The organism is Streptomyces cupreus (assembly GCF_014257025.1).
GTDB classification, from domain to species: domain Bacteria; phylum Actinomycetota; class Actinomycetes; order Streptomycetales; family Streptomycetaceae; genus Streptomyces; species Streptomyces cupreus.
Map to the genome: position 1 here is coordinate 113,143 of NZ_JACMSF010000012.1, position 53,493 is coordinate 166,635.

Consider the following 53,493-nt stretch of genomic DNA (forward strand, 5'->3'; position numbering starts at 1 on the left):
GTCGGCTCCGCAGCACGCTGGTGCTGGAGGTGGCCGCCTGACGTAGTCCCGTACGCCGTACGTCCACACCCCGGCGTGGACACCGGCGGCGACCAGGCAGGACACGAGTCGCCCGGCGTCGGCAACACAACCGCAAAAGAAGCGACAAAAGGTGCAGAAGCGATCTTTACCGCCCGGTCACAAAGCGTTCGTGATCACGCAACACCGTTCCTTCACAGTGGCTGCATGAGTCGAGACATGTCTGATGTGACGCGTGCGAAGCACGGCCGTCCCGTCCACCACTGGCGGCGGGACGTCATCGAACTCGCCGCGCTCTTCACGGCGGTCGCGGTGGCGGACGCCGTGGCCAATCTGGTCGGGCACGGCCCGGACGGACCGGAGCTGCTGCTGGTGTCGGCGGTCGTGCTGATCGCCACGGCCGCGTTCCACACATGGTGGTCACGCCGCCACGGCCACGCACCGCCGACCGACGATACCGGTGCCCGGCCCGTCGCTGAGCGGCAGGCCGGGCCGTCGGACCCTTCGCCGCAGTCGCAGCCGGCCGAGGTCACCCCCGGCGAGAGCACACTGTGGCGGATGCGGACGACCGTGAAGGACGAGCCGGGATCCCTGGCCGCGCTGTGCACGGCCCTCGCCGAGCGGCGGGTCGACATCCTGAGCCTGCAGACCCATCCGCTGGGCGACGGCACGGTGGACGAGTTCCTGCTGCGCGCTCCGGGCGAGTTGGCGGTCGCCGAGATCACCCGGGCCGTTTCCCGGGCGGGCGGCGCGAGCACCTGGATCGAGCGCGCCGACGCCCATGACCTGGTGGACGCGCCGACCCGGGTGCTGGGCCTCGCCACCCGGACCGCCCTGGACGCGGCGGAACTGCCGCTCGCGCTCCGGCAGTTGCTGGGCCGCTGCACGATCCGCCAGCTGCCCGCCGCGCCGATCGGCGGACGGGCGCCGGAGGGCGTTCCCGTGGAGGGCGTCCTGGAGGACACCGTGATGCGGCTGCGGGCACCGGAAGGCGGAGTGATCACCGTGGAGCGGCCGTATCTGCCGTTCACGCCCACCGAGTTCGCGCGAGCGCGGGCCCTGGTGGAGCTGGACGCCAGGCTCGGTCCGCGCGTGCCGCACAGCCAGGTCGAACTGAGACTGCCGGAAGGCAGCGACATCACCGTGCGCCGGGCGGACAGGGGTGATGTCGAGGCCGCGAAGGCCATGCACGAGCGGTGCTCGGCGCGGACGTTGAGCATGCGGTACCACGGGCCGGTCGGTGACGCGGACCGGTACCTGAACCACCTCCTCAGCCCGCGGTTCGGGCGGACGCTTGCCGTGCAGACGGCGTCGGGGCGGATCGTCGGACTCGGTCACCTCCTGTGGGACGGTGACGAGACCGAGGTCGCGCTGATCGTCGAGGACGCGTGGCAGCGACGCGGGATCGGCGCGGAGTTGCTCCGCAGGTTGGTGGGGATGGCTGTTGAGGCCGGGTGCGAGAGTGTGTACGCGGTGACTCAGTCGTCCAACACCGGGATGGTGGCCGCGATGCGGGGGCTTGGGCTTCCTCTCGACTATCAGATCGAGGAAGGCACGCTGGTCATCACTGCCAGGCTCGCCTCCCAGGTGCCAGTGGGCCTGGAAGAGGCGACACGCCGTAGGAGCTAATGCCGGCCGGCCACAGCGGGTTCGTTGTGGCCGGTCGCGCCCCGCGGCGGAGCCGCAGATCGAGGCAGCCCCGCGCCCCTGCCGGGGTTCCCGCCCAGGGCGCTGTCCAGATCCGCCCACAGATCTTCCACGTCCTCCAGGCCCACCGACATCCTCAGCAACCGGTCGCTCACCCCGGCGTCCCTGCGGTCGTCCGCGTTCACGATGCGGTGGCTGATGGAGGCCGGGTGCTGGATGAGGGTGTCCACGCTGCCGAGGCTGACCGCCGGGGTGATCAGGCGGACCGCGGCGATGACCTCGTGGGGGTCTCCGGCCACCTCGAAGGCGACCATCGCTCCGCCGATGCCCGGGTAGTGGACCCGGGTCACACGCGGGTCGGCGGCCAGGCGGTGGGCCAGTTCGGCGGCGGTCGCGGAGGCCGCGCGGACCCGCACCGGGAGCGTGGACAGACCGCGCAGCAGGAGGTAGCCGGCGAGCGGGTGCAGGACTCCGCCGGTGGCGAACCGTATCTGCCGTAGGCGTCCGGCCAACTCCTCGTCGCAGGCCACCACGCCCGCCATCACGTCGCCGTGGCCGCCGAGGTACTTGGTCGCGCTGTGCAGCACCAGACGCGCCCCCTGCTCGGCGGGGCGCTGGAGCACCGGGGTGGCGAAGGTGTTGTCCGCGAGCAGCGGGACCGAGCCACAGGCGTGGGCGACGGCGCGCAGGTCGACCTCGGCGAGGGTCGGGTTGGCCGGGGACTCCACCATCACCAGACCGGTGTCGGGGCGCAGCGCGTCCGCGAGGCCGGCCGGATCGGTCCAGGTCACCTCCGAGCCGAGCAGCCCGGCGGTCAGCAGGTGGTCGCTGCAGCCGTACAGGGGGCGGACGGCGACGACATGGCGCAGGCCCATCGAGGCCCGTACCAGCAGCACCGCGCTCAGCGCGGCCATGCCACTGGCGAACGCCACCGCCGACTCGGTGCCCTCAAGGCGGGCCAGCGCGGTCTCGAAGCGGGCGACGGTGGGATTGCCGAGGCGTCCGTAGACGGGCGGTCCGTCCGGGTCGGCGCCGGTCTCGGCGAAGGCGTCGATCCGGGCGGCTTCGGCGCGGCTGTCGTAGGAGGGGTAAGTCGTGGACAGGTCGATCGGCGGGGCGTGCAGGCCCAGTCCCGCGAGGTCGTCGCGGCCGGCGTGCACGGCCTCGGTGGCCAGAGCTCTTGAGCGCACAGGGGTCTCCATGGGCGGAAGAGTGAACGTCGACCGGGTCACAGGAGGCGAACGCCGTGCTACGTTCGGCCAGTGGCCGAATCTGTCGTACTGGATCCGGTGGATCTTCACCTGTTGCGGCTGTTGCAGAACGACGCCCGGACGACGTACCGGGACCTCGCCGCGCAGGTCGGGGTCGCACCGTCGACCTGCCTTGACCGGGTGACCCGGCTGCGGCGGGCCGGGGTGATTCTCGGCCATCAATTGCGGCTGGACCCGGCGAAGCTCGGGCGCGGCCTGGAGGCCCTGCTGTCCGTGCAGGTCAGACCGCACCGGCGGGAGTTGGTGGGGCCGTTCGTGGACCGGATCCGGGCCCTGCCGGAGTCGCGGACCGTCTTCCATCTCACCGGTCCCGACGACTACCTGGTCCATGTCGCGGTGGCGGACATGGCCGATCTCCAGCGGCTGGTTCTGGACGAGTTCACCTCGCGTCGGGAAGTGGCGCGTGTGGAGACCCGGTTGATCTTCCAGCAGTGGGACTGCGGCCCCCTGCTGCCGCCTTCGCCCTCGGCTCAATCCGGGTGACGCGCGGCGGGCGTCGTACGAGGATGGTCCGCATGTCAGAGACCAAGAGCCCGCTGCCCCGCGAGGTCGCCGACGCCTATGTCGACGACGTCATCGCCCTCGATCCCGTGACCGGTACGTATCTCGGCGTGAAGGAGAGTTCGAGCCGACTGCCCGACCTCTCGCCCGCCGGCCAGGAAGCGCTGGCGGAGCTGGCGCGGGTGACGCTGGCGCGGCTCGACGAGGCCGAGCGACAGCCCGGCGCGGACAGTGACATCGAGCGCCGATGCGCACGCCTGCTGCGTGAGCGGCTGACCGCCGAACTCGCCGTGCACGAGGCCGACGAGGGCCTGCGCGCGGTCGGCAACCTGGGCACGCCCGCGCACTCCGTGCGGGAGATCTTCGCCATCACCCCGGCCGAGACCGAGGAGGACTGGGCGGCCCTGGCCGAGCGGCTGCGCGCGGTCCCGGCCGCGCTGGCCGGCTATCGCGAGTCCCTCACGCTGGGCCTGGAGCGCAAGCTGTACGCGGCACCGCGTCCGACGGCCACCTTCCTTGAGCAGCTCACCGAGTGGGCGGACACCGGTGAGGGCCGGGGCTGGTTCGAGGACTTCGCCGCGGCGGGTCCCGAGGCGCTGCGCGGCGAGCTGGACAAGGCGGCGCGCGGGGCGACCGCGGCCGTGGTGGAGCTGCGGGACTGGATGCGGGACGTGTACGCGCCGGCCGTCGACGGCGCCCCGAACACCGTGGGCCGGGAGCGCTACGCCCGGCTCGCCCGCTACTTCAACGGCACCGATCTCGACCTGGACGAGGCGTACGCGTACGGCTGGTCCGAGTTTCACCGCCTGCTCGGCGAGATGAAGCGGGAGGCGGAGAGGATCCTGCCCGGCGCCGAGACGCCCTGGGTGGCGCTCGCGTACCTCGACGAGCACGGCCGGCACATCGAGGGCGTCGACGAGGTGCGGGCCTGGCTCCAGGGGCTGATGGACCGGGCGATCGAGGAGCTGGACGGCACGCACTTCGAACTCGCCGAGCGAGTGCGGAGGGTGGAGTCCTGCATCGCCCCGCCCGGCGGCGCGGCGGCCCCGTACTACACCGGGCCGAGCGAGGACTTCACCCGTCCGGGCCGCACCTGGCTGCCGACGATGGGGCTGACCCGCTTCCCGGTGTACGACCTGGTGTCGACCTGGTACCACGAGGGAGTTCCGGGTCATCACCTCCAGCTCGCGCAGTGGGTGCACGTCACGGAGAGCCTCTCCCGTTACCAGGCCACCATCGGCCAGGTCAGCGCCAACTGCGAGGGCTGGGCGCTGTACGCGGAGCGTCTGATGGACGAGCTCGGCTTCCTCACGGACCCGGAGGAGCGGCTCGGCTATCTCGACGCGCAGATGATGCGCGCGGCTCGCGTCATCGTCGACATCGGCATGCATCTGGAGCTGGAGATCCCGGCGGACTCGCCGTTCCACCCGGGTGAGCGCTGGACGCCGGAGCTGGCCGAGGAGTTCTTCGGGGCGCACAGCAGCCGCCCGGCGGAGTTCGTGGAGAGCGAGCTGACCCGTTATCTGACGATTCCGGGCCAGGCGATCGGCTACAAGCTGGGCGAGCGGGCCTGGTTGCTGGGCCGCGAGAAGGCGCGCGAGCGCCACGGCGACGCCTTCGACCTCAAGGCCTGGCACATGGCGGCCCTCTCGCAGGGCTCGCTGGGCCTGGACGACCTGGTCGACGAACTCGCCCAGCTCTGAGCCGGTTCGGGCGGCGGAAGCCGCCCTCCGATTCGATCACCTGACCGGTGCCCCGGCCCGCCTCGTCGGTCGCGAGCCGCGCGATGAGGCGGGCGGGGTCGTCCGGCACGCCCGGCGGCCGCGTATTACTGTGCCAGCGGCCGGAGTTGGACCAGCCCGAGCCAGGTCTCCGGGCCGGGACGGGCCCAGGCCGCGCGGACCGCGTACGGTCCCGGGGTCAGCGCGACGCGCAGGGGGTCGGCCTGTCCGGTCTCGGTGCCGGGCCAGGCGGAGTCGAAGAGCAGCACGGGGCCCGGCACCTTCCAGCGCATCTCCTCGCCCCACTCAGCGGTGGCGAGGGCGGTCGGCACTCCGGAGAGGAGTTCGGCCTCGGTGTCGGCGGCGCACCAGCGCACGAAGGTGCCGTGGTCCGGCAGATAGGCGGTGGAGGCGGGTTCGTCACCGAGGACGAGGGCGGCGCTGTCCCCTACCGGGAGCAGGCCGACGGGTCCGTCGAGTTCGCAGGCCCGGTCGTAGTCGGAGGCGGTCTCGTCGCCGTCGGCGCCCGCCCAGAACGGCAGCACCGTCTCCGGTACCGCTATGAGCGGCCCGCCGCCCGACTCCACCCACTGCACCGTGTGTCGCACCATGGCGCAGAAACCTACACGCACCCCGAGCGCACAAGTTCGGTGTCCCCGACACCTTTTTGTACGAGGCCTGCGTGCTGCCGTCAGCAGCCGCAGTCCTCGCTGTCGACCGGCGCGGTCAGCGGGTCGGCGACGCGGCGGGCGGGGCCCTCCCAGGTCTCGTACCCGAAGCCCTCGCGCGCCCAGTACTCGAAGCCGCCGAGCATCTCCTTGACCTGGAAGCCGAGTTCGGCGAGGGCGAGGGCGGCCCGGGTGGCGCCGTTGCAGCCGGGGCCCCAGCAGTAGGTGACGACGGGCACGGACCTGTCGAGGAGCTGCTCGGCCTGCTCGGGGATGAGCGCGGTCGGCAGGTGGATCGCGCCGGGGATGTGGCCCTGGTCCCAGGACTCGGTGGACCGGGAGTCCAGGACGACGAACCCCGGGTCCCCGTCGGCGGCGAGCGCGGCGGCGACGTCGGACACATCGGCGTGGAAGACCAGGCTTGCGCGGAAGTAGGCGGCGGCCGCGGCCGGGTCCGCCGGGGCCACGCGCAGGACGGGGTTGACGGCGGTGGTGACACTGCTCATGGTCGGGCCCTTCTGTGGCGGCTTCCGATGACCGGAAATCTACGCCCCGAAGATCAACTTCCTGAAGGGGCAATCCCCGGCGCTCCTCTTGATCGGCCGGGGAATCCCCTGTTAGCTCGTGGCATGACCACGTATTCACCGGACGCCACCGACTGGCGCATCCTCGATGTCCTCCAGCGCGAGGGCCGGGCCAGCTTCGCCGAGCTGGCGCGGGCCGTGTCGATGTCCGCGAGCGCGGTCACCGAGCGGGTGCGCAGGCTGGAGGAGGCCGGTGTCATCCAGGGGTACTCCGCCGTCGTGGCCCCGGAGCGGCTGGGCATGCCGATCCTTGCGTTCGTACGGCTGCGCTACCCGAACGGCAACTACAAGCCGTTCCACGACCTGGTCGCCGTGACGCCGGAGATCCTGGAGGCGCACCATGTCACCGGCGATGACTGCTTCGTGATCAAGGTCACGGCGCGCTCCATGCGGCACCTGGAGGAGGTCTCGGGGAAGATCGGCGCGCTGGGGTCGGTCACGACGAGTGTCGTCTACTCCTCGCCGCTTCCCCGCCGCCCGCTCAGTCAGTGACCCCGCTGCCGCAGCGTCGACCCCGACCGTCCCTTCACGACCTCCAGCTGGGCGTGGATGCGCCGCCGCAGATCGGCGACGTGGCTGACGATGCCGACGCTGCGATCGCGATCCCGCAGGGAGTCGAGGACGTCGAGGACCTCGTCGAGGGTCTGGTCGTCGAGGCTGCCGAAGCCCTCGTCGATGAAGAGGGTGTCCAGACGGACCCCGCCGGCCTCGTCGGTGACGACGTCCGCGAGGCCGAGGGCGAGGGCCAGCGAGGCGAAGAACGTCTCACCACCGGAGAGCGTCGCCGTGTCCCGCTCCCGCCCGGTCCAGGCGTCGACGACATGCAGTCCGAGTCCACTGCGGCCGCGTCCGGCTCGGTCGTCGGAGTGGACGAGGGTGTAGCGGCCGGACGACATGCGGCGCAGCCGTACGGTCGCGGCGGCGGCCACCTGCTCCAGACGGGCGGCGAGGACATAGGACTCCAGGCGCATCTTGCGCTCGTTGTCCGCCGAAGTGCCCGCGGTGAGCGCGGCCATGCGCGCCACCCGGTCGTACTGGGCGCGCAGCGGCGCGAGCCGCCGTACGCCGTGCGTCGACCGGGCGGAGAGCCGGTCGAGTTCGGTGCAGCGCCGGTCGGCGGCGTCCCGCGCGGAGGCGGCCTCCCGCAGCCGCCGGCCCGCCTCGGCGGCGGCTTCTTCCGCCGCGGCCAGGTCGGCGGGCGGTCGCTGGGCGGCGGCCGTGGTGTCGGCCTCGGCGAGCACGGTTCGTACGGCGGACTCCTCGGCCTGCCAGGCGTCCAGGCGCCGTTGGAGTTCGCGGTGAGCGGTGTCGTCGAGGAGGGCGTCGGCGGCGGCCTGCGGTGTTTCGAAGCCCGCGCGGAACGCGGCGTCGGCCAGGCGCGCGTCGGCGTCCTTGAGCCGCTGCGCGCTGTCCTCGGCGGCGCGGGCGCTGTCGGCGGCGTCGGTGAGCAGCGCGACCTGGCGTTCCAGCTGGGTGGCGCGGGCGGCCACACTGTCCAGGCTGCCGCGCGCCTCGGTCAACTCCGCTTCCAGGGCGGCCCGTTCACGGTCGAGGCGTTCGCGATGGCCGCCCCGTTCGGCGGTCCTGACCTGCGCCTGCTGCCGTGCCGTCACCCGCCGCTCGTGCTCCTGTTCGGCGCGGCGCAGCTCCTCCTGCGAAGGATGCAGCGCGGAGGCGTCGCGGCGGGCCTCGGTGAAGAGCCGCTCCAACTCCGCGACCTCGTCGGCGAGTTTCGCGGTGGGCGTGTCACCGGCCTCGGCGGTGGCGGCGGCCAGCGCCTCGCGGACGACGCCGAGGTGCCGCTCCCGCTCGGCCTGGCGCTCCTCCGCGGCCTGGTAGGCGGCGAGCGCCTGCTCCTCGGCCGCGCGGTCGATGTGTCCGGCGTCCTTGCGGGCGGGCGCGGGGTGTTCGGTGGCGCCGCAGACGGCGCAGGGCTCGCCGTCGGACAACTGGGCCGCGAGTTCGGCCGCGATGCCGTTCAGACGGCGCTCCTTCACCTCCAGCCAGTGCTCCTTGGCGGTCAGCGTCTCTTCCTGGGCGCGACGGGCCCGGTCGGCGGCGGTGTCGGTGTCCCCCGCCAACTGGTCCCGCATCCGGGCCGCCTTGAGCCGATTGGCCGCGGGCTCCCGCTGTACGGCGAGCTGTTCGGCGCGGGTGGCGGCCTCCTGGGCGCTGTCGATCCGCGCCTGAAGTCCCGCGCGCGTCCCGTCCCACCCGGCGAGCCAGGCGTCGGCTTCCTGGAGGACGTCCTCGTCGGCCCGCTCCTGGCGGTCCAACCCGGTGCGCTCTTCGGCGAGTTCGGCCAGCCGCCGCTCGGCTCGGCGGGCCGACTCCAGGCCGCCCAGCTCCTCGGCGGCCCGGCGCGCCGCGGTCGCGAGCCCGGCGGCACCGGCGTCGGCGAAGGTGTCCGGCAGCAGGCCACACGCACGTGCCCGAGCGGCAGACGCCCGCCGGTGTTCGGCGTCGGCGGCGTCCCGCAGCTCCAGAGCGGGGGCCACCGCCTCGGCCTTGCGGGCCCGCTCCATCCTTGCCTGCGTCTCGCGGTGACCGTCGGCCCGCTCCGCAAGCAGCCGCGCCCGCTCCCGCGCCTCGGCGAACCTCTGCTGCAAACGGGCGGTTTCGCGTACGTCGGCCAGGGTGCGCTCGGCCGCAGCCTGGGCGGACTCGGCGGCGGCGAGGCGGCAGTGGGCGACGGTCAGCTCTTCGCGGGCGGTGCTGCGGGCCACGGCGGCGGCGCTCAGGACGGCCTCGGCGAGCCCCGGTTCGCCCGGTGTCAGCTCGGGCAGCTCCATGGTGCCGCCCGCCGCCTGCTGCATACGGTGCGCGTCGGCCAGCAGCGCCGCGTCGCCCTCGCGCACCTCCGCCTCGGCCGCCCGCCGACGCTCGGCGAGCCGCTTCTCCACCTCGGCGAAGCGGTGGGTGTCGAAGAGCCGGCCGAGCAGCCGGCCGCGCGCCTCGGCGTCGGCGCGCAGAAAGCGCGCGAAGTCCCCCTGGGGCAACAGGACGACCTGGCAGAACTGTTCACGGCTCATGCCGAGCAGCTGGGTGACCTCCTCGCCGATCTCCTGGTGGGAGCGGCTGAGGTCCTTCCAGGCGCCGGTCGTGGCGTCGTACTCGCGCAGCCGGCTCTGCGCCTTGTCCAAGGTCGTGCCCGAGCCACGCTTCTTGGGGCGCTCCCAGGGCGGCTGCCGGGTGATCTCCAACCGGCGTCCGGCGACGGTGAGTTCGAGGCAGACCTCGGTGCGCGTGCCGGGCGCGGCGTGGTCGCTGCGCAGCGCGAGGCCCTGTCCGCTGCTCTGCCGGGCGCCGGGCACCGCGCCGTACAGCGCGTAACAGACGGCGTCCAGGACGGAGGTCTTCCCGGCGCCGGTCGGTCCGTGCAGCAGGAACAGCCCGGCCGCGGACAGATCGTCGAAGTCGACGCTCCGGGACCCGCCGAAGGGCCCGAAGGCCGTGATGTCGAGCCGGTGCAGCCTCACGGGGCCACCTCCCGCACCACCGCGTCCGCACGCACAGTGTCGAACGCGTCCCGCAGCACGCCCCGCTCGTCCTCGTCCGGCCCGGCGCCACGCACATGGGCGACGAAGTCCTCGGCGATCTGCTGGTCACTGCGCCCGGCCAGCCGACGGGCGTAGGACACGTCCGGATCGTCGGGAGCCCGGTCGGGGTCGAAGACCAGACTCAGGGTGTGCGGGAAGCGCTCGGTGAGCCGGGCCATGGGGTCGGACGGGCGGACCGCGTCGGTCAGCGTGGCCTCGACCCAGGCGTCCTCGTGCCGGACGAGAGCGGGATCGGCGAGAAGTTCCTCCAGCGCCCCCCGGATCCGGGCGAGCGCGCGCGGGGCGAGGCAGTCGATCCGCTCGGCGGTCACGGCACCGTCGGCGTCCAGGTCGACCAGCCACATGCTCTTGCTGTGGTCGGCCTCCGAGAAGGAGTACGCCAGCGGGGAGCCGGAGTAGCGCACGCGCTCGGTGATGGTCTGGCAGCCGTGCAGATGCCCGAGCGCCGTGTAGTCGACGCCGTCGAAGACGCCGGCCGGCACCGCGGCCACCCCGCCGACGGTGATGTCCCGCTCGCTGTCGCTGGCCTCGCCGCCGGTGACGAAGGCGTGCGCCAGGACGACGGAACGCGTGCCACGCGCGCGTGCGGCGAGATCGGCGCGGACCCGGTCCATCGCGGCGACCAGCACCGCCTCGTGCCCCGGCTTGTCCACCCTGAACTCGTCCTTCACCAGGGCGGGTTCGAGATACGGCAGCCCGTAGAAGGCCACATCGCCATGCGCGTCGGTCAGCACCACCGGCGTCCCGCACGCCGACGGCTCGGTGCGCAGATGGATGCCCGCGCGGTCGATCAGCCCGGCGCCGACCCCGAGCCGACGGGCCGAGTCGTGGTTGCCGGAGATCATCATGGTGGGCACACCGAGGTCGGCGAGGCGGTGCAGGGCGTCGTCGAACAACTCCACGGCGGCGAGCGGCGGCACCGCGCGGTCGTACACGTCTCCCGACACGACCACCGCGTCCACCTCGCGCTCGCGCACGGTGGTGACGAGGTGGCCGATGAACTCGGCCTGGGCGCCGAGCATGTTCACACGGTGGAACGCCCGGCCCAGATGCCAGTCGGAAGTGTGCAGGAGCCTCATGATCCCCGAAGACTAACGGCCGGGTCTGACATCACGGGCGGTTACTCCCGTATCGGCCCGTCATGACCGCACCGGGGAGCGTCCGTTACGCCCGTTGCGTCACGCGTCGCCGTATGCCTCCCCACCCAGTTCGAACCCGGCGGTCCCGGCCGTGACGTCGGCCAGCCATGCGCGGAAGGCGTCCACGTCGGCGTCCGGCAGGCCGATCTCGATGGTGACGGCCTCGCCGTAAAGCACGTCCCGGACCTCGCGGCCGGTGGCGCGCAGATCGTTCTGGATCTTGCCGGCGCGCTGGTGGTCGACGGTCACGGTGGCGAGGCGGAAGCGGCGGCGGGTGATCGTGCCCAGGCTGTCCAGGGCCTCGCCGACGGCGCCGCCGTAGGCCCTGATGAGGCCGCCCGCGCCGAGCTTGACGCCGCCGTAGTAGCGGGTGACGACGGCGACGACGTACCGCATGTCGCGGCGCAGCAGCATCTGGAGCATGGGGACGCCGGCGGTGCCGCCCGGTTCACCGTCGTCGCTCGCCTTCTGGACCGAGGCGTCGGCGCCGATGACGTAGGCGTAGCAGTTGTGGGTGGCGTCGGCGTGCTCCTTGCGGACGGCCGCGACGAAGTCCTGGGCCTCCTGTTCGGTGGCCGCCGGGGCGAGGGCGCACAGGAAGCGGGAGCGGTTGACCTCGGTCTCGTGCACGCCCGCGTGGGCCACTGTGCGGTACTCGTCCTGCATCCGGCCACCCTATGTCAGGCGCCCGTCAGCGTTTCTTCCCCCGGGGCACGGTGAACCAGGTCAGCAGCGCGGTGCCGGGGGCGAGGGCGTTCCAGTCGGTGCCGCGCCAGGCAAGGACCGCGATGGCCGAGGTGGGGAACTTCACCCGGACCTGCTCCAGGGCATCGTCCAGGCTGTCCCCGGCCAGCTCGGCCACCAGGTCCTCAAGGCCGGGGTTGTGCCCGATCAGCAGCAGCGTCTCCACTTCGGCGGGCGTCTCGTGCACGGCGGCGAGGAGCTCCGGGACGTCGGCCGCGTACAGCTGTGGGTCGTAGCGGACCGGCGGTGGGGTGCCCCACTCGGCGGAGGCCAGTTCCCAGGTCTGGCGGGCGCGTACGGCGGTGGAGCACAGGGCGAGGTCGGGCAGCAGGTCGGCCGCGGCGAGAGCGTGGCCCGCCGCGGGTGCGTCCCGGCGGCCGCGCGGGGCGAGGGGGCGGCGGTGGTCGGGGACGCCTTCGGGCCAGGCCGACTTGGCGTGCCGCAGCACGACCAGTCGGCGCAGCGGGCCGGTCCCGGCGCGCGCGATCATGCGGGGGCTCCCAGGTCGCGGGTGAGGTCGAGCCCGAGCAGCCGGTCGGCGTAGGCGTAGGTCTCGAAGCGGGCGCCGTCCGGCAGGTCCGGGTCGCTCTCGACCCTGGCCAGCAGCCGCAGTACGCCGGGCACGTCCAGGTCGTCCTCCCAGGCGCCGCGCATTTCCGTGCGCACCTCGTCGGGGATGGGCCGCGAGGGGTGCCGGGCCCAGGCGGCGACCGCGTGCCGCCAGCGGACGAGGGTGTCGTGGGCCTCGGTCAGGGCGTCCGTGTCGAGCCGTACGGGCTGGTCCCTGCGCGGGGTGAGCAGGGCGAGGCGCAGGGCGACGGGGTCGGCGCCGGCGAGCGGCGCGGGCGACGCGGCGTGGACGGGCGCGACCGTGACGCGGACGCCGTCCGGGGTCGCGCCGCCCTCCTCCACGACATGGATGACCTGTTTCTCCCCGAGCCCCCGGCCGACCTCACGGCTGTCCTCCAGGGGCCGGATCCCGAGGGCGGCGGCGCCCGCCCGCAGCTCGGGCTGTTCCTGCCCGCCGTGGAGCACGGCCCAGACGGGGGTGCCGCCGAGTTCCAGGGCGCGCACGAGGAGGTCGGTGACGAGGAGCACGCGCAGAGCGCCGGTGTCGAAGCCCGGCGCATGGGCCTCGACGCGGGTCAGACCGCGCCGGGCGGGCGCGGCGTCCACGGGCACGCCCGTTCGGGCGTCGATGATGCGCAGCACTCCCCGAGCCTAGGCGGGCGCGCGCCCGCGCGCAGCACGCGGCGCGTTTTCCGGACAGCGAGGGTCGGCCCACCGTCCCGAGCAACCGCGCATGGGGCCGTGCTCGGGCCCCTCCCGACTCGGTGGGAATCTCCACGCTCCCTTGCCCGTTGAGCGGAGAACAGGCGTGTCATGAGGTCGAGGAGGCCCCCGGTGTACGGCGACGAAGCGATGGTCCGCAAGATCCTCACCGAACTCGGCGACACCTGGGCCGTGGTCGGCCTCTCGTCGAACCGGCGGCGCGCGGCGTACGGCGTCGCCCAGGTGCTCCAGCGCTACGGCAAGCGCGTGGTGCCCGTCCACCCCAAGGCGGAGACAGTGCACGGCGAGCAGGGCTACGCCTCCCTCGCGGACATCCCCTTCGACGTGGACGTCGTCGATGTCTTCGTCAACAGCGAACTCGCGGGGCCGGTGGCCGACGAAGCGGTGGCCAAGGGCGCCAAGGCGGTGTGGTTCCAGCTCGACGTGATCGACGAGGCCGCCTACGCCCGCACCCGGGCGGCCGGCCTGGAGATGGTGATGGACCGCTGCCCGGCCATCGAGATCCCCCTGCTTCGGTGACGCACAAGAACATGGCGTAGACAGGGTCCGCACCCGACGCTCGTCCGTCCCCGAGGAAGAATCGATGCCCGAGCCCCTGTCACCCGCCCGTTGCTGCATGCCGTCGTCCGGGTCCGGCTCGGTCAAGCCGTCGCCGCAGGCCCTTACCGGCCCCGCCTCCACCGAAGGCATGGTCCTGCTCCCCGGCGGCGAGTTCCTCATGGGCGCCGAGGACATCGAGGGCTTCCCGGACGACGCCGAGGGCCCGGTCCGGGCGGTGCGGCTGAAGCCCTTCCGTATCGACGCCCGCGCGGTGACCAACGACGACTTCGCGGGCTTCGTCGCCGATACCGGACACATCACCGACGCCGAGCGCCTGCACTGGTCGTACGTCTTCGCCGGGTTTCTGCCCGCCGCCCTGCGCCGGGGCGCCCCGCGGCCCGAGCAGACGCCCTGGTGGTGCGCGGTCGAAGGCGCGGCCTGGGACCGGCCGGAGGGTCCGGGCAGCGATCTCGCCGGGCGCGGGGACCATCCGGTGGTCCATGTGTCCTGGTACGACGCCGCCGCCTACGCGGCCTGGGCGGGCAAGCGGCTGCCCACCGAGGCCGAGTGGGAGTACGCGGCCCGCGGCGGCCTGGAGCAGCGGCGCTACCCCTGGGGCGACGAACTGGACCCGGACGGCGAATACCGCTGCAACATCTGGCGCGGCACCTTCCCCACCAAGAACACCGCAGCCGACGGCTACCGCGGCACTGCCCCCGTGGACGCCTTCGAGCCCAACGGCTTCGGGCTCTACAACACCTCGGGCAACGTCTGGGAGTGGTGCGCGGACTGGTGGTCGGACGAGCAGGACAGCTCCAAGGTGATCCGCGGCGGCTCCTACATGTGCCACGCGTCCTACTGCAACCGCTACCGCGTGGCCGCCCGCAGCGCCAACACCCCGGACAGCTCCAGTGGCCACGCGGGGTTCCGCTGCGCGCTGAGCGCCACATAATGCCCGGGTGACTTCCGCCACCGCTCACCGCGACTCCGGTGCCGCACAACGCTTTCCGGTCGTCATCGTCGGCGCGGGACCGGCCGGGCTCACCATCGGCAACATCCTGCGCGCCGCCTCCGTGGACTGTCTGGTCCTGGAGATCGAGAGCCGTGAGTTCATCGAACAGCGGCCCCGGGCCGGCGTCCTGGAGGAGTGGGCCGTACGCGGGCTCCAGCAGCGCGGCCTCGCGGAGAACCTGCTGGCGCGCGGGCAGGTGCACAACGAGTGCGAGTTCCGGTTCGCCGGACAGCGCTACCGGTTCGAGTACGCCGAGCTGACAGGACATCACCACTTCGTCTATCCACAGCCGTTGCTGGTGACGGACCTGGTGCGGGAGTACGCGGACGTGCGGGGCGGCGCGATCCGCTTCGGCGTGCGGGACGTGGAGCTGCACGACCTGGAGTCGGACCGCCCGTCGGTGTCGTACACGGACCCCGAGTCGGGCCAACGGCACATCGTGCACTGTGACTTCGTCGCGGGCTGCGACGGAGCGCGCGGGGTGAGCCGTGACGCGCTGCCGCCCGGCCGTGCCCATGTCTCGCGGTACGACTACGGCATCGGCTGGCTGGCGCTGCTCGCCGAGGCGCCGCCGTCCAACGACTGCGTGGTGTTCGGCATGCATCCGCGCGGCTTCGCCGGGCACATGGCCCGCAGCCCCGAGGTGACCCGCTACTACCTGGAGTGCCCGCCGGGCGACGACCCGGAGAACTGGTCCCACGACAGGGTCTGGTCCGAGCTCCAGGAGCGGCTCGGCGCGGCCGGCGCGCCCCGGCTGACCGAGGGGCGGCTGATCGAGAAACGCGTGCTGGACATGCACAGTTACGTCGTGGAGCCCATGGCGTTCGGCCGGCTCTTCCTGGCCGGGGACGCGGCCCATCTCACCGCGCCGATCGCGGCCAAGGGCATGAACCTCGCCCTGCACGACGCCTTCCTGCTCGGCGACGCGTTCGTCGCCCAGCTCACCAGGGGCGACCGGACCGGCCTGTACGGCTACTCGCGGGCCTGCCTCGGCCGGGTCTGGGACTACCAGGAGTTCTCGCAGTGGCTGTCGGAGGTGTACCACGGCACCTCCTCCGGCGACCCGCACCGCGCGGGCACCACCCTGGCCCGGCTGCGCCGCCTGTTCGGCTCCCGTTCGGCGGGGCTGGCGTTCGCGGAGCAGTACCTCGGCAAGAACGCCGACTACTGAGCCGGGAGAAGACTCTCAGTCGTGCAGGGGCCGGTCGCTGAGCCGGTGGTCCGCCACCTTCAGCGCCTCGTCCACCAGCCGCCGCAGATGGCCGTCGCGCAGTGAGTAGATCACCCGGCGGCCTTCCTTGCGTGTGTTCACCAGACCGGCCAGACGCAGCCGCGCCAGATGCTGACTGACGGCGGGCCGGGCCGCTCCGCACGCCTCGGTGAGCGTGCTGACGTCGGCCTCTCCCCTGGTCAGCGCGTGCAGCAGGGTGAGCCGGGTGCGGTCGCCGAGGAGGGCGAGGAGTTCCGCGGCGAGGGCGAACTGGTCCTCGCCGGGGGTGCGCGGATGCGCATCGTGTGCAGGTGATAGGTGCATGCGTGCGCTCATACGCACATAATGGCGTCGTGGACCGGGTAAGTCCACCACCGCCACCGGAAGGGGGACCCGTGAGCCACCCGCACCACCACCATCACCACCACCCGCGCCGCCACCGCGTCGGCCACCTCCTCAAGCCCCACTCCCACGACACCGCCGACAAGCTCGACAGCGCCCTGGAGTCCTCGGCCCGCGGGATGCGCGCGCTGTGGGTCTCGCTCGCGGTGCTGGGCGCGACGGCGCTCGTCCAAGCAGTCGTCGTGGCGATGTCCGGATCGGTGGCCCTGCTCGGCGACACCGCGCACAACACCGCCGACGCGCTGACCGCCGTACCCCTCGGCATCGCCTTCGTGCTCGGCCGCCGCGCGGCGACCCGGCGCTTCACCTACGGCTATGGCCGGGCCGAGGATCTGGCCGGCCTGGTGATCGTGCTGACCATCGCCGCGTCGGCGGTGTTCGCCGGGTGGACGGCGGTCGACCGGCTGCTCGACCCGCGTCCCGTCGAGCACCTTCCCGCGGTCGCCGCGGCGGCGCTGGTGGGCTTCACGGGCAACGAATGGGTGGCGCGGTACCGGATCCGCGTCGGCCGTGCCATCGGCTCGGCGGCACTGGTGGCGGACGGTCTGCACGCCCGTACCGACGGATTCACCTCGCTGGCGGTGCTGTTGGGGGCGGGCGGTGCGGCGCTGGGCTGGCAACTGGCCGACCCGATCGTGGGGTTGGCGATCACCGCGGTGATCGTGCTGGTGCTGCGGGACGCGGCGCGCGAGGTGTTCCGGCGGGTGCTGGACGCCGTGGACCCGGCCCTGGTGGACCGGGCCGAACAGGCGCTGCGGGAGGTGCCGGGGGTGCGCGGGGTGGGCGAACTCCGGCTGCGCTGGATCGGACACCGGCTGCGGGCGGAGGTGGCGGTCGTGGTGGACGGCGAGGCGACGGTACGGCAGGCCCACGCGATCGCGGTCGACGCCGAGCACGCCCTGTTGCACGCCGTCCCCCGCCTCACCGCGGCCCTGGTCCACGCGGACCCGGCACCGGTACCGGGCGAGGCGGACCCGCATCTGGCGCTGGCCCACCACACGGCGGCCTGAGCTCAGGCGAGCCCGAGCCCTTCCAGTACGACGGCTCCGGGCAGCTCGGCGAAGGCCTTCCCCGGCACCAGCAGCTTGCCGCGCCGGCGTCCGCTGCCGACGAGGACGTAGGGCAGGTCGACCACGGCGGAGTCCACCAACACCGGCCAGCCGGCGGGCAGTCCGATCGGCGTGATGCCGCCGTACTCCATGCCGGTCTCACCGGTCGCGGTGTCCATGGCCGCGAACGAAGCCTTGCGGGCGCCGAGTTGGCGGCGGACCGCGCCGTTGACATCGACGCGGGTGGTGGAGAGCACGACACAGGCGGCGAGTGTGGTCTCGCCGCCGCGCTTGCCCGCCACCACCACGCAGTTGGCCGACTGTTCGAGCAGCTCCTGGCCATAGTGCTCGACGAACACGGCGGTGTCGGCCCATGTCGGGTCGGTGTCGACGTAGACGATCTGGTCGGCGGGGACGCTGCCGCTCCAGTGGCGTACGGCGTCGGCGACCGGGGCGGTCAGCTCGTCGAGGCAGTCGGGGGCGGGGATGGCCCGGTCGAAGTGTCCGATGGGTGCGCGCATGGCCGCACGGTAGCAACCGCGCTCCACCGCTCAGTGCACGGGCGGTACGGAGACCGCCATCACCATCCGCATCGGCACCTCGCCGGTATTGCCGTACGTGTGCGGGGTATTGGCCTCGAAGGAGCCGGTCGCGCCCGCCGGGATGCGGTACTCCTCCCCGTCCACGGTGAGCGTCAGCTCGCCCTCCAGGACATGGAGCAGTTCGGCCGTGCCCGTCGGATGCGGGTCGGAGGAACTGCTCTCGCCCGGCATCAGCCGCCACTCCCACAGCTCCAGCGGGCCCGGCGCCTCGGTGCCGGCGAGGAGGAGGTTGTAGCTGCCGGAGTCGGTGCGCCACAGCCGTACGGCCTGGTCGGCGGGGACGATACGGACCTGCGGGCCGTGTTCGTATTCGAGCAGGGTGGTGATGCTGACGCCCAGCGCGTCGCCGATCTTGACGACCGTGCCGAGGCTGGGGTTGGTGCGCGCCTGCTCGATCTGGATGAGCATCCCGCGGCTGACATTGGCCCGGGTGGCGAGCACGTCCAGGGTGAAGCCACGCACCGCACGCCAGTGCTTGACGTTGCGGCCCAGCGACTGGGTCAGCAGGTCGAGGTCCGACACATTCCGTCCAACGTTGTGGTCCAATTTAATGAATGGCAAGGTTCAGTTTATTGCACTACGGTGAGGTGCACCGATCGTGCACCGAACTGTACTGCGAGGCTACCCGTGACAGCACTCTTCGCCCTGGCCGCCAGCCTGCTCTGGGGTCTGGCCGACTTCGGCGGCGGACTGCTGACCCGGCGCGCCCCCGCGCTCACCGTGGTGGTGGTCTCGCAGTCGGTCGCCGCGGTCGTCCTGGGCGCGATCGTGGTCGCGACCGGCGGCTGGAGCGAGATCGGCCCGCAACTCTGGTTCGCCGTCGCCGCGGGTCTGGTCGGCACGGTGACGATCCTCGCCTTCTACAAGGCGCTCGCCCTGGGCCCGATGGGCGTGGTGTCCCCGCTGTGCTCGCTGAGCGTCGCCGTCCCGGTGGGCGTGGGCCTCGCGCTGGGCGAACGGCCCGGCATGTTCCAGCTCGGCGGGATCATGGCGGCCGTCGTCGGCGTCGCGCTCGCCGGCGGACCGGAGGTCAAGGGCGCCCCCGTGCAGCGCCGGGCCATCGTGCTCACGCTGCTCGCGGCGCTCGGGTTCGGCACGGTGATGGCGCTGATCACCGAGGCGTCGACGACCGTCACCGGCCTCTTCCTCGCCCTGTTCGTGCAGCGCGTCACCAATGTCGTCGTCGGCGGCACGGCCCTGTACGTCTCCGTACGGCGCGGCTCCCCCGCCCTCCCCGAGGGCGGCTTCCCCTGGCGTGCGCTGCCCACGCTCGGTTTCGTCGGGCTCGCCGACGTCGCGGCGAACGGCACCTACTCGGTCGCCGCCCAGAACGGCCCGGTCACCGTGGCCGCCGTCCTCGCCTCACTGTTCCCGGTGGTGACGGCCCTGGCCGCACGGATGGTCCTCGACGAACGGCTGCGCGGAATCCAGGCGGCGGGCGCGGGCCTGGCACTGGCCGGCACCCTGCTGCTCGCCACCGGCTGAGTCAGGCCTCGGCGTCCAACTGGGCCAGCCGCGCCGCCGACTCCTCGTCCAGCTCCGCCAACGCGGCGAGCTGCTCCGGGGTCACCCCGTCCGGTATCGGCACCGGCGCGGGCGTCCGAAGCGGCGGCTGCCAGCCGTCGGCGGGAGTCCAGCGCCGTACGACTCGGGCGGGCGCCCCCGCCACGACGGCATGGTCGGGAACCACGCCGCGGACCACGGCACCGGCCGCCACGACCACGTTCCGGCCGATCTTCGCGCCCGGCAGGATCACCGCGCCGGTGCCGATCCAGCAGCCCGGGCCGATCGACACCGGCTCCATCCGCGGCCACTGCTTGCCGATGGGCTCGTGCGGGTCGTCGTAGGAGTGGTTCGTGGAGGTGACGTAGACATACGGGCCGAAGTAGCAGTCGCTGCCGATGGTGACCGTGGTGTCGGCGATGACATGGCTGCCGCGGCCGAGGACCACGCCGTCGCCGATCCGCAGGATCGGTTCGGGGCCGAGGTCGAGGTCGGGCATCAGGCCCGCCGTCAGCGTGACCTGTTCGCCGACGATGCAGTGGGAGCCCAGATGGATCCAGGGCTCGCCGAAGACCGTGCCGAGCGGGAACGCCAGACGGGTGGCCTCGCCGATCGCGCCGAAGTGGAAGCGGCCGGGGCGCTCGGCCGTCACCGAGCCGGTGCGCTGCACCCAGGCCCAGCCCGCGTGGACGGCCCGCTGCGCCGCTCGGCGACTCCAGGATGAGAACGTGTTCTTGCTCTTCGGCACGCGTTCACCGTACTGAGCGTGCGGCACCCTTATCGCGTGGAGGGCCTGTGATCTTCGCCCCAACAGGTGGCGTACGGTGCCGTGTATCACGTGATCGGGAGGCGATGATGATCAAGGGCATCGGTGGCAGGGAGCCGAAGGTCGACGCGAATGTCTTTGTGGCGCCCACGGCTTCGGTGATCGGGGACGTGACCCTGGAGACGGGGGCGAGTGTCTGGTACGGAGCTGTGCTGCGGGGGGACGTCGAGCGGATCTCGGTCGGGGCGAGCAGCAATGTGCAGGACAACTGCACGCTGCACGCCGATCCTGGGTTTCCGGTGACCGTGGGGGAACGTGTTTCCATCGGGCACAACGCCGTGGTGCACGGGGCGACCGTGGAGGACGACTGCCTCATCGGGATGGGGGCGACCGTGCTGAACGGGGCGGTGATCGGGGCGGGGTCGCTTGTCGCTGCGCAGGCGTTGGTGCCGCAGGGGATGCGGGTGCCGCCGGGGTCTCTGGTGGCGGGGGTGCCGGCGAAGGTGAAGCGGGAGCTTACAGAGGAGGAGCGGGCCGGCGTTTCTCTCAACGGGACCATGTACGCGCAGTTGGCTGAGGCACACCGGGAAGTACACGGTCAGTAAGGTCGAACGGCCCCGCGCCCTAGGGGAGTTCTACTCCCCTGCCCCTACCAGCTCGGCCTCCTGCTGTCCCGCCTGGGCCTTCTTCGCCTTGCGCTTCAGGATCAGGAACGACGTCAGACCGATCAGGACCGCCGCCACCAACCCCAGCCACGAGAAGCGCTTCAGCCAGGACTCGGCGACCACGCCCACGTAGTAGATGACCGCCGTCGTGCCGCCCGCCCAGAGGATGCCGCCGAGGACGTTGGCCGTGAGGAACTTCCAGTACGGCATGCGCAGGACGCCCGCGAGGGGGCCCGCGAAGATGCGCAGGAGGGCGACGAAGCGGCCGAAGAAGACGGCCCACATGCCCCACTTCTGGAAGGAGCGCTCAGCGGTCGCGATGTGCCCTTCGCTGAAGTGCTTGGGGAACTTGCCGCCGAGCCAGGCCAGCAGGGGGCGGCCGCCCTTGCGGCCGATGGCGTAGCCGATGGAGTCGCCGACGATGGCGCCCGTGGTGGCGCAGGCGCCGAGGATCACGGGGTCGATCTCACCGTGCTGCGAGGCGAGCAGCGCCGAGGAGACCAGGATGATCTCGCCGGGCAGCGGGATGCCCAGGCTCTCCAGGCCGATGACCAGGCCCACCAGCAGATAGATGGCGAGCGGGGGCACTGTTTCGAGCCATTCCTGGACGTGCAACGCCGCTTCCTCTCAACTGCTGGGCCTGTTCCCGGCGCGCGCTCGTCCGTGAGCGCGCGCCGGGGCAGCCTACCTGCTCGCCCCGACGGCGCCTCGCGGCCCCGACCCCGGAAATGACAGAGGGCCCGATCGGGGCCCTCCGCGGAAAACCGCGTTCTCAGCCATTGGGACGCAGGGTCCACACCACGGTCATCTCGGTCGTGACCGCGCCGTCCTCGCGCTGGATCGCCACGCTCACCGGGAACTCAGGACGCCTGCCCGCGTCGAGCTCGGCGACGACCTCGTCGATCGGCCGGCCCAGCGTCGCGGTGGCGGTGACCGGACCGAGGGCGATCTTCTTGAACGCGATCTCCGCGGTGACCGGCAGTGGCACGGCCCGCGACAGCTGGTCCCCGAAGGCCGCGAGCACGATCGCGCCGCTGGCCGACTCCCCCAGCGTGAACATCGCACCGGCGTGCGGGCCGCCGACGTGGTTGCGGTACTCGCTCTGGTCCGGCAGGACCAGCACCGCCTTCTCCGGAGTGGTCTCCAGGTACTCCAGGTTCAGCGTCCGAACCATCGGCACCGTGGCGGCGAGCAACTCGCCGATCGACATCTGATCTGCGCTCATGGCGGCATGTTACCCATGAGTAGCCTCGCTGGCCAGATTTGCTACGTCCCTGACAAGGGCCGGTGACCGAATCGTGTCCAGGGCGCCGTTAGGGTTGCTGCCCATGTGGCCAGGACAGCAGCCGCCCGGGGGCGAGCAGAACCCGCAACAGCAGAACAACCCGTACCAGCAGCCGGGGTACCAGCAGCCGAATCCGTACCAGCAGCCCGGCTATCAGCAGCCCAACCCCTATGGGCAGCAAGCGCAGTGGGGCGCGCCGACCTCGGCGGGGGCACCGGCGCCGCAGGGCGGTGGCGGCGGCAACCGGACCAAGCTGGTCGCGATCGTGGCGGCCACGGCCGTGGTCGTCGCCGCCGGTGTCACCGGGTTCCTGGTGCTGGGCGGCGACGAGGACGACAAGGCGGACGGCAAGGCGTCGGCGAGCCCGACCGTGAGCAAGTCGGCCGAGCCCAGCACCTCCGAGTCCGGCGCGGAGGACGACCCGCGCGGCGACGAGGAGTTGAAGCCGACCGTCGAGGGCTGGAAGGTCGTCGTCAACCCGCGCTTCGGCACGATGTTCGACGTGCCCGCCGACTGGGAGATCGACAACCAGGACACGAGCGTCGGCTTCGAGTGGGAGGACAAGGACGGCAAGCTCGACCGGTCCACCGTCACCGCTCCCGCCTACCTCAAGTCCAAGTGGTGCACGGTCGACTCCGACAAGGACGGCCGTACGGAGGACACCGCCCTGGTCACCGCCGGTACGCGCGGTGAGAACGGGGCGAAGGACCTCGACGAGGCCGCCGAGACCCGGGTGCCGTGGTGGATCTTCGGCGGTTACACCCAGCCGGACCGCAAGAGCGTGAAGTACTCCAAGCCCAAGCCGTACACCACGGCGTCGGGCATCAAGGGCAGCGTCGCCACCGCCCACTCGGAGAACACCCCGCAGAACGGCAAGTGCGACAGCGAGGGCAAGGCAATCACCTTCGCGTTCGAGAACGGCGCGGGCGACTACGTCACTTGGAACCTCTTCGGCGCCAAGGGCGTCAAGGGGGAGATCCCGGAGGCGACGATCCAGCAGATCCTGAGCACCGTGCGCCTCACCGAGGCCATGCCGACCGACACTTAAGAGCAGGTGGCGGGCTCGATGACGGACAGGAATTCGACTTGGCAAGTCGGCCCCGCCACGGCGATAGTCGCGAGGTGAAGCCCACCATCTCGCTCCGCCGCCCGACCTGGGCGGGCCGCAACTACTCCCTGCTGACCGCGTCCGCGGTCGTGACCAACCTCGGCAGCCACGGCGCGCTGATCGCCGCCGCGTTCGCCGTGCTGGAGGCGGGCGGGGACGGCGGCGACGTGGGCCTGGTGGCGGCCGCCAGGACCCTGCCGCTGGTGCTGTTCCTGCTGATCGGCGGCGCCGTGGCGGACCGGCTGCCCCGGCACCAGGTGATGGTCGCGGCGAACGCCCTGAACTGTGTGTCGCAGGCCGCCTTCGCGGTGCTGGTGCTGACCGACGAGCCGCAACTGTGGCAGATGATGCTGCTGACCGCGCTCGGCGGCACCGGCCACGCGTTCTTCTCCCCCGCGGCCGAGGGCATGCTGATGTCGTCGGTCAGCGGTGAGCAGGTGAGCCGCGCGTTCGCCGTCTTCCGGATGGCCATGCAGGGCGCGGCGGTGGGCGGCGCCGCGCTGGGCGGTGCGATGGTCGCCGCGATCGGGCCCGGCTGGGTGCTCGCGGCGGACGCCGCCGCCTTCGCCGTCGCCGGGTCGCTGCGTGCCCTCCTCGACGTCGGCCATATCGCGCCGCGCGCGCCGGGCGGCGGCCTGCTCACCGACCTCCGGGAGGGCTGGCGGGAGTTCACCGGTCGGCCGTGGCTGTGGGCGGTGGTCGTGCAGTTCTCGATCGCGAACGCGGTGGTCGGCGCGGCGGACGCGGTCTACGGCCCCCTTGTCGCCCGGGACCATCTGGGCGGCGCCGGACCCTGGGGCCTCGCCCTGGGCTTCTTCGGCGCGGGCACGGTCGCCGGCGCCCTGCTGATGACCCGCTGGAAGCCCCGCCGCCTCCTCCTCGCCGGCACCCTGTGCGTCTTCCCCCTGGCCCTGCCGTCCGCGGCGCTCGCGATCCCCACCTCGGCCGGTGTCCTGTGTGCCGTGATGTTCCTCACCGGCGTGACCCTGGAGGTGTTCGGCGTCAGCTGGATGACCGCGCTCCACCAGGAGATCCCGGAGGACAAGCTCTCCCGCGTCTCGGCCTACGACTGGTTCGGCTCGGTCGCCCTGGTCCCGCTGGCCACGGCTCTGGCGGGCCCGGCGGAGTCGGCGTTCGGGCGGACCTCGGCGCTGTGGGGCTGCGCCGTGCTGGTCGTCGTGGTCACGGCGGCGGTCCTGTGCGTACCGGACGTACGGAACCTGCGCCGCCGTACCAAACACGTGACCGCGGCCGCCGCACAGCCGTCAGCCGATGCTGAAAGCCCCGTCGGGGGGCTCGGGTGACGGTACGGCGTCCTCGTCCCGCACCGGCCGCGCCCCGCCGATGAACTCCCGCAGGCCGGGCCCGTGTTCGACGCGGGCGGGAAAGGCGTCGGAGGCGGTGAGCCGGGTCAGGGCGGCGAGGTCGACGGGCCGGTGCGAGGCGACCAGCACGGCGTTGCCGAACCGCCGCCCCCGCAGCACCCCCGGCTCGGCGATCAACGCCAGCTCCTCGAACACGGCCGCGAAGGTGGCGAGTTGGGACCGCAGAAACGCGAAGGGCGCGGCATCGGCGAGGTTGGCGAGATAGACACCGGTACCGCGCAGCACACGCTCGGCCGCACGGGCGTAGGCGAGGGACGTCAGATGCGCCGGAACCCGTGACCCCCCGAAGACATCGGCGACCAGCACATCGACGGAGTCGGCGGGGGCCTCCTCGGTCCAGGCCCGGGCATCCGCCGCGTGCAGCGCGATCCCGTCGGGAACGGGCATATGCTCGACGACCAGCTCCAACAGCCCCCGGTCCGCCTCGACGACGTCCTGCCGCGACCCCGGCCGGGTGGCGGCCACATACCGGGGCAACGTGAGCGCCCCACCGCCGAGATGCAGCACGTCCAACGCCAGCCCCGGCTCCCCGACGACATCCAGCACATGCCCGAGCCGCCGCGCGTACTCGAACTCCAGATGGGTCGGCTCATCCAGATCGACGTACGACTGCGGAGCCCCGTCGACGGTAAGCAGCCAGGCCCGCTCCCGGTCGACGTCGGGCATGAGCTTGGCGGTGCCGTGATCGACGGTGCGGCTCACGGGGACAGGTTCGGTCACATCCCCATTGTGCGTGGCGGCAGGGGCGCGGGGCTGCGTCGATATGCGGCTCCGCAGCGTGGGCGCGACCAGCCACAACCGGTCGGCAGCGCCCACGCACAGCAGGCGGCACTCACACCACGGCTGTCACGGTCCCCGCCCCCACAGTCCGCCCACCCTCACGAATGGCGAATCCAAGCCCCGGCTCCAGCGGCACCTCACGCCCCAGCTCAACAGTCATCGTGACCGTCTCCCCAGGCCGCGCCACCGCCACCTCCCCGAGGTCGATGTCCCCGACCACATCCGCGGTACGGATGTAGAACTGCGGCCGATAACCGGTCGTGACGGGCGTCGTGCGGCCACCCTCCCGCGCCGACAGCACGTAGACCTGCGCCGTGAAGCGCCGCCGCGGCACCACACTCCCCGGCGCCGCGACGACATGCCCGCGCCGGACGGCGTCCCGGGGAACCCCCCGCAGCAGCAGCGCCACGTTGTCCCCGGCCTGCGCCTCCTCCATCGGCTTGCCGAAGGTCTCGACGCCGGTGACGACGGTCTCGACACCGGCCCCGAGCACTTCGACCCGGTCTCCGACGCGAACGGTGCCCCGCTCGACGGCGCCCGTGACGACCGTGCCGCGACCGGTGATGGTCAGCACGTTCTCGACCGGCAACAGGAAGGGCGCGTCCACATACCGCTCCGGCATCGGAACGTAGGTGTCCACCGCGTCCAGCAGCGCCTCGATGGACGCCGTCCACTTCGGGTCCCCCTCCAGGGCGCGGAGTCCGGAGACCCGTACGACGGGCGCGGTGTCGCCGCCGTAGCCGTGCTCGGTGAGCAGGTCGCGGACCTCCAGCTCGACCAGCTCCACGAGTTCCTCGTCCGCCGCGTCCGCCTTGTTCAGCGCGACGACCACATGGTCGACCCCCACCTGCCGGGCGAGCAGCACGTGTTCGGCCGTCTGCGGCATGATCCCGTCGAGCGCGGAGACGACAAGGATGGCCCCGTCGAGCTGCGCGGCGCCGGTGACCATGTTCTTGACGTAGTCGGCGTGGCCCGGCATGTCGATGTGGGCGTAGTGCCGGGTGTCGGTCTCGTACTCGACGTGCGCGATGTTGATGGTGATCCCGCGCGCGGCCTCCTCCGGCGCCCGGTCGATGCGGTCGAACGGAACGAAGGTGCCGGAGCCGCGCTCGGCGAGGACCTTGGTGATGGCGGCGGTCAGGGTGGTCTTGCCGTGGTCGACATGGCCCATCGTGCCGATGTTGAGATGCGGTTTGGTGCGGACGTAAGCCGTCTTGGACATGGCGGTACCTCGAAGCGTCGGAAGTGGCGGTGGGACCCCGTGGACTGGCCGACCCTCCCCCTGCGGGGTCCGCCGGACGATCCGGAGAGGGTCAGCTTCGGGCGCCGTCGACTGCGGCGAGGATGACGAGGACGGCAGCCTTCGGGGCATCCGCGACCGCGGATGCTGCGAGGAGGAAGGCGTGCCGGAACATGACGTCGATCATCGTCGACGCGATGTCCGACGTCGAATGGTTTTCGGCGGTACGGGACTTCAGGCGGTTCGGGACTTCAGGCACCGATGTTCTTCAGCGCCTCCCGCACCGACAGCGGCGCGAAGCGTCCCTTCTCGCGCGCGAGGAAGTCCCGTACGGCGTCCGGGTCGGTCTTGGCGTACTCGCGCAGCGCCCAGCCGATGGCCTTGCGGACGAAGAAGTCGGGGTGTCCCGACTGGCGCAGGCAGTAGGCGAAGAGGCGTTCGGTGTCGGTGCGTTCCTTGTAGCGCAGTTGGTGGAGCAGGGCGGTGCGGACGATCCAGAGGTCGCCGTCCGTGCTCCAGGCGTCCATGTCGGCGGTGAGCTCGGGGTCGGCGGCGACGAGTGCGCCGACGACATGGGCGGCGAGCAGGTCGACGGTGTCCCACCAGGAGGCGGTGGAGACGAGGTGCCGGGTCACGGGCAGGAAGGCGGAGGAGCAGCGTCCGGCATGGCGGCGCAGATAGTCCACGGCGAAGTACTGGTACTCGCGCTCGGGCAGCCGCCAGCAGCGCAGGGCGACGGCGGTGCAGTCGGCCTCGTCGGGGCGGGGCGTGCCCGCCAGGACCGTGCGGGACAGGGCGCGGCGTACGGGGGTGGTGAGGCCGAGGAAGGGGGCCGCGTCCTTCATGTACGCCCGCATGGGACCGGCACGTTCCGGATCGGCCGCGGCGCCGTAGGCGGCGGTGAGCCGTTCCAGCAGGGTGTCGGCGAGGACGCTGTCGGGGACGTCCAGGGTTCTCGCGCCGGTCACGCTCATGAGACGAACCATACGGCGATCACACATATTTGTCGGTTAGTGTCACCGGATGCTCGACGCCACTCCCCGGGCCACCGCTCCGGAGCTCGCCGTCGCCGCAGCGGCGCCCGTGCCCATGCCTGTGAGCTTCGCCGCGCGCTGTACGAGAGCGCTGCTCTCGCCGTGGTCGCGGCTGTCCCTGCTGATCGCCCTGCTCGCCTCGGCCGCCGTCGCCGTGCTGCTCTTCGAACCGCAGCGGCTGCTGGCGGACGGCTGGCCCCCGCAGGTGAGCGGTGCCGCGGCGACGATGGTGTTCGCGGTGGCGTACGGGCTGTGCACGGTGGCGTTCGTGCCGCGGCCGCTGCTCAACCTCGGGGCGGGCGCGCTCTTCGGCTCCCAGCTGGGTCTCGCCGCCGCCCTGGCGGGGACGGTGCTCGGGGCGGGGCTCGCCTTCGGGCTGGGCCGGATCCTCGGTCAGGAGGCTCTGCGTCCGCTGTTGCGGGGACGCTGGCTTAAGGCGGTGGACGGGCAGTTCTCCCGGCACGGCTTCCGCTCGATGCTGGCGGTGCGGCTGTTCCCCGGGGTGCCGTTCTGGGCGGCGAACTACTGCGCCGCCGTCTCCCGAATGGGCTATGTGCCGTTCCTGCTGGCGACGGCGCTCGGCTCGATTCCGAACACCGCCGCCTACGTCGTGGCCGGCGCCCGCGCCTCGGCGCCGACGTCGCCGGCCTTCCTGATCGCGCTGGCCTGTATCGCCGTACCCGCGCTCGCGGGCGTGGTGGTGGCCTGGCGCAAGCGCCACCACCTGCGCGGCCGTTGAGGGGTTACACCGCTTCCAGGATCATCGCGTTGGCCAGACCGCCCGCCTCGCACATCGTCTGCAGTCCGTAGCGGGCGCCGCGCTCGCGCATCGCGTGGACCAGGGTGGTCGTCAGGCGGGTGCCGCTGGCGCCGAGGGGGTGGCCGAGGGCGATGGCGCCGCCGTGCACATTGACCTTGGCGAGGTCGGCGCCGGTCTCCTGCCGCCAGGCCAGGACCACGCTGGAGAAGGCCTCGTTGACCTCGAACAGGTCGATGTCGTCGAGCCGGAGCGAGGCCCTGCGCAGCACCTTCTCCGTGGCCGGGACGACTCCGGTGAGCATCAGCAGCGGGTCGGAGCCGGTGACGGCGAAGCTGTGCAGCCGGGCCAGCGGGCGCAGGCCGAGCCGGGCCGCGGTCTCGCTGGAGGTGATGAGCACGGCCGAGGCGCCGTCGTTGACGGGGCTGGCGTTGCCCGCGGTGACGTTCCACTCGATCTGCGGGAAGCGCTCGGCGAAGGCCGGGTCGTGGTAGGCGGGCTTCAGTCCGGCCAGGATCTCGGTGGTGCTGTTCGGCCGTACGCACTCGTCGCGGGCGACGCCGTCCAGGGGCGCGACCTCGGCCTCGAAGAGGCCCTTGGCCCAGGCCTCGGCCGCCTTGTGGTGGGAGGAGACCGCGAAGGCGTCCATCTGGTCCCGGGTGATCGACCACTTGGCGGCGATGAGCTCGGCGCTGATGCCCTGCGGGACCAGGCCCTCGGGGTAGCGCTCGGCGACGCCGGGGCCGAAGGGATCCTTGCCGGGCGGCACGTTGGACCACATCGGGACCCGGCTCATGGACTCCACCCCGCAGGCCACCACCAGGTCGTAGGCGCCCGCGATGACGCCCTGCGCGGCGAAGTGCACGGCCTGCTGGGAGGAGCCGCACTGGCGGTCCACTGTGGTCGCCGGCACCGACTCGGGGAAGCCGGCCGACAGGGCTGCGTAGCGGGTGGTGTTCATGGCCTGTTCGCCGACCTGGTCGACGGTGCCGCCGATGACGTCGTCGATCAGCGCCGGGTCGACGCCGGAGCGCTCGACAAGGGTGCGCAGGGTGTGGGCGAGGAGTTCAACGGGGTGGACGTGGGCGAGGGCGCCGCCCGGCTTGCCCTTGCCCATAGGTGTGCGTACGGCTTCGACGATCACTGCGTCACGCATGGTGCGGGCCTCCACAGCTACCGGTCAGTAGGAAATCCAAACTCACCATAGCCCGGAGAGTTGGAAAATCAAACCCTCCCCTAGACTTGGCGTCATGCCCGCCCCCAAGGACCCGCGCCCCTGTTCCATCGCCGACGCCCTGGCGCTGGTCGGCGAGAAGTACTCCCTGCTCGTCCTGCGGGAGGTGTGTCTCGGCAACGGCCGCTTCGACCAGCTGGTGCGCAACATCGGCGCCCCGCGCGACATCCTGGCCACCCGGCTGCGCCGCCTCGTGGACGCCGGGATCCTGACCAAGCGTGCCTACAGCGAGCGGCCGCAGCGCTTCGAGTACCGGCCCACCCGGGCGGGCCTGGAACTGGAGCCGGTCCTGATGACCCTCATGGCGTGGGGTGACCGTCATCTGCGCGGGGACGAGAACCGGCCGATGGTGATCGAGCACGTCTGCGGCAACGAGCTGGTCCCGGTCGTCACCTGCTCGGTCTGCAGAGACGAGGTGCGCCACGAGGACCTCAGCGCACATCCGCAGGCCAAGGGCTGGACGGTGGCGGGACCGACAACGGCGGCCTGACCCCACGCCGGGTCACGCGCGCGCGTGGCAGAACGCGCGCACCGCCCGCGTGAAGCCCTCCGGGTCCTCCAGATTGCTCATGTGCCCCGCCCCGGGCAGCAGGACCAGCTCGGCGTCCGCGATCGCCGCCGCGAAGTCCCGGGCCACGCCCAGCGGCGACCGTACGTCGGCCTCGCCCCACAGGAGCAGGGTCGGCACCGCGATACGGGGCAGCACCTCACGGAGGTCGGCCTCGGCCATCAGGTAGAGCTGCGCCGCCATGGCTACCGGGCGCACCTCGCGCTGCATCGCGTCGAACAGGGCCGCGTACTCGGCGGGCGGACCGCCTCTCGCGAACAGCCCCGGCAGCGTCGGATCGAACTGCGGCGCCGCGAGCATCCGCTCGGCGCCCACCACCCGCGCGGCCACCTCGTCGGCCGGCAGCGAGCCCTTCCAGCCCGCGTAGGTGTCGACCAGGATCAGCGTCCTGACCAGCTCCGGGCGCTGCCGGTACAGCTCCAGCACGACGGTGCCGCCCCAGGAGAGCCCGGCGACATGGGCCGGGCCTAGCTCCAGATCCTCGATGACGGAGGCGAGGGCGCGGGCGTAGTCGGCGAGGCCGAACCCGGCGGGCACGTCCGACGACCGGCCGGCGCCCGGCTCGTCCCAGGCGACCACCGTGAAGTCGTCGGCCAGCGCCTCGATCTGCGGCTGCCACATCCGGCCGTCCAGACCGGCCCCGTGCACCAGGACCAGGGGCGGGCCGGGGGCGTCCCCCACGCGCGCGTAGACGACGTCGACCCCGCTGAGCCGCACGGTTGCCATGAATCCAGGCTAGCCATGGGCGGGGGCGGGCGCTCGGTGCCAAACCCCTGTGCCATGGCCGTCGTCGAGGGGCGCTACGCTGCCCCTCGACCACTGTGATCACCGTGCCTCCGCGGCGCGGTGATCCCTTCGCGCCTACAGCCATCAGCACTTGGACGTCGTACCTACATGACCTGGTTTGAATCCCTCATCCTCGGACTCGTCCAGGGGCTGACCGAGTTCCTCCCCGTGTCCTCCAGCGCGCATCTGCGGCTGACCGCTGCGTTCTCCGGCTGGGAGGACCCGGGCGCGGCCTTCACCGCGATCACCCAGATCGGCACGGAAGCGGCCGTGCTGATCTACTTCCGCAAGGACATCGGGCGGATCATCCTGGCGTGGTCCAAATCGCTCACCAACAAGGCGATGCGCCGCGACCACGACGCCCAGATGGGCTGGCTGGTGATCGTCGGCTCGATCCCGATCGGTGTCCTGGGTGTGACGCTGAAGGACCAGATCGAGGGCCCCTTCCGCGATCTGCGCATCACCGCGACGATGCTGATCGTCGTCGGCGTCATCATCGGCATCGCCGACCGCCTGGCGGCGCGCGACGAGAGCGGTGGCCGGCACCGTGCGGCCAAGCAGCGCAAGGAACTTCAGGACCTGGGCGTCCGTGACGGCCTGATCTTCGGCCTCTGCCAGTCCGCGGCCCTGGTCCCGGGCGTCTCCCGCTCCGGCGCCACGATCAGCGGCGGCCTGTTCATGGGCTACACCCGCGAGGCGGCGGCCCGTTACTCCTTCCTCCTCGCGATCCCCGCGGTCCTCGCCTCCGGCCTGTTCGAACTCAAGGACGCGATGGATGGCGGCCACGTCGCCTGGGGTCCGACGGCCTTCGCGACGGTGATCGCCTTCGTGACCGGATACGCCGTCATCGCGTGGTTCATGAAGTTCATCTCGACCAAGAGCTTCATGCCGTTCGTCTGGTACCGCATCGCGCTCGGCATCCTGATCATCGTGCTCGTGGCCACGGGTGCGCTGAGCCCTGACGCGGGCGAGTCCGCGCACTGACGACGGCCCGGAATTTCCGTGACCCATCACATAAGGGATGCGTAGCCGTTCGGTAGCGCAGTGTCAGTTCTTGCCCCTAGGCTTGGCGGCATGGCCCCCGATTCCTCAGCCCGTGGTTCCGTGCGCTCCGCCGCCGAGGTGAACGAGCAGATCCGCGCCCTGTGGGTGCGCGCGGGCGGCACCCTGTCGGCCCAAGAGCGCGCGGAGTACGAACTGTTGGTGGTCGAGTGGGCGGCCGCGATCCGCAGCGAAGTGATCGAGGCCGCGTAGGACGACGGTTGTCACGGCATGCCTCTTGGCGTCGTTCGTCCCATGCCCAACACTGAGCCGATGACGCAGCGTGTGGAGCTCGCGACCGTGATGGACCGGCTGGCCGTCGACGGTCTCATCACGGAGTACGCGGTGGCGGTCGACGACGGTGACTGGGACGCGTACCGCGGGCTGTTCGCCCCCGCCGGGCGCGCGGACTACCGTTCGGCGGGCGGCATCGAGGGCGACGCCGGGCAGGTCGCCGACTGGCTCGCCGAGAGCATGCGGCTGTTCGCGATGCGCCAGCACCTCATCGTCAACCGCCGCCTCCGCTTCGGGATCCTGGAGCAGGACACCGGCGACACCGCCCACGTCCAGGCCGACTACGTCAACCCCATGCGCCTGGCCCGCGACGGCGAGGCCTCGGCCGCCCCCGACTTCGTCTGCGGCGGCCGCTACACCTTCGGCCTGACCCGCACCCACGACGGCTGGCGGATCGACCAGGTCGTCGTACGGGAGAAGTGGCGGAGGCTGCCCGCGACACGATGATCGATTCGGTCCGGGCACTCTGTTCCCGGGCCGAACTCAGCGCGCACACTGAAAGGACCACGGGGTAGGGAGGCGCCGCATGCAGAGGTTCGGCCACTGGCTCGTCACCCCGTGGCGGCGTTCCCTCGTCGCCGCGCTGGCCGGCGCCCTGCCCGTGCTCGCCTTCCCGGCCCCCTCGCTGTGGTGGTTCGCCTACGTCGCCCTGGTCCCCTGGATCCTCCTGCTGCGCGCCGCCCCGACCGCACGCCGGGCCCTGTACGACGGCTGGTGCGGCGGCTTCGGGTTCATGCTGGCCATGCACCACTGGCTGCTGCCGAACCTGCATGTCTTCACCTTCGTCATCGCCGCGCTGCTCGGCGCCCTGTGGGCCCCCTGGGGCTGGCTGGTGCGCCACTTCCTCGCCGAAGCACCCGGTCCTGGACGCGTCGGGGCCGCACTCGCCGTCCTGCCGTCGGGCTGGCTGATGGTGGAGCTGGTCCGTTCCTGGGAGGGACTCGGCGGCCCCTGGGGCATGCTCGGCGCCAGTCAGTGGCAGGTGGAGGCGGCGCTGCGGCTCGCCTCGGTCGGCGGGGTCTGGCTGCTCAGCTTCCTGGCGGTGGCGCTCAACGTCGCCGTGGCCGTCCTGATCTCGATCCGCGGCTCCCGCGTCCCCGCCGTGGCGGGCCTGGTCGCCACGGCCACCGTCACCTCCGCGGCCTGGGCCTGGTCGCCGCGCCCCGACATCGACGGACGGACCCGGATCGCCGTCGTCCAGCCGGGCGTCATCCAGGGCGCGGACAGCGGTGACCGGCGCTTCGAGGCGGAGGAGCGGCTCACCCGCGAGCTCGTCGGGCAGGACCTGGACCTGATCGTGTGGGGCGAGAGCAGCGTCGGCTTCGACCTCGGCCGCCGCCCCGACCTGGCGAGCCGGATCGGGGCCCTCTCGCGCGAGACCGGCGCCCCCATACTCGTCAACGTCGACGCCCGGCGCTCCGACAAGCCCGGCATCTACAAGAGTTCCGTCCTGGTCGGCCCCGACGGACTGACCGGCGCCCGCTACGACAAGATGCGGCTCGTCCCCTTCGGCGAGTACGTCCCGGCCCGTTCCCTGCTCGGCTGGGCGACCTCGGTCGGCGAGGCGGCCGGCGAGGACCGGCGCCGCGGCTCCGAACAGGTCGTGATGACCGCCGGAAACGGCCTGCGCATCGGCCCGATGGTCTGCTTCGAGTCGGCGTTCCCCGACATGAGCCGCCATCTCGCCGAGGACGGCTCCGATGTGCTCGTCGCCCAGTCGGCGACGTCGACGTTCCAGCAGAGCTGGGCCCCCGAGCAGCACGCCTCGCTCGCCGCCCTGCGTGCCGCCGAGACCGGCCGCCCGATGGTGCACGCGACGCTGACGGGCGTGTCCGCCGTGTACGACGCGAGCGGACAGCGCGTCGGCCCCTGGCTCGGCACGAGCGTGAACACGGCGCAGGTGTACGACGTACCGCTCGCCCAGGGCGCCACGCCCTACGTCCGGTTCGGTGACTGGCCGGTCCAGGTGGCGCTGCTGATCCTCGCCGCCTGGTGCGCGGGCGAGGGCGTACGGACCGTCAGGGTCAGGCGGCCCGCTCCTGGACCGCGCGTACCACCCGCTCGCACAACTCATGAGTCGCCAGCGCGTCCCGGGCGCTGACCACCTTGCCCGCGCGCACCGCGTCCAGGAACGCCAGCACCGCCTGCTCGATGCCGCGCTGGCGGGCCACCGGCACCCAGTCGCCGCGTCGGCGCACCGTCGGCTGCCCCTTGTGGTCGATCACCTCGGCGAGATTGAGCACCTGACGCTTGGTGTCCTGCCCGGACACCTCCAGGATCTCCTCGGCCGACCCGCTGAGCCGGTTCATCACCCCGAGGGCGGTGAACCCGTCACCGGCGAGCTGAAGCACCACATGGTGCAGCAGACCGCCCTCGGTACGGGCCCGCACGGTCACGTCGTCGACCGGCCCCGGCACCAGGAACCGCAGCGTGTCCACGACATGAATGAAGTCGTCCAGGATCATCGTGCGCGGCTTTTCGGGGAGCCCGATCCGGTTCTTCTGCATGAGGATCAGCTCACGCGGATGGTCGGCGCACTGCGCGTACCCGGGCGCGTAACGCCGGTTGAAGCCGACGGCGAGGCCCACCCCACGCTCCTCGGCGAGCTCCACCAGCCGCTCGGAGTCGGCGAGTTCGTACGCCAGCGGCTTGTCGACGTATGTCGGCACGCCCACCTCCAGCAGCCGCGTCACGATGTCCGGGTGGACGACGGTCGGCGCGTGCACGAAGGCCGCGTCGAGGCCCCGGGCGAGCAGGGCGTCGAGGTCGGTGTGCCGCTGTTCCGCCGGAAGGTGGAGGGTGTCGGCGACCCGGTGCAGGGTGGCGGGCGTGCGGGTCTGCAGATGCAGTTCGACGCCGGGCTGGTGGCCGAGCACGGGCAGGTAGGCCTTCTGCGCGATGTCGCCGAGTCCGATGCAGCCGACCTTCACTGGTGCTCCCTACCGTGTGCCCTGGGGTGACACGACCGAAGCATACGGCCGCTGCGCAGGCCACCGTGGCTGCCGTCCTGGCCCGGCCTCGGACCGTCGTAAAAACGATGGTGGGACCAGGCGAGTTGGGCAAGGATGCGGTCATGACAACCGAACGCCGTGAACCCGCCATCAACGCCGATGAGCGCACCATGCTGGAGGGCTGGCTCGACTACCACCGCCAGACCCTCGCCCGGAAGTGCGAGGGCCTGACCGACGCCCAGCTCAGGACCGCCTCCGTGGAGCCGTCGGAGCTGACCCTGATGGGGCTGGTGCGGCATATGGCCGAGGTCGAGCGGTTCTGGTTCCACGAGGTGCTCCTCGGCGAGGACCTCGGGGTGCTCTACTCCTCCGAGGAGGACCGGGACGGCGACTTCCACTTCTCCGACACGGACACCTGGCAGGAGGCCCAAGACACCTGGCAGGCCGAGATCGAAAGGGCCCGGCGCAACACCGCCGCCTACGGCCTGGACGACCTCTCCAAGGGCACCAGCCGGTCCGGGGAACCCTTCAACCTCCGCTGGATATACACCCACATGATCGAGGAGTACGCGCGCCACAACGGCCACGCCGACCTGCTGCGCGAGCGCGTCGACGGGTCCACCGGCGACTGACGTCACCCTGGGCGGGCACGCGGCCTCCGTACGGGGCCGGAGATCACCCTTGCGGGGCATCCTGCGCTTGTCCGCTGTCCCGAAGGGGGCCCGAACCAGCAGAGTGGCCCGGGTGCATCGAACGACGACCACCGCGACGCTCCTGGTCACCGTGGCGGTCTCGGCCCTCACGGGCTGTGTGACCGTCCAGCGCCCGCCCGTGTCGGTTCCGGCGCCGTCCCAGCCGTCCAACCGGCAGGACGGCCGGGCCGAGCCGCAGATCGTGCAGGCGCCGGCCCAGGAGGCGCTGGAACTCATCGGCCCGCCCCGCCACGCGGAACGCAAACCACCGGCGACCCGGCGACCGACCCGGTCGGCCCCGGCACCGACGGCCCCGCCCGCACAGCCGCCCACCCCACGCGGCCACCCGCGCCCGGCACACCCCCGCCCCGAACGCTCCGCTCCGCAGCGCCCCCGGTTCGAGATCCCCGACGTCACCGAGTCGGTCCGCGAGAACACGGACGTCTGTGCCCTGGGCAAGAAGTACGGCGGCTGGCGCAAGGACGGCCCGGAGGCGAGGCTCTGCGAGCAGGCGTACGGGCGTTGACCCTCAGGGCCGCTGTCTCGGCGGCCCCCAGCCTCCCGAGGAGTCCCCCTCCCCCAGGCGCAGCTCCAGTCGATGGATCGCCGCCCGCACCCCGTCCCCGTAACTGTCCTCGGCGAGCGTGTCGGCCGCCGTACGGGCCCGCCGAAGATGCGTGCGCGCCGCCTCCGAGCGGCCCAGCTTCACATAGTCCGCGGCCAGGTTCAGATGCAGCGACGGATACAGCGCCCGCACCGCGAGCGCGCTCTCGTGTTCGGCGAGCCGGTCGTCGGTCAGTTCCTCCGCCGCCGTCAACGCCCTGAGGTCCCAGGCGAGTTCGTCGCCCGGCTCGTCCTGTGTGTCGGCCAGGTAGTGGGCCAGGGTGCAGCGGTGCAGCGGGTCGCCGTCCTCGCCGATCTCGGCCCACAGATCGAGAAAGCGGTGCCTGGCCTCCTCGCGGTCCCCCGCGTGATGCAACATGACGACCTGCCCGATCCGTGTCATCACGGCATCCGGCGCCGTCCGCTCCTGTCGCTCCGCCACCGCGTCCTCCACACCCTCGGCGCCTGGTCGCCCCCGACGCTAACCGCAGGCACCGGCAATCCCGGCGAGGCGGGGCCGACCCGAGGGAGCGGCCCCGCACCAGGTCAGCCGAGGTTCGGCAGCCGCCAGTCGATCGGCTCGTGGCCCTGCGCCGCGACCGCCTCGTTGATCTGTGTGAACGGACGGGAGCCGAAGAACTTCTTCGCCGACAGCGGCGAGGGGTGCGCGCCCTTGACCACGGCATGCCGGGTCTCGTCGATGAGGGGGAGCTTCTTCTGCGCGTAGTTGCCCCACAGCACGAACACCGCCGGGTCGGGGCGGCCGGCGACAGCGCGGATCACCGCGTCGGTGAACTTCTCCCAGCCCTTGCCCTTGTGGGAGTTGGCCTCACCGGCGCGGACCGTGAGGACCGCGTTGAGCAGCAGGACGCCCTGCTGGGCCCACGGCATCAGATAGCCGTTGTCCGGGACGGGAAGGCCCAGCTCCTGCTCCATCTCCTTGTAGATGTTGCGCAGCGAGGGCGGGGTCTTCACCCCGGGCCGGACCGAGAAGCACAGGCCGTGGCCCTGGCCCTCGCCGTGGTAAGGGTCCTGACCGAGGATCAGGACCTTCACCCGGTCGAAGGGCGTCGCGTCCAGCGCGGCGAAGACCTCCTCGCGCGGAGGGTAGACGGGACCCTTCGCTCGCTCCTCCTCGACGAACTCCGTCAGCTCCTTGAAGTAGGGCTGCTGCAGTTCGTCGCCCAGAACCCCGCGCCAGGACTCGGGCAGCATGGCGATGTCGGTCACGTCAACTTCCTTCGGTGTGCGGTCACTACGACGTGCGTCGCTTCCTGACCACAGAACCTACCGGCGACCACTGACAACGCGCTCCGCGTACCCCCGTCCCGGCCCGCTACCAGCTGGTCTTGCGGTACAGGGTGCCCACCATCATGATCGTCGACGGGTCCAGCGCCCGCTCCGCGCCGGAGATGTCGTTGTTGGCCGCCACATACTGCCGCCCCTGCCACAGCGGAATCAGTCGCGCGTCCTCGACGAGGATCTTCTGGGCCTCCTCGAACTCCTTCTCCACGTTGGCACGGTCGCTCTCCTGACGCGAGCGGGGCAGCAGATCGCCGGTGATCTCGGGGGCTGGGTAGGGCGTGCCGAGGGCGTTCTGATCGCCGACGAAGGGCGCGATGAAGTTGTCGGCGTCGGGGAAGTCGGGAGACCAGCCGCGGCCGAACACCGGGTACTCGCCCTTCTGGTAGCCCGTCACGTACGTCTTCCAGGGGCGGCTCTTGAGGGTGATCTCGAACAGACCGGAGGCCTCCAGCTGCCTCTTGATCTCCTCGAACTCCGCCTTGGTCTCCGAGCCGTAGCGGTCGGTGGTGTACCAGAGCTGCAGTGGCACCGGTTCGGTGATGCCGGCCTCGGAGAGGATCTCGCGGGCCTTGGAGGTGCTGGGCTGGCCGTAGTCGTCGAAGAAGCCGGTGGAGTGGCCGGTCAGGCCCTTGGGGACCATGGAGTACAGCGGTTCCACGGTGTCCTGGTAGACCTTGTGCGCGATGGCGGGGCGGTCCACGACCTGGGCGAGCGCCTTGCGGACGGCGGGCTTCGCGGCCCAGGGGTCCTTGGGATTGAAGACCAGGTAGCTGATCTGGGTGCTGGCGCTCTCGACGACCTGGAAGTTCTTCTGCGACTCCCGCGTCTGGAGGGCGAGGATGTCGTCGGCGGCGATACCCCGGAAGGCGACGTCGAGCTCGTGCTGGCGCAGGGCGCCGATCATCTCGCCGGAGTCCTGGAAGTAGCGGATGGTCACGGCGCCGTTCTTGCGCTCCGCGTACCCCTCGTAGCTGTCGTTGCGGACGAGTTCCGCTTCCTGGCCGTCCTCGTACGCCTGGAGCGTGTAGGGACCGGATCCGACGACCTGTCCGTCGTCGCGCACCTTGTCGGCCGGGTAGCTGTCCGGGTCGACGATCGACATGGCGGGCGTGGCGAGCACGAACGGGAACGTGGCGTCCGGCTTGTTGAGATGGAAGACGATCTCACGGTCGTTCAGCGCCTGGACCCGGTCGAGGCTGCCCAGCAGACCGGCGGGGCCGCCGTTGACGTTGATGTCCCGGATCCGGTCGATCGAGTACTTGACGGCCTGGGCGTCCAGCGCGCTGCCGTCGGAGAACTTCAGGCCCTCGCGCAGCTCACAGCGGTAGGCCGTGTTCGTGTTGTCGGTGAACTCGCACTTCTCGGCTGCGTCGGGCTCCGGCACGGACGCGCCGTAGGGGTAACTGAGCAACGTCTGGTAGATGTTGCGGAACAGTTCCCAGGAGCTGTCCCAGGACGCGGCGGGATCCAGCGTGCTGGGCGCACTGGTGGTCCCCACGACAATCGGCCCCTCGTCCTCCGAAGAGTCCGACGAGAGGATTCCGCATCCGGTCATCAGGGACGATATGGACGCGATGGCCGCCACCTGCCGCAGGCATCGGTTCCGGTTGAACACGCGCACGCTCCTCGATCTGCCATACCAAGGGTCGGCAGACCATACCGCAGAGCCCGGCCGAATGAACCGGTGTCTCACAACCGTTCTTGATCGATAAACCTCTGACTACGTTGTCAACGGTCTGTGACTGCAATCGGTTTGGACGTGACGACCGGCTCTGTACAGATTCGGGCCCGTGCCCCCGCCGGGAGACACGGGCCCGACGCGGGTCAGGCGACGCCGGCGTTCAGGAAGATACCGCCGTCGACGACGAGCGTCTGACCGGTGACCCAGTCGGACTGCTCGGAGGTGAGGAAGGCGGCGGCGCCCCCGATGTCGGAGGGCACACCGAGCCGGCCCAGCGGGTAGGCGGCGGCCGCCTCCGCCTCCCGGCCCTCGTACAGGGCCTGGGCGAACTTGGTCTTCACCACGGCCGGGGCGATGGCGTTGACCCGCACCTTGGGCGCGAACTCGTGCGCGAGCTGCTGGGTCAGGTTGATCAGCGCGGCCTTGCTGACGCCGTAGGCCGCGATGAAGGGTGAGGGCGCGATGCCCGCGACCGAGGCGATGTTGACGATCGCGCCGCCGTTGTCCTTCTGCCAGGCATGCCAGGTCTTCTGCGCGAAGCCGAGCGCCGAGATCACATTGGTCTCGAACACCTTGCGGGCGACGCCCAGGTCGAGGTCGGCGATCGGCCCGAACACCGGGTTAGTACCGGCGTTGTTGACCAGGAAGTCGACGCGGCCGAAGGCCTCCATGGTGCGCTCCACGGCGACGGCCTGGTGGGCCTCGTCGTGGGCCTTGCCGACGATGTAGATGGCGCGGTCGGAGCCGAGCTGCTCCACGGCCTCCTTGAGGGCGTCCTCGTTGCGGCCGGTGATGGCCACGCGGTCGCCGCGTGCGACGAGGGCCTCGGCGACCCCGTAGCCGATACCGCGGCTGGCGCCCGTGACCAGGGCGACCCTGCCGGAGAGTTCCACTGAAGTCATGTGTCCGATCCCCCTAGTCGAGCGGTCCGCCGGCGATGTACAGCACCTGGCCGGAGACAAAGCCGGCCGCCTCGCCCGTGAAGAAGGCGATGGCGTTGGCGATGTCCTCGGGGTAGCCGACGCGCTGCACCGGGATCTGGGTGGCGGCCGCGGCCTTGAAGTCATCGAAGCCCATGCCGACGCGCTCGGCGGTGGCCGCCGTCATGTCGGTGGCGATGAAGCCGGGGGCGACGGCGTTGGCGGTGACACCGAACTTGCCGAGCTCGATGGCGAGGGTCTTGGTGAAGCCCTGCATGCCGGCCTTGGCGGCGGAGTAGTTGACCTGGCCGCGGTTACCGAGCGCGGAGGACGAGGAGAGGTTGACGATCCGGCCGAACTTGGCGTCCACCATGTACTTCTGGCAGGCCTTCGACATCAGGAAGGCGCCGCGCAGGTGGACGTTCATGACGGTGTCCCAGTCGGAGACGCTCATCTTGAACAGCAGGTTGTCGCGCAGCACGCCCGCGTTGTTGACCAGGATCGTGGGCGCGCCGAGCTCCTCGGCGATCCGCGCGACGGCCGCCTCGACCTGCGCCTCGTCGGAGACGTCGCAGCCGACCGCGAGGGCCTTGCCGCCCGCCGCGGTGATCTTCTCCACGGTGTCCTTGCAGGCCGCCTCGTCGAGATCGACGACGGCGACCGCGCGGCCCTCGGCGGCCAGGCGTACGGCGGTGGCGGCGCCGATACCGCGCGCTGCGCCGGTGACTACGGCGACCCGCTGGTCAGTGGTGGACATGGCTGCTTCTCCTCGCCCTTGGGGGTGCGGCTCCACGGCCGGCTCATCGGTGAGCGACCGCTTAGTACCTTCAGCAGACGTGACGCTAGAAGCCCTGGCACGCGGTGTCAACGGCACCCAGCCACGTGTGATCCATTACCTGGTCCCGCAGCCGCCATCCTCCCGCACCGCCGCTGGCCGGGGCACCCGATCGGCCCCTCTCCACGCGTCCTGGCGCGAGGCCGGACCTAGCGTCGACCGAGGGCCACCCCGTGGCCGGAAAGGAGGCGCACCATGCGCCGTCGCATCGGTGCCGTCGGCACGCTGATCGCCATAGCCGCGATCGTGCCGTTGGCCGACACCGCACACGCTCAGGACCTGGACTGCATCAACTTCACCTACCAGGAGGACGCACAGGCCGAGTACAACCGCGACCCCAGTGATCCGCACGGACTCGACGAGGATCAGGGCCGGGACGACGGCATCGCCTGCGAGGTGCTGCCCCGGCGCGGCACCGCCGTCAGTACGGTCAGGCCCGCCACCCCCGCCGCCCCGACGCTCGGCGTCCGCGGCGGTCTGGGCGGCGCCGCCGACTCCGGGTTCAGCGGCTGGGAAACCGCGGCCGGGATCGCCTTCGTCGCCGGCGGTGCCGTCGCGGTCGGCTACGTGGTGAAGCGCCGCCGCACCTGACTCACCGGACGAGCAGGTCCAGGAGCCGTTCCGTCTCCGCCGCCGGGTCGGTCGTGAGGCCGGTGTGGACGGGGCCGGGCTGGACGATCGTGGAGCGGGGGGCGATGAGCCAGCGGAAGCGCCGGCCCGCGTCGTCGGATGCCGCCTGACCTGCCGCCTCGCCGCCGGAGCAGACCCGCTCCACGGCCCCGAGCGCGGCCCGCACCCCGGCCAGGTCCACCTCCGGGTCCAGGGCCAGCAGGCGGGGCTCGTCCAGATGGGTGCGTGCTCCGACGTAGCCCTTGGCTCGACAGTAGACCAGCACCCCGGCGTTGATGCACTCGCCGCGTTCGACGCGGGGCACGACGCGCAGGACGGCGTACTCGAAGACCTCGCGCTCGCTCGGGCCTCCCTTGATGAAGTGGCGGTCGTCGCTCACTTGGTCCCCTCGATTCGCTCGTGGATGACGGCGGCCCGGGCCAGGAGCGGGCGTGCGTAGGCCCGCCTGAGGTCGTCCGGATCCTCGAAGCCGGGCTCCCCCTCCAGCCACTCGTCCGGGATCTCCGCGGTGACCTCGGCGAGCAGGTCCTCGGTGACGCGGGGCGCCAACTCGGCGGCGGCAGTGGAGACATCGGGCCCGAAGGGCGCGAGCGCGTGGTCGGAGGCGTCGTAGGGCCGGGCCGCGGAGGTCTCGGCGCCGGGCCAGTTGTGCTGCCAGATCATGGTGGCGCCGTGGTCGATGAGCCACAGGTCGCCGTGCCACATCAGCAGATTGGGGTTGCGCCAGGAGCGGTCGACGTTGTTGACCAGGGCGTCGAACCAGACGATCCGCCCGGCCTCCGCGGGGCTCACCGTGAAGGCGAGCGGGTCGAAGCCGAGCGCTCCGGACAGGAAGTCCATGCCGAGGTTGGTGCCCCCGCTGGCCCTGAGCAGCTCCTGCACCTGCTGTTCGGGTTCTCCGAGCCCGATGACCGGGTCGAGTTCGATCGTCACGAGCCGGGGCGTCCGGAACCCCAGCCGGCGGGCGAGCTCCCCGCACACCACCTCGGCGACCAGCGTCTTGCGGCCCTGTCCGGCGCCGCGGAACTTCAGGACGTACGTCCCGAAGTCGTCGGTCTCGACGAGTCCCGGCAGCGAGCCGCCCTCACGCAGCGGCGTGATGAACCGGGTCGCGATGACTTCCTTGAGCATCGCCCCAGGTTACTGGCGCGTTGAACCGCGGACGCGCGCCGCCCGTACCTGTCTACGCAAGGCGTACCTCCGTGGAAGGGAAGACCGGCATGACCAGCGAACCGCTCCACCCCGTCGCGACCCCGAGCCGCCGTACCGTCGTGGCGGCGGTCGGCGCCGTGGGCCTCTCCTTCGCGCTGAACGCGTGCGGGTCGGAGGACGAGGAGTCGTCAGGGGCGTCCGGGTCCGCCGGAACCGTCGTCGCGCAGACCTCGGACATCCCGGAGGGCGGCGGGAAGATCCTCAACGATCACAAGGTGGTCGTGACCCAGCCGACGGCGGGCACCTTCAAGGCGTTCTCGTACGAGTGCACCCACCAGGGCTGCCCGGTGACGGGCGTCTCCGAGGGCGCCATCACCTGCCCCTGTCACAACAGCAGGTTCTCCATCGAGGACGGCAGTGTGCAGAAGGGGCCCGCCACCCAGCCGCTGCCCGCGCGGGAGGTCACCGTGGACGGCGACTCGATCACGCTGGCCTGACCCGGAGGGCGGCCAGCAGGTCGGCTGTCGTGGTCAGCGTGGCGACCAACGCGAGGGTGTTGCGGATCATCGCGGGGGTGTACTCGGAGGGCACCCCGGCTATCGCGTCGGTGGGCACCACGGCGGTGTAGCCGCGGTTGACGGCGTCGAACACGGCGTTCGGGATCGCCACATTGGCCGAGACCCCGGTCACGACCAGCGTGCGGCAGCCCAGGTTGCGCAGCAGGGCGTCGACGTCGGTGCCCTGGATCGGCGACAGGCCGTGCAGCCGTCGTACGACGAAGTCCTCCTCGGTGACCTCGATCGGGGCCGCGAGCCGGACCGCGGTGGTGCCGGACAGCTGCTGGACGGGGAGCCGTTCGGCGGCGCGGAACAGACGGGCGTTACGGTTGGCGCCGCGACCGTCGGGGCGGCGCTCGGCGATCGCGTGGATCACCTGGAGCCCGCACGCGTGGGCACCGGCCACCAGCCGGGCCACGTTGGCAAGGGCTCCCGAGGAGCGGGCCTCCTTGGCGAGTTCGGGCAGGGCGCTGTCCGGTCCGACCACCCCCTGCTGGCACTCGACGGTGAGCAGGACGGACGTGGCGGGATCGAGGAGTTCGCGAAGCTGGTCGTACGACGGCACGGTTCCCCCTTGTCGCCGACGGTCTGGAGCGGGCGAGGCTAGCCACCATTGCGCGAGGACGGAAGACGACCCATTCTTTTCTGACGTGATGTCAGAGGATCTCCTCTGGCACGACGTGGGAGAAGAGGGGGACGCATGACCGTCACTCAGCGCCGGGGCCGGAAGATCATGATGACACCGGGTGAGCTGGACGAGTTCCTGGCCACCCAGCGCACCTGCCGGGTCGCCACCGTGTCGGCGGACGGCGCCCCGCATGTGAGCACCCTGTGGTTCGCCTGGGACGGCACCTCGCTGTGGCTGTACTCGGTGGTGCGCAGCAGGCGTTGGACACAGCTGCGGCGCGACCAGCGGGTCGCCGTCGTGGTCGACACGGGCGAGGAGTACGACGAGCTGCGCGGCGTGGAGCTGTCCGGGGCCGTGGAGTTCGTGGGCGAGATCCCGCGCACCGGGGAGCTGTGCGCCGAACTCGACGTGCCGGAGACGCTGTTCGCTCGGAAGAACTTCAATCTGGAGGAGATGCCGCACGACGGACGGCACGCGTGGCTGCGGCTGACCCCCGAGAAGATCGTGTCCTGGGACTTCAGGAAGCTTGCGGGACAGTAGCCCCGATCCGCTCGCCCGCGGCCCGCAGTGCCTTGACCGCCGCCCGGATCGACGGGCGGCGGTCGGCGTCCGCGCGCCAGATGACGTACACATGCCGCCGCACCCGCTGCTTGAGCGGTACGGCGACCACTCCGGCGGGCATCGGGTCGCGGCCGAGCAGGGGTACGACGCACACGCCGAGCCCCGCGGCGACCAGACCGAGCTGGGTGTGGGTCTCGGCAGCGCGGTGGCCGACGATCGGCTCGATGCCCTTGGAGCGCAGGGTGAACATCAGCCACTCATGGCAGAACTCGCCCTGGCCCCAGGTGATCCACTCGTCCTCGGCGAACTCGGCGAGGTCCACCTCGTCGCGGCCCGCGAACCGGTGGGCGACCGGCATCGCCACATCGGCGGGGTCGTCCAGGATCGGCGCCTTGACCAGGCCGTCGGGCAGCGGCATCGGCTTGTTGTACCAGTCGAGCACCACGGCCAGGTCCAGGTCGCCGCGCACCACCCCGGCGACGCCCTGCTCCGGTTCCAGCTCGCAGGAGCGCAGCCGCAGCGCGGGGTGCTCGGCACGCAGCTCGGCGAGGGCGGCCGGGAAGAGTCCGCGCGCGGCGGTCGGGAACGCCGACAGTCTGAGCTCCCCCGCGACCTGACCGCGCTGTGCCTCCAGATCGGCCCGGGCCAGCTCGACCTGCGACAGGATCCGGGCCGCGTGCTCCGCGAGCAGCCGTCCGGCGTCGGTGAGCCGGACCCCCCGGCCGTTCTTGGCGAGCAGCCGCTGGCCGACCTCCCGCTCCAGCTTGGACATCTGCTGGGAGACGGCGGACGTGGTGATGTGCAGCCCTTCGGCCGCGCCGCTGACCGAGCCGTGCCGGGCGAGGGCGTCGAGGGTGCGCAGGCGCTCCAGGTTCAACATGTAAGCAATGCTACGAGATATGGCTCGCGAAATCTCGCTTGTGCTACGAGATTGTGCTGTCGCACGCTGGTCCCATGACCCGCTCCCGCTCCCTGCTCGACTGGCGGCTGCGCTTCGCCGCCCTCTCCCTCGTCTGGGGCTTCAGCTTCCTGCTCATCAAGGTGGGCACCGAGGGATACGCGCCCTTCCAGGTCACCCTCGGCCGGCTGCTGTTCGGCACGGCGGTGCTCGCGGTCGCGATGGTGGTACGGCGGGAGCGGCTCCCGCGCGGGGCGCGCACCTGGGGGCATCTGACGGTCGCGGCGTTCCTGCTGAACGCGGCGCCGTTCTCCCTGTTCGCCTACGCGGAGCTGACGATCCCGTCGACGCTCGCGGGCATCTGCAACGCCACTTCACCGCTGTGGGGCATGGCCCTGTCCCTGGTCGCCCTCTCCGAGGACCGGCCCACCCGGCTGCGCGTCGCGGGTCTCGGCGTGGGCTTCCTCGGCGTCCTCACGGTGCTCGGCGCCTGGCAGGGCTTCACCGGCATGGACGCCCGGGGCACCGGCATGGCCCTGCTGGCCTCGCTCTGCTACCCGATCGGCTGGATCCACGTCCGCCGCACCCTGGCGGGCGCCGACTCCTCGCACCTGTCCCTGACCGGCGCCCAACTCCTGCTCGCCACGGTCCAACTGGCCGTCGTCACCCCGCTGTTCACCACGGCCCCGACCGACTTCCCGCTGCTCCCCCTGCTCGCCGTCGCGGCCCTCGGCGCCCTCGGCACGGGCTTCGCGGTGCTCCTCCAGTACGGCCTGGTCGCCGAGGTCGGCCCGACCACGGCCCAGATGGTCACCTACTTCATCCCGGTCATCGCGACGGCGGCGGGCGTGGCGCTGCTCGGCGAGTCGCTGACCTGGTCGACGCCAGTGGGTGCGGTGATCGTGCTGGTCGGGGCGGCGCTGACGCAGATACGCCCGCGCGAGCGCGGCCCGGTACCGGCCGACGGCGACCGCCACGCGCGGACGCCCGCGAAGGCCGCGTCCTAGACACCGCTCCGGCCGGGGGAGGGCCGTACGGCCGAGGCGATGGCATCGGCCAGGGCCAGGGTCTCCGTCCCGGTCAGCGTCGAGACCGTGACGCGCATCCCGGGGCTGGAGTTCATGCGGAAGCGGGCGCCCGGGGCGACGGCCCAGCCGGCGTGGAGGAGGCGGGAGACGGCGCCGGTCTCGTCGGGGACGGGGATCCAGACGTTCATGCCGGTGCGGCCCCGGGCGGTGACGCCCCGCTCGGCGAGCGCGCCGATGAGCAGGTCGCGGCGCCTGCCGTACGCCGCCGCCACCGCCTTCGGGTCGACCGCGCCGTCGGACCACAGCCGGACGACGGCCCGCTGGACGATCAGGCTGACCCAGCCGGGACCGAGGCGCTGTCGGCCGCGCACTCGGTCGACCGTCACGGCGTCGCCGGTGAGCACCGCGAGCCGTAGGTCGGGGCCGTAGGCCTTGGCGGCGGAGCGGGTGAAGGCCCAGTGGCGGGTGGTGCCGGCGAGGGGATGCAGCGGGACGTCGACGATGGCGTGGCCGTGGTCGTCCTCGATCAGCAGGGTGTCCGGGTACTCCCGGAGCACGGAACGCAGCGCACGCGCGCGTGTGCCGCTCACCGCGGCGCCGGTCGGGTTCTGGGCCCGGTCGGTGACGATCAGGGCGCGGGCCCCGGCGCCGAGCGCACGGCGTACGTCGTCGGGGAGCGGCCCTTCGTCGTCGACGCCCACGGGTGCGATGCGCAGCCCGAGCGCCGGGACGAGGTCGAGGACGCTGCCCCAGCCGGGGTCCTCGACGGCGACGGTGTCCCCCGGCTTCAGATGCGCGGCGAGGACGCGCTCGATGGCGTCCAGTGCGCCGGAGGTGACGACGAGGGGTCCGTCCGGCACCCCGTCGGCGTCCAGTTCGGCGCGTGCCGTGCGCGCCAGCTCCGGATCCATGGGGTCGTCCCCGTAGAGGACCGGCGTCCGGTCACCCTGTTCCGCCGCTGCCGCGAACGCCGGGGCGAGCGGTGGCAGCAGCGCCGGGTCCGGGTTGCCGTTCGCCAGATCCCGCACTCCGGCGGGGACCTCCTCCCGGACGTACTCACGGGCGGTGGTGGCCGGCTTGGGCCGCACTCGGCTGCCCCGGCGCCCGGCGGTCTCGATGACCCCGCGTTCGCGCAGGGTCCGGTACGCGGCCGCGACGGTATTGGGATTCACGCCCAGTTCGACCGCCAATTCCCGCATGGGCGGCAGCAGTTGTCCCGGCGCCAGCTCCCCGGAGCCGACCGCCGCCTCGATTCCGGCCGCAATCCCTGCTGCGCGCCGACCCGTGATCCGATATTCTCCTAGCACAAACCAAATTATGCACTAGTGCAATGGAGATCGCAATGCAGGGGACCCCACAGCCGACGTCGCAGCCCACCGCCTACACGCCGACCGATCGCACGGTCCCCACCCGCTCCGCCGAGCGGGCGTCGTACGACAAGGAGTTGGTGCACTCGATACTCGACGAGGCCTATGTCTGCCATCTGGGCTTCGTCCGGGACGGCGCGCCGGTGGTGCTGCCGACGCTGTTCGGGCGGATCGGCGACCGGCTCTACGTCCATGGCTCGACGGGCTCGCGTCCGCTGCGGATGACGGGGCAGGCCGACCCGGGGCTGCCGGTGTGCCTGACGGTCACGCATGTGGACGCGCTGATCCTGGCCCGCTCGGCCTTTCACCACTCGATCAACTACCGGTCCGTGGTGGTGCACGGCGTCGCGCACCAGGTGACGGACCCCGAGGAGAAGCGGATCGCGCTGGACGCGCTGGTCGACCATGTCGTGCCGGGCCGCTCGGCGGACTCCCGGCCCGCCAACAAGAAGGAGCTGGCCGCCACCGCCGTCATCCGCCTCGACCTGAACGAGGTCTCCGCGAAGCTCCGCACCGGCGGCGTGAACGACGAGCCCGAGGACCTCGGCCTGCCGCACTGGGCCGGAGTGGTCCCGCTGCGCAAGGGCTACGAGACCCCGATCGACGACCCGGACCTGGCGCCGGGCACCGAGGTCCCCGCCTACCTCGCGTGATCCGGGGCCGACAGCTCCCGCTCGGCCCCACCGCTCGCCACCGGCTCCGGGGAGCCCTTGCTCGGCGCCGAGGACTGCGCGATGAAGGCGCCGAGCAGGACGACCGCGCCGCCGATGATCTGCGGGGCCGAGAGATGCTCGCCGAGCAGGATCCACGCGAGGACGGTCGCGATGACCGCTTCGAGGCAGGCGACCACACCCGCGACCTGCGGGGAGAGCCGGCGCACCGAGACCACGCCGGTGACGTAGGCGACGACCGTGGCGATCAGGACGATCCAGGACAGCAGCAGCGCGGCCGCGACCGGGGTTCCGTTCATGTCCGCGCTGTCGGCGAGGACGGCCCAGTCCATGGACCAGGGGCGGGCCACGACGGTCAGCACGGCGGCGCCGACGAGCAGGCCGTAGGCGATGACGCCGAGCGGGTCCGGCGCCTCGTCGGCCGCGTCGCTGCCCTGGTCGGACAGGACGAAGTAGCCGACCTGGCAGCAGGCCGCGCCGAGCGCGAGGAGCAGCCCGAGGGCGTCGAAGCCGAGCCCGGCCCAGACCTCGACCACACAGGCGAGCCCGCCCACCGCGAGAACCACGCCGAGGGCGGCGGCCCGGGTCACAGGGCGACGCTGCACGAACCGCACCCAGCCCAGCACCAGCGCGGGCGCGAGGTACTCCACGAGCAGCGCGACACCCACCGGGATACGGGAGATGGAGGCGAAGTAGAAGGCCTGGACGCCGGCCACGCCGAGCAGTCCGAACCCGGCGAGCAACGCGGGGCGGCGGCGCAGCAGCGCGCGATGGCGTACGGCGAGCGGCAGCATCACCAGGGCCGCCCCGGCCACCCTCAGCCACACCACATGCAGCGGGTCGAGGCCCGCCTCGATCAGCGGCTTGGCCGCGACACCGGATCCCCCGAAGGCGAGTGCGGAGGCGAGGGCGAGACCGAGTCCCATCCCCTTGCCGCGACTGCCCTGACTGCTCTGAGACGTACGCACCGGCACATGATGACAGGCGATGACATGAGCGTCACCCCCGATGACACCTGTCTCACCGGATGGACGGAACTGCGCCCCTCAGCAGCCGCTCTCGCCGACGTAGCTCTCGGGCCTGCTGTCGATCCGCGCGTACACCTCGCCCGCGTCGATCCCGGCGCGGGCGAGCACCTCGACGGCCCGCGCCTCCTTGTCGACGACGAGGGCGGCGAGCAGGTCGACACCACGGGCGGGTTCGTCGCCGCGGCGGGCGGCGCGGGCCCGGGCGTACTCCAGCGCACCCGCGGCCATCGGCGAGAGCCCGTCCGCCTCGGCCACCACGGGCACGGCTCCGGAGTCCTCGACGCTGCCCTGCCAGCGCAGGCCGTAGCCGATGCTGCGCTGGACGAGATAGCCGAGGAGGCGGGCGACCTGGGGTGCACCGTCGAAGACGTCCCGCACCTCGGGGTCGTACTCCAGCAGGGAGTGCAGCACATGGGCGGTGTCGACCTGGCGGTCCGCGTCCCGCACCGCGCGTCGGCGGGCGCCGGAGATCACCGCTGCCAGCTCGGCACTGAGCCTGGCATCGCCGTCCGAGCGCCGTCCGGCCTGGTCGGGGTCCGGCTGACGGGGGATACGGGGTTGCACACCCCCTACCCCATCAGTCTCCGCGGACCTGGTCATCCACGGAGGGACTCATTTCCGCGTCCCACACAGAGTGGACTCGGCGGGCCGGAATCTCCTCCTTGGGGATGAGATCACGCCGATCTCCCCCGGGCGACAGCGGTCTCCACGCTTTCTGACGATTCATCAGTATTGAATGTTCCAGGCCCTGGGGCTACGTTCCGCGACACCGTAGCCCGAGACGAAGGGGTGGTCGCATGGCCGAAGTCAGCGCGGAGGCACGGATCGGGGCACCGGCCGACAAGGTGTGGGCACAGCTCACGGACTGGCCCGCTTACGGCGAGTGGAACGCGACCCACACCAACTTCCCCAAGGGCGGTCCGACGGCCCTCGAAGTGGGCGGGACCTTCCAGGAGAACATGAAGCTGATGGGCTTCCCGGCCGAGGTCGAGTGGACGATCGAGGAGCTGGAGCCGGCCCGGGTACTGGCCCTGCGCGGCAAGGGCCCGATGGCGGTGAGCGTCGCCACCCGCTACACGCTGACACCGGACGGGGACGCCACGACCGTCCGGATCGACGGGGAGTTCACCGGCGCCGCGGTGTCGTTGATGGCGGGCCGGCTCAAGGACTCGGGGACGGCCGCCCTGAACGAGTCGCTGCGCAAGCTGGCAGGTCTTGTGACCTGACGGCAGTACGCGAAAAGGCGCCCCGCGGATCGCTCCGCGGGGCGCCTTCCTCTCACGGCGGGGAGGCCGTCAGTCCTCGTCGGCGAGAATCAGGTACAGCTTCTTGCGCGCTTCGTTGATCACGGAGATCGCCTTCTCGCGCTGCTCCTTGCTGCCGGTCTTCCAGACCTGGCCGAATGCCTCCATCAGGCCGAAGCCGGCCTGCCGGATGTCGTTCACCGCCTCCCAGTCGACGCCTCGGGAGGCCTCCTCCCAGGGCGCCTCGGGACCCTCGTCGGCCGCGGTGCGGCCGGCCTCGGTGAGGGAGAACAGCTTCTTGCCACCCTCGCTCTCGCTGGCGATCAGGCCCTCGTCCTCCAGCAGTTGGAGGGTGGGGTACACCGAGCCGGGGCTGGGCTTCCAGGCCCCGCCGCTGCGCTCGGCGATCTCCTGGATCATCTCGTAGCCGTGCATCGGCCGGTCCTTGAGCAGGGCCAGGATCGAGGCGCGTACATCACCGCGCCTCGCCCTCCCCCGAGGTCCGCCGCGGCCCCTGGGCCCCCAGTGCCCCGGACCGAAGCCGGGTCCGCCGAAGCCGGGGCCACCCGGCCCGAAGGGCCCGAAGGCGGCACGGCCACCCTCGAAACCACCACGACCACCGTGTCCACGGTCGAATCCATGGGAACGCATCGCAATCACTCCATTCCATCGTTGATCTGTCGCGATGCCTCAACGATATATCGGTATTCGTCGGCTGACAACCCTCGGTCGGTCCATGAACCCGGAATTGGCCTTGGCCTGCGCCTTTGCCGTCCCTCTAACGTCATGGCATGCGCATCCGAATCGTCGACGCCTTCACCGACCGCCCCTTCGCCGGGAACCCCGCCGGGGTCCTGCTCCTCGACGCCGCCTTCCCCGCCGACGACTGGCTCCAGAAGGTCGCCCAGGAGGTCAACCACGCCGAGACCGCGTTCGCCCACCGACTGTCCGAGGACGCGGCGGCCGACTGGGCGCTGCGCTGGTTCACGCCCGCCGCCGAGGTCGCGATGTGCGGACACGCGACGCTCGCCACGGCCCACGTACTGCACTCCACCGGCGCCCACGAGGGCCCGGTGCGGTTCGCCACCCGCAGTGGCGTACTGGTCGCCACGCCCCGCGAGGACGGCTCGTTCACCCTGGACTTCCCGACGGCCCCGCTCACCACGGCCGAGATCCCGGACGGGGTCGCCGAGGCACTGGGTGCCGAGCCGCTGGTCGCCTTCGACACCGGCCCGAACGTGGGCGACCTTCTCCTGGAACTCGCCGACGAGAAGACCGTCCGCGCCCTGACCCCCGACCACCGCTCCCTCGGCGCCTTCTCCGAGCGCGGCATCATCGCGACCGCCCGCGCCGAGGACCCTTCACGGGGCTATGACTTCGTCTCCCGCTGCTTCTTCCCGAACATCGGCATCGACGAGGACCCGGTCACCGGCAGCGCCCACACCGCGCTGGCCCCGTTCTGGTCGAAGCGCCTGCGCCGACACGACCTCACGGGGCTCCAGGCCTCCCCGCGCTCGGGCCTGGTCCGCACCGAGGTGCGCGGCGACCGCACCCTGCTGAGCGGCCGGGCGGTCACGGTGATCGACGGCGAGCTCCTGGCCTAGGCCCGGGCAGACGAAAGGGGCGTACGAATCGCTCGTACGCCCCCCCCCTCTCCGCCGGTCACGCCGTGGGCAGCCAGTCGACCTTCCCCGCCAGCAGCGCGTACCCGACGAACGCCCCGATGTCGAGCAGCGAGTGCGCGACGACCAGCGGGCCGACCCGGCCCCAGCGGCGGTAGAGGTAGACGAACACCACGCCCATCACCATGTTCCCGATGAAGCCGCCGATGCCCTGGTAGAGGTGGTACGAGCCGCGCAGCACGGAGCTGGCCACCAGCGCGGCGCCGGGTGTCCAGCCCAACTGGTGGAGCCGGCGCAGCAGATAGCCGACGACGATGACCTCTTCGAGGATCGCGTTCTGGAGCGCCGACAGGACCAGCACCGGGTACTTCCACCACACCTCGGGCAGCGCCTCGGGGACCACGGTCAGGTTGAAGCCCAGGCCCCGGGCGGCGAGATAGAAGGCGATGCCGCTGCTGCCGATCACCGCGGCGATGGCGGCGCCGCGGCCCAGGTCCGGCCACGGGCGGGTGCGGTCGAAACCGAGGGCCCGCAGGCCGCTGCCCTCGCGCAGCAGGAAGTGTGCGACGAGGAGCACGGGCACCAGAGACGTCGTGATTCCGAAGAGCTGCCAGGCGAGGTCGAGCCAGGGCCGTCCGGGAGCGGCGGAGGCGTTGAGGGTGGCCGCCTGGTCCTTGAGGCCGCCGGGCTTGGTGGCCGAGCCGATGAAGCTG

63 protein-coding genes and 1 pseudogene (2 of these 64 cut by a window edge) are annotated in these 53,493 nt (G+C 71.8%); 28 read left to right on the forward strand and 36 right to left on the reverse strand.

What is annotated here, in order from left to right:
- Together H4N64_RS13965 and H4N64_RS13970 are read left to right on the forward strand one after the other, a co-directional pair.
- A protein-coding gene (locus H4N64_RS13965) for a DUF7824 domain-containing protein (protein WP_186282604.1) crosses the window boundary here: on the forward strand, window positions 1-41 show its final stretch. Its footprint begins 2,590 nt before the window's first position; the window shows 41 of its 2,631 coding nt (coding positions 2,591-2,631); the start codon falls outside the window, past its left edge; the stop codon is at window positions 39-41.
- Window positions 42-237: 196 nt separating this feature from the next.
- Window positions 238-1,647 (forward strand): GNAT family N-acetyltransferase, encoded by a 1,410-nt coding sequence (locus H4N64_RS13970; protein ID WP_260859719.1) that lies wholly within the window; start codon window positions 238-240, stop codon window positions 1,645-1,647.
- Here H4N64_RS13970 and H4N64_RS13975 read toward each other — a convergent pair.
- A complete protein-coding gene (locus tag H4N64_RS13975) occupies window positions 1,644-2,867 on the reverse strand; it encodes a trans-sulfuration enzyme family protein (RefSeq protein WP_186282606.1) in 1,224 nt (407 codons plus the stop codon). The two genes, H4N64_RS13970 and H4N64_RS13975, sit on opposite strands and share 4 nt — an antisense overlap.
- Before the next feature lie 60 nt (window positions 2,868-2,927).
- Between H4N64_RS13975 and H4N64_RS13980 the strand changes: the two genes are divergently transcribed.
- Window positions 2,928-3,419, forward strand: coding sequence for an AsnC family transcriptional regulator (locus tag H4N64_RS13980; protein ID WP_186282607.1), 492 nt, complete (start codon window positions 2,928-2,930; stop codon window positions 3,417-3,419).
- Between the two features lie 32 nt (window positions 3,420-3,451).
- Window positions 3,452-5,140 carry a DUF885 domain-containing protein gene (locus H4N64_RS13985; RefSeq protein WP_186282608.1) on the forward strand — a complete coding sequence of 563 codons (1,689 nt, stop codon included), beginning with the start codon at window positions 3,452-3,454 and terminating at the stop codon, window positions 5,138-5,140.
- A 10-nt stretch (window positions 5,141-5,150) separates the two neighbouring features.
- Here H4N64_RS13985 and H4N64_RS45055 read toward each other — a convergent pair.
- The 3 genes and pseudogenes from H4N64_RS45055 to H4N64_RS13995 form a co-directional block, all read right to left on the reverse strand.
- Window positions 5,151-5,252: pseudogene (locus tag H4N64_RS45055) on the reverse strand (SDR family oxidoreductase); the annotation flags it as partial.
- Window positions 5,253-5,265: 13 nt separating this feature from the next.
- A complete protein-coding gene (locus H4N64_RS13990) occupies window positions 5,266-5,769 on the reverse strand; it encodes an immunity 21 family protein (RefSeq protein WP_186282609.1) in 504 nt (167 codons plus the stop codon).
- Window positions 5,770-5,849: 80 nt separating this feature from the next.
- Entirely contained in the window at window positions 5,850-6,332 is a 483-nt protein-coding gene (locus H4N64_RS13995) for a rhodanese-like domain-containing protein (RefSeq protein ID WP_186282610.1), read from the reverse strand.
- Window positions 6,333-6,455: 123 nt separating this feature from the next.
- On the opposite strand from H4N64_RS13995, the gene H4N64_RS14000 reads away from it, so the two are divergent.
- Window positions 6,456-6,902, forward strand: a complete 447-nt coding sequence (locus tag H4N64_RS14000) for an Lrp/AsnC family transcriptional regulator (protein ID WP_186282611.1) — start codon at window positions 6,456-6,458, stop codon at window positions 6,900-6,902.
- Here the strand turns inward: H4N64_RS14000 and H4N64_RS14005 are convergent.
- From H4N64_RS14005 to H4N64_RS14025, 5 genes are all read right to left on the reverse strand, one after another.
- Window positions 6,896-9,889, reverse strand: coding sequence for an AAA family ATPase (locus H4N64_RS14005; RefSeq protein WP_186282612.1), 2,994 nt, complete (start codon window positions 9,887-9,889; stop codon window positions 6,896-6,898). The genes H4N64_RS14000 and H4N64_RS14005 overlap by 7 nt on opposite strands.
- The gene (locus tag H4N64_RS14010; RefSeq protein WP_186282613.1) at window positions 9,886-11,049 is read right to left on the reverse strand and encodes an exonuclease SbcCD subunit D; all 1,164 of its coding nucleotides are present in this window, start codon (window positions 11,047-11,049) and stop codon (window positions 9,886-9,888) included. The genes H4N64_RS14005 and H4N64_RS14010 overlap by 4 nt, the downstream gene beginning before the upstream one ends.
- A 99-nt stretch (window positions 11,050-11,148) precedes the next feature.
- Entirely contained in the window at window positions 11,149-11,775 is a 627-nt protein-coding gene (locus tag H4N64_RS14015; RefSeq protein WP_186282614.1) for a YigZ family protein, read from the reverse strand.
- 25 nt (window positions 11,776-11,800) lie between these two features.
- Complete coding sequence (locus H4N64_RS14020) at window positions 11,801-12,343, reverse strand: SixA phosphatase family protein (protein WP_186282615.1); 543 nt, start codon at window positions 12,341-12,343, stop codon at window positions 11,801-11,803.
- Window positions 12,340-13,065, reverse strand: coding sequence for a hypothetical protein (locus tag H4N64_RS14025; protein ID WP_186282616.1), 726 nt, complete (start codon window positions 13,063-13,065; stop codon window positions 12,340-12,342). The genes H4N64_RS14020 and H4N64_RS14025 overlap by 4 nt, the downstream gene beginning before the upstream one ends.
- Before the next feature lie 192 nt (window positions 13,066-13,257).
- Here H4N64_RS14025 and H4N64_RS14030 point away from each other — a divergent pair, with 192 nt between their 5' ends.
- From H4N64_RS14030 to H4N64_RS14040, 3 genes are all read left to right on the forward strand, one after another.
- Window positions 13,258-13,665, forward strand: coding sequence for a CoA-binding protein (locus tag H4N64_RS14030; protein WP_186282617.1), 408 nt, complete (start codon window positions 13,258-13,260; stop codon window positions 13,663-13,665).
- 64 nt (window positions 13,666-13,729) lie between these two features.
- Entirely contained in the window at window positions 13,730-14,638 is a 909-nt protein-coding gene (locus H4N64_RS14035; RefSeq protein ID WP_186282618.1) for a formylglycine-generating enzyme family protein, read from the forward strand.
- A 7-nt stretch (window positions 14,639-14,645) separates the two neighbouring features.
- Window positions 14,646-15,869 carry a 4-hydroxybenzoate 3-monooxygenase gene (locus tag H4N64_RS14040; protein WP_186282619.1) on the forward strand — a complete coding sequence of 408 codons (1,224 nt, stop codon included), beginning with the start codon at window positions 14,646-14,648 and terminating at the stop codon, window positions 15,867-15,869.
- Window positions 15,870-15,884: 15 nt separating this feature from the next.
- Here H4N64_RS14040 and H4N64_RS14045 read toward each other — a convergent pair whose 3' ends face one another.
- Window positions 15,885-16,244, reverse strand: a complete 360-nt coding sequence (locus H4N64_RS14045; protein ID WP_186282620.1) for an ArsR/SmtB family transcription factor — start codon at window positions 16,242-16,244, stop codon at window positions 15,885-15,887.
- A 59-nt stretch (window positions 16,245-16,303) separates the two neighbouring features.
- Here H4N64_RS14045 and H4N64_RS14050 point away from each other — a divergent pair, with 59 nt between their 5' ends.
- On the forward strand, window positions 16,304-17,320 hold the full coding sequence (locus H4N64_RS14050) for a cation diffusion facilitator family transporter (RefSeq protein WP_186282621.1): 1,017 nt from the start codon (window positions 16,304-16,306) through the stop codon (window positions 17,318-17,320).
- A 2-nt stretch (window positions 17,321-17,322) separates the two neighbouring features.
- On the opposite strand, the gene H4N64_RS14055 is transcribed toward H4N64_RS14050, so the two are convergent.
- Entirely contained in the window at window positions 17,323-17,880 is a 558-nt protein-coding gene (locus H4N64_RS14055; protein WP_186282622.1) for a YbaK/EbsC family protein, read from the reverse strand.
- A gap of 30 nt (window positions 17,881-17,910) precedes the next feature.
- A complete protein-coding gene (locus H4N64_RS14060; RefSeq protein WP_186282623.1) occupies window positions 17,911-18,483 on the reverse strand; it encodes a cupin domain-containing protein in 573 nt (190 codons plus the stop codon).
- 105 nt (window positions 18,484-18,588) lie between these two features.
- On the opposite strand from H4N64_RS14060, the gene H4N64_RS14065 reads away from it, so the two are divergent.
- Window positions 18,589-19,446 (forward strand): EamA family transporter, encoded by an 858-nt coding sequence (locus tag H4N64_RS14065; protein ID WP_186282624.1) that lies wholly within the window; start codon window positions 18,589-18,591, stop codon window positions 19,444-19,446.
- A gap of 1 nt (window position 19,447) precedes the next feature.
- Here the strand turns inward: H4N64_RS14065 and H4N64_RS14070 are convergent, their stop codons facing one another.
- Window positions 19,448-20,212 (reverse strand): DapH/DapD/GlmU-related protein, encoded by a 765-nt coding sequence (locus H4N64_RS14070; protein WP_186282625.1) that lies wholly within the window; start codon window positions 20,210-20,212, stop codon window positions 19,448-19,450.
- A gap of 104 nt (window positions 20,213-20,316) precedes the next feature.
- Between H4N64_RS14070 and H4N64_RS14075 the strand changes: the two genes are divergently transcribed.
- Window positions 20,317-20,835 carry a gamma carbonic anhydrase family protein gene (locus H4N64_RS14075; protein ID WP_186282626.1) on the forward strand — a complete coding sequence of 173 codons (519 nt, stop codon included), beginning with the start codon at window positions 20,317-20,319 and terminating at the stop codon, window positions 20,833-20,835.
- Window positions 20,836-20,865: 30 nt separating this feature from the next.
- On the opposite strand, the gene H4N64_RS14080 is transcribed toward H4N64_RS14075, so the two are convergent.
- A complete protein-coding gene (locus H4N64_RS14080; protein ID WP_186282627.1) occupies window positions 20,866-21,510 on the reverse strand; it encodes a DedA family protein in 645 nt (214 codons plus the stop codon).
- Between the two features lie 157 nt (window positions 21,511-21,667).
- The gene (locus H4N64_RS14085) at window positions 21,668-22,105 is read right to left on the reverse strand and encodes a DUF4442 domain-containing protein (protein WP_186282674.1); all 438 of its coding nucleotides are present in this window, start codon (window positions 22,103-22,105) and stop codon (window positions 21,668-21,670) included.
- A 118-nt stretch (window positions 22,106-22,223) separates the two neighbouring features.
- On the opposite strand from H4N64_RS14085, the gene H4N64_RS14090 reads away from it, so the two are divergent.
- Window positions 22,224-23,228: a DUF8017 domain-containing protein gene (locus H4N64_RS14090; RefSeq protein ID WP_186282628.1), complete on the forward strand. Its 1,005-nt coding sequence runs from the start codon at window positions 22,224-22,226 to the stop codon at window positions 23,226-23,228.
- Between the two features lie 74 nt (window positions 23,229-23,302).
- Complete coding sequence (locus tag H4N64_RS14095) at window positions 23,303-24,592, forward strand: MFS transporter (protein ID WP_186282629.1); 1,290 nt, start codon at window positions 23,303-23,305, stop codon at window positions 24,590-24,592.
- On the opposite strand, the gene H4N64_RS14100 is transcribed toward H4N64_RS14095, so the two are convergent.
- The 4 genes from H4N64_RS14100 to H4N64_RS14115 form a co-directional block, all read right to left on the reverse strand.
- Window positions 24,554-25,393, reverse strand: coding sequence for a fused MFS/spermidine synthase (locus tag H4N64_RS14100; protein WP_186282630.1), 840 nt, complete (start codon window positions 25,391-25,393; stop codon window positions 24,554-24,556). The genes H4N64_RS14095 and H4N64_RS14100 overlap by 39 nt on opposite strands.
- A gap of 112 nt (window positions 25,394-25,505) precedes the next feature.
- Entirely contained in the window at window positions 25,506-26,675 is a 1,170-nt protein-coding gene (gene tuf, locus H4N64_RS14105) for an elongation factor Tu (RefSeq protein ID WP_186282631.1), read from the reverse strand.
- A gap of 91 nt (window positions 26,676-26,766) precedes the next feature.
- Entirely contained in the window at window positions 26,767-26,952 is a 186-nt protein-coding gene (locus H4N64_RS14110) for a hypothetical protein (RefSeq protein ID WP_186282677.1), read from the reverse strand.
- Window positions 26,945-27,667, reverse strand: coding sequence for a DNA alkylation repair protein (locus tag H4N64_RS14115; protein WP_186282632.1), 723 nt, complete (start codon window positions 27,665-27,667; stop codon window positions 26,945-26,947). The genes H4N64_RS14110 and H4N64_RS14115 overlap by 8 nt, the downstream gene beginning before the upstream one ends.
- Window positions 27,668-27,716: 49 nt before the next feature.
- On the opposite strand from H4N64_RS14115, the gene H4N64_RS14120 reads away from it, so the two are divergent.
- The gene (locus tag H4N64_RS14120) at window positions 27,717-28,466 is read left to right on the forward strand and encodes a TVP38/TMEM64 family protein (protein ID WP_186282633.1); all 750 of its coding nucleotides are present in this window, start codon (window positions 27,717-27,719) and stop codon (window positions 28,464-28,466) included.
- 4 nt (window positions 28,467-28,470) lie between these two features.
- Here the strand turns inward: H4N64_RS14120 and H4N64_RS14125 are convergent, their stop codons facing one another.
- On the reverse strand, window positions 28,471-29,640 hold the full coding sequence (locus H4N64_RS14125) for a thiolase family protein (RefSeq protein ID WP_186282634.1): 1,170 nt from the start codon (window positions 29,638-29,640) through the stop codon (window positions 28,471-28,473).
- Window positions 29,641-29,734: 94 nt separating this feature from the next.
- Here H4N64_RS14125 and H4N64_RS14130 point away from each other — a divergent pair, with 94 nt between their 5' ends.
- Window positions 29,735-30,208, forward strand: a complete 474-nt coding sequence (locus H4N64_RS14130; RefSeq protein WP_186282635.1) for a winged helix-turn-helix transcriptional regulator — start codon at window positions 29,735-29,737, stop codon at window positions 30,206-30,208.
- Window positions 30,209-30,220: 12 nt separating this feature from the next.
- Here H4N64_RS14130 and H4N64_RS14135 read toward each other — a convergent pair whose 3' ends face one another.
- Complete coding sequence (locus tag H4N64_RS14135; protein ID WP_186282636.1) at window positions 30,221-31,012, reverse strand: alpha/beta fold hydrolase; 792 nt, start codon at window positions 31,010-31,012, stop codon at window positions 30,221-30,223.
- Window positions 31,013-31,180: 168 nt separating this feature from the next.
- Between H4N64_RS14135 and H4N64_RS14140 the strand changes: the two genes are divergently transcribed.
- From H4N64_RS14140 to lnt, 4 genes are all read left to right on the forward strand, one after another.
- A complete protein-coding gene (locus H4N64_RS14140; protein ID WP_186282637.1) occupies window positions 31,181-32,056 on the forward strand; it encodes an undecaprenyl-diphosphate phosphatase in 876 nt (291 codons plus the stop codon).
- 90 nt (window positions 32,057-32,146) lie between these two features.
- Window positions 32,147-32,326: a hypothetical protein gene (locus H4N64_RS14145; protein ID WP_186282638.1), complete on the forward strand. Its 180-nt coding sequence runs from the start codon at window positions 32,147-32,149 to the stop codon at window positions 32,324-32,326.
- A gap of 60 nt (window positions 32,327-32,386) precedes the next feature.
- Window positions 32,387-32,854 carry a nuclear transport factor 2 family protein gene (locus H4N64_RS14150; RefSeq protein ID WP_186282639.1) on the forward strand — a complete coding sequence of 156 codons (468 nt, stop codon included), beginning with the start codon at window positions 32,387-32,389 and terminating at the stop codon, window positions 32,852-32,854.
- A gap of 79 nt (window positions 32,855-32,933) precedes the next feature.
- On the forward strand, window positions 32,934-34,508 hold the full coding sequence (lnt, locus tag H4N64_RS14155; protein ID WP_186282640.1) for an apolipoprotein N-acyltransferase: 1,575 nt from the start codon (window positions 32,934-32,936) through the stop codon (window positions 34,506-34,508).
- Here the strand turns inward: lnt and H4N64_RS14160 are convergent.
- On the reverse strand, window positions 34,432-35,337 hold the full coding sequence (locus H4N64_RS14160) for a Gfo/Idh/MocA family oxidoreductase (RefSeq protein WP_186282641.1): 906 nt from the start codon (window positions 35,335-35,337) through the stop codon (window positions 34,432-34,434). The two genes, lnt and H4N64_RS14160, sit on opposite strands and share 77 nt — an antisense overlap.
- A gap of 143 nt (window positions 35,338-35,480) precedes the next feature.
- On the opposite strand from H4N64_RS14160, the gene H4N64_RS14165 reads away from it, so the two are divergent.
- On the forward strand, window positions 35,481-35,990 hold the full coding sequence (locus H4N64_RS14165) for a DinB family protein (protein ID WP_186282642.1): 510 nt from the start codon (window positions 35,481-35,483) through the stop codon (window positions 35,988-35,990).
- Between the two features lie 112 nt (window positions 35,991-36,102).
- Window positions 36,103-36,576 carry a hypothetical protein gene (locus H4N64_RS14170; RefSeq protein ID WP_186282643.1) on the forward strand — a complete coding sequence of 158 codons (474 nt, stop codon included), beginning with the start codon at window positions 36,103-36,105 and terminating at the stop codon, window positions 36,574-36,576.
- A gap of 3 nt (window positions 36,577-36,579) precedes the next feature.
- Here H4N64_RS14170 and H4N64_RS14175 read toward each other — a convergent pair whose 3' ends face one another.
- From H4N64_RS14175 to fabG, 5 genes are all read right to left on the reverse strand, one after another.
- On the reverse strand, window positions 36,580-37,095 hold the full coding sequence (locus H4N64_RS14175) for a tetratricopeptide repeat protein (protein ID WP_186282644.1): 516 nt from the start codon (window positions 37,093-37,095) through the stop codon (window positions 36,580-36,582).
- A gap of 104 nt (window positions 37,096-37,199) precedes the next feature.
- The gene (gene ung, locus H4N64_RS14180; protein ID WP_186282645.1) at window positions 37,200-37,883 is read right to left on the reverse strand and encodes a uracil-DNA glycosylase; all 684 of its coding nucleotides are present in this window, start codon (window positions 37,881-37,883) and stop codon (window positions 37,200-37,202) included.
- Window positions 37,884-37,989: 106 nt separating this feature from the next.
- Entirely contained in the window at window positions 37,990-39,573 is a 1,584-nt protein-coding gene (locus tag H4N64_RS14185) for an ABC transporter substrate-binding protein (RefSeq protein WP_186282646.1), read from the reverse strand.
- Between the two features lie 209 nt (window positions 39,574-39,782).
- Entirely contained in the window at window positions 39,783-40,541 is a 759-nt protein-coding gene (locus H4N64_RS14190; protein ID WP_186282647.1) for an SDR family oxidoreductase, read from the reverse strand.
- Between the two features lie 13 nt (window positions 40,542-40,554).
- Complete coding sequence (gene fabG, locus H4N64_RS14195) at window positions 40,555-41,316, reverse strand: 3-oxoacyl-ACP reductase FabG (RefSeq protein ID WP_186282648.1); 762 nt, start codon at window positions 41,314-41,316, stop codon at window positions 40,555-40,557.
- A gap of 273 nt (window positions 41,317-41,589) precedes the next feature.
- On the opposite strand from fabG, the gene H4N64_RS14200 reads away from it, so the two are divergent.
- Window positions 41,590-41,985, forward strand: coding sequence for an excalibur calcium-binding protein (locus H4N64_RS14200; protein WP_186282649.1), 396 nt, complete (start codon window positions 41,590-41,592; stop codon window positions 41,983-41,985).
- Between the two features lies 1 nt (window position 41,986).
- Here H4N64_RS14200 and H4N64_RS14205 read toward each other — a convergent pair whose 3' ends face one another.
- Window positions 41,987-42,403, reverse strand: coding sequence for a DUF3037 domain-containing protein (locus tag H4N64_RS14205; RefSeq protein WP_186282650.1), 417 nt, complete (start codon window positions 42,401-42,403; stop codon window positions 41,987-41,989).
- Window positions 42,400-43,155 (reverse strand): HipA family kinase, encoded by a 756-nt coding sequence (locus H4N64_RS14210; RefSeq protein WP_186282651.1) that lies wholly within the window; start codon window positions 43,153-43,155, stop codon window positions 42,400-42,402. Before H4N64_RS14210 ends, H4N64_RS14205 begins: the two co-directional genes overlap by 4 nt.
- An 89-nt stretch (window positions 43,156-43,244) precedes the next feature.
- On the opposite strand from H4N64_RS14210, the gene H4N64_RS14215 reads away from it, so the two are divergent.
- Window positions 43,245-43,673, forward strand: a complete 429-nt coding sequence (locus H4N64_RS14215) for a Rieske (2Fe-2S) protein (RefSeq protein WP_186282652.1) — start codon at window positions 43,245-43,247, stop codon at window positions 43,671-43,673.
- Here the strand turns inward: H4N64_RS14215 and H4N64_RS14220 are convergent.
- Window positions 43,660-44,298, reverse strand: coding sequence for an isochorismatase family protein (locus tag H4N64_RS14220; RefSeq protein WP_186282653.1), 639 nt, complete (start codon window positions 44,296-44,298; stop codon window positions 43,660-43,662). The genes H4N64_RS14215 and H4N64_RS14220 overlap by 14 nt on opposite strands.
- Before the next feature lie 135 nt (window positions 44,299-44,433).
- On the opposite strand from H4N64_RS14220, the gene H4N64_RS14225 reads away from it, so the two are divergent.
- Window positions 44,434-44,901 carry a pyridoxamine 5'-phosphate oxidase family protein gene (locus tag H4N64_RS14225; protein ID WP_186282654.1) on the forward strand — a complete coding sequence of 156 codons (468 nt, stop codon included), beginning with the start codon at window positions 44,434-44,436 and terminating at the stop codon, window positions 44,899-44,901.
- Here H4N64_RS14225 and H4N64_RS14230 read toward each other — a convergent pair.
- Window positions 44,879-45,802: a LysR family transcriptional regulator gene (locus H4N64_RS14230; protein WP_186282655.1), complete on the reverse strand. Its 924-nt coding sequence runs from the start codon at window positions 45,800-45,802 to the stop codon at window positions 44,879-44,881. The genes H4N64_RS14225 and H4N64_RS14230 overlap by 23 nt on opposite strands.
- A 74-nt stretch (window positions 45,803-45,876) precedes the next feature.
- On the opposite strand from H4N64_RS14230, the gene H4N64_RS14235 reads away from it, so the two are divergent.
- Complete coding sequence (locus tag H4N64_RS14235; RefSeq protein WP_186282656.1) at window positions 45,877-46,827, forward strand: DMT family transporter; 951 nt, start codon at window positions 45,877-45,879, stop codon at window positions 46,825-46,827.
- On the opposite strand, the gene H4N64_RS14240 is transcribed toward H4N64_RS14235, so the two are convergent.
- Window positions 46,824-48,155: an aminotransferase class I/II-fold pyridoxal phosphate-dependent enzyme gene (locus H4N64_RS14240; protein ID WP_186282657.1), complete on the reverse strand. Its 1,332-nt coding sequence runs from the start codon at window positions 48,153-48,155 to the stop codon at window positions 46,824-46,826. The two genes, H4N64_RS14235 and H4N64_RS14240, sit on opposite strands and share 4 nt — an antisense overlap.
- A gap of 35 nt (window positions 48,156-48,190) precedes the next feature.
- Between H4N64_RS14240 and H4N64_RS14245 the strand changes: the two genes are divergently transcribed.
- Window positions 48,191-48,868: a pyridoxamine 5'-phosphate oxidase family protein gene (locus H4N64_RS14245; protein ID WP_186282658.1), complete on the forward strand. Its 678-nt coding sequence runs from the start codon at window positions 48,191-48,193 to the stop codon at window positions 48,866-48,868.
- On the opposite strand, the gene H4N64_RS14250 is transcribed toward H4N64_RS14245, so the two are convergent.
- Window positions 48,856-49,860, reverse strand: coding sequence for an EamA family transporter (locus H4N64_RS14250; protein WP_186282659.1), 1,005 nt, complete (start codon window positions 49,858-49,860; stop codon window positions 48,856-48,858). The two genes, H4N64_RS14245 and H4N64_RS14250, sit on opposite strands and share 13 nt — an antisense overlap.
- Window positions 49,861-49,932: 72 nt before the next feature.
- Complete coding sequence (locus H4N64_RS14255) at window positions 49,933-50,478, reverse strand: Clp protease N-terminal domain-containing protein (protein WP_186282660.1); 546 nt, start codon at window positions 50,476-50,478, stop codon at window positions 49,933-49,935.
- Between the two features lie 233 nt (window positions 50,479-50,711).
- On the opposite strand from H4N64_RS14255, the gene H4N64_RS14260 reads away from it, so the two are divergent.
- The gene (locus tag H4N64_RS14260) at window positions 50,712-51,140 is read left to right on the forward strand and encodes a type II toxin-antitoxin system Rv0910 family toxin (protein WP_186282661.1); all 429 of its coding nucleotides are present in this window, start codon (window positions 50,712-50,714) and stop codon (window positions 51,138-51,140) included.
- 69 nt (window positions 51,141-51,209) lie between these two features.
- Here the strand turns inward: H4N64_RS14260 and H4N64_RS14265 are convergent, their stop codons facing one another.
- A complete protein-coding gene (locus tag H4N64_RS14265) occupies window positions 51,210-51,809 on the reverse strand; it encodes a PadR family transcriptional regulator (protein ID WP_186282662.1) in 600 nt (199 codons plus the stop codon).
- A 140-nt stretch (window positions 51,810-51,949) separates the two neighbouring features.
- On the opposite strand from H4N64_RS14265, the gene H4N64_RS14270 reads away from it, so the two are divergent.
- Window positions 51,950-52,762, forward strand: a complete 813-nt coding sequence (locus H4N64_RS14270; RefSeq protein WP_186282663.1) for a PhzF family phenazine biosynthesis protein — start codon at window positions 51,950-51,952, stop codon at window positions 52,760-52,762.
- A gap of 58 nt (window positions 52,763-52,820) precedes the next feature.
- Here H4N64_RS14270 and H4N64_RS14275 read toward each other — a convergent pair whose 3' ends face one another.
- Window positions 52,821-53,493: the 3' portion of a CPBP family glutamic-type intramembrane protease gene (locus tag H4N64_RS14275; RefSeq protein WP_186282675.1), read on the reverse strand. Its footprint extends 128 nt past the window's final position; the window shows 673 of its 801 coding nt (coding positions 129-801); its start codon lies off the right edge, out of view — the gene reads right to left on this strand; its stop codon occupies window positions 52,821-52,823.

Bases quoted from the DNA above. Each gene is read 5' to 3' on its own strand.
- H4N64_RS14145 (WP_186282638.1), top strand. From the start codon at position 32,147: ATGGCCCCCGATTCCTCAGCCCGTGGTTCCGTGCGCTCCGCCGCCGAG.
- H4N64_RS14085 (WP_186282674.1), bottom strand. From the start codon at position 22,105: ATGTCGATCGGCGAGTTGCTCGCCGCCACGGTGCCGATGGTTCGGACG.
- H4N64_RS14230 (WP_186282655.1), bottom strand. From the start codon at position 45,802: ATGTTGAACCTGGAGCGCCTGCGCACCCTCGACGCCCTCGCCCGGCAC.
- H4N64_RS14140 (WP_186282637.1), top strand. From the start codon at position 31,181: ATGACCTGGTTTGAATCCCTCATCCTCGGACTCGTCCAGGGGCTGACC.
- H4N64_RS14055 (WP_186282622.1), bottom strand. From the start codon at position 17,880: ATGCGCGCACCCATCGGACACTTCGACCGGGCCATCCCCGCCCCCGAC.
- fabG (WP_186282648.1), bottom strand. From the start codon at position 41,316: ATGTCCACCACTGACCAGCGGGTCGCCGTAGTCACCGGCGCAGCGCGC.
- tuf (WP_186282631.1), bottom strand. From the start codon at position 26,675: ATGTCCAAGACGGCTTACGTCCGCACCAAACCGCATCTCAACATCGGC.
- H4N64_RS14190 (WP_186282647.1), bottom strand. From the start codon at position 40,541: ATGACTTCAGTGGAACTCTCCGGCAGGGTCGCCCTGGTCACGGGCGCC.
- H4N64_RS14045 (WP_186282620.1), bottom strand. From the start codon at position 16,244: ATGAGCGCACGCATGCACCTATCACCTGCACACGATGCGCATCCGCGC.
- H4N64_RS13975 (WP_186282606.1), bottom strand. From the start codon at position 2,867: ATGGAGACCCCTGTGCGCTCAAGAGCTCTGGCCACCGAGGCCGTGCAC.
- H4N64_RS14150 (WP_186282639.1), top strand. From the start codon at position 32,387: ATGACGCAGCGTGTGGAGCTCGCGACCGTGATGGACCGGCTGGCCGTC.
- H4N64_RS14135 (WP_186282636.1), bottom strand. From the start codon at position 31,012: ATGGCAACCGTGCGGCTCAGCGGGGTCGACGTCGTCTACGCGCGCGTG.
- H4N64_RS14225 (WP_186282654.1), top strand. From the start codon at position 44,434: ATGACCGTCACTCAGCGCCGGGGCCGGAAGATCATGATGACACCGGGT.
- H4N64_RS14210 (WP_186282651.1), bottom strand. From the start codon at position 43,155: ATGCTCAAGGAAGTCATCGCGACCCGGTTCATCACGCCGCTGCGTGAG.
- H4N64_RS13990 (WP_186282609.1), bottom strand. From the start codon at position 5,769: ATGGTGCGACACACGGTGCAGTGGGTGGAGTCGGGCGGCGGGCCGCTC.
- H4N64_RS13995 (WP_186282610.1), bottom strand. From the start codon at position 6,332: ATGAGCAGTGTCACCACCGCCGTCAACCCCGTCCTGCGCGTGGCCCCG.
- H4N64_RS14125 (WP_186282634.1), bottom strand. From the start codon at position 29,640: ATGCGTGACGCAGTGATCGTCGAAGCCGTACGCACACCTATGGGCAAG.
- H4N64_RS14130 (WP_186282635.1), top strand. From the start codon at position 29,735: ATGCCCGCCCCCAAGGACCCGCGCCCCTGTTCCATCGCCGACGCCCTG.
- H4N64_RS14120 (WP_186282633.1), top strand. From the start codon at position 27,717: ATGCTCGACGCCACTCCCCGGGCCACCGCTCCGGAGCTCGCCGTCGCC.
- H4N64_RS14010 (WP_186282613.1), bottom strand. From the start codon at position 11,049: ATGAGGCTCCTGCACACTTCCGACTGGCATCTGGGCCGGGCGTTCCAC.
- H4N64_RS14200 (WP_186282649.1), top strand. From the start codon at position 41,590: ATGCGCCGTCGCATCGGTGCCGTCGGCACGCTGATCGCCATAGCCGCG.
- H4N64_RS14215 (WP_186282652.1), top strand. From the start codon at position 43,245: ATGACCAGCGAACCGCTCCACCCCGTCGCGACCCCGAGCCGCCGTACC.
- H4N64_RS14015 (WP_186282614.1), bottom strand. From the start codon at position 11,775: ATGCAGGACGAGTACCGCACAGTGGCCCACGCGGGCGTGCACGAGACC.
- H4N64_RS14245 (WP_186282658.1), top strand. From the start codon at position 48,191: ATGCAGGGGACCCCACAGCCGACGTCGCAGCCCACCGCCTACACGCCG.
- H4N64_RS14035 (WP_186282618.1), top strand. From the start codon at position 13,730: ATGCCCGAGCCCCTGTCACCCGCCCGTTGCTGCATGCCGTCGTCCGGG.
- H4N64_RS14165 (WP_186282642.1), top strand. From the start codon at position 35,481: ATGACAACCGAACGCCGTGAACCCGCCATCAACGCCGATGAGCGCACC.
- H4N64_RS14090 (WP_186282628.1), top strand. From the start codon at position 22,224: ATGTGGCCAGGACAGCAGCCGCCCGGGGGCGAGCAGAACCCGCAACAG.
- H4N64_RS14235 (WP_186282656.1), top strand. From the start codon at position 45,877: ATGACCCGCTCCCGCTCCCTGCTCGACTGGCGGCTGCGCTTCGCCGCC.
- H4N64_RS13985 (WP_186282608.1), top strand. From the start codon at position 3,452: ATGTCAGAGACCAAGAGCCCGCTGCCCCGCGAGGTCGCCGACGCCTAT.
- H4N64_RS14000 (WP_186282611.1), top strand. From the start codon at position 6,456: ATGACCACGTATTCACCGGACGCCACCGACTGGCGCATCCTCGATGTC.
- H4N64_RS14115 (WP_186282632.1), bottom strand. From the start codon at position 27,667: ATGAGCGTGACCGGCGCGAGAACCCTGGACGTCCCCGACAGCGTCCTC.
- H4N64_RS13970 (WP_260859719.1), top strand. From the start codon at position 238: ATGTCTGATGTGACGCGTGCGAAGCACGGCCGTCCCGTCCACCACTGG.
- H4N64_RS14260 (WP_186282661.1), top strand. From the start codon at position 50,712: ATGGCCGAAGTCAGCGCGGAGGCACGGATCGGGGCACCGGCCGACAAG.
- H4N64_RS14265 (WP_186282662.1), bottom strand. From the start codon at position 51,809: ATGCGTTCCCATGGATTCGACCGTGGACACGGTGGTCGTGGTGGTTTC.
- H4N64_RS14270 (WP_186282663.1), top strand. From the start codon at position 51,950: ATGCGCATCCGAATCGTCGACGCCTTCACCGACCGCCCCTTCGCCGGG.
- H4N64_RS14075 (WP_186282626.1), top strand. From the start codon at position 20,317: ATGATGATCAAGGGCATCGGTGGCAGGGAGCCGAAGGTCGACGCGAAT.
- lnt (WP_186282640.1), top strand. From the start codon at position 32,934: ATGCAGAGGTTCGGCCACTGGCTCGTCACCCCGTGGCGGCGTTCCCTC.
- H4N64_RS14020 (WP_186282615.1), bottom strand. From the start codon at position 12,343: ATGATCGCGCGCGCCGGGACCGGCCCGCTGCGCCGACTGGTCGTGCTG.